This is a genomic window from Roseateles oligotrophus (assembly GCF_014204525.1).
Classification (GTDB): Bacteria; Pseudomonadota; Gammaproteobacteria; order Burkholderiales; family Burkholderiaceae_C; genus Paucibacter_A; species Paucibacter_A oligotrophus_A.
In genome coordinates this window covers 1-57671 of record NZ_JACHLP010000014.1, presented here as the reverse complement: position 1 = coordinate 57671, position 57671 = coordinate 1, and the positions used below count along the sequence as shown (strand labels likewise).

39 protein-coding genes and 2 pseudogenes are annotated in these 57671 nt (G+C 66.2%); 13 read left to right on the top strand and 28 right to left on the bottom strand.

The features are described from left to right. Positions 1–41: 41 nt before the first annotated feature. From HNP55_RS23145 to HNP55_RS23135, 3 genes are all read right to left on the bottom strand, one after another. Positions 42–251 (bottom strand): BrnA antitoxin family protein, encoded by a 210-nt coding sequence (locus tag HNP55_RS23145; RefSeq protein ID WP_184304656.1) that lies wholly within the window; start codon positions 249–251, stop codon positions 42–44. 9 nt (positions 252–260) lie between these two features. Then, positions 261–542 (bottom strand): BrnT family toxin, encoded by a 282-nt coding sequence (locus HNP55_RS23140; protein WP_184304653.1) that lies wholly within the window; start codon positions 540–542, stop codon positions 261–263. Between the two features lie 68 nt (positions 543–610). Beyond that, entirely contained in the window at positions 611–4555 is a 3945-nt protein-coding gene (locus HNP55_RS23135; RefSeq protein WP_246448619.1) for a DUF3683 domain-containing protein, read from the bottom strand. Between the two features lie 766 nt (positions 4556–5321). Between HNP55_RS23135 and ugpB the strand changes: the two genes are divergently transcribed. From ugpB to HNP55_RS23115, 4 genes are all read left to right on the top strand, one after another. Beyond that, positions 5322–6629: a sn-glycerol-3-phosphate ABC transporter substrate-binding protein UgpB gene (ugpB, locus tag HNP55_RS23130; protein ID WP_184304651.1), complete on the top strand. Its 1308-nt coding sequence runs from the start codon at positions 5322–5324 to the stop codon at positions 6627–6629. Between the two features lie 108 nt (positions 6630–6737). Then, entirely contained in the window at positions 6738–7625 is an 888-nt protein-coding gene (gene ugpA / locus HNP55_RS23125) for a sn-glycerol-3-phosphate ABC transporter permease UgpA (protein ID WP_184304649.1), read from the top strand. A gap of 239 nt (positions 7626–7864) precedes the next feature. Next, positions 7865–8716: a sn-glycerol-3-phosphate ABC transporter permease UgpE gene (ugpE, locus tag HNP55_RS23120; protein ID WP_184304647.1), complete on the top strand. Its 852-nt coding sequence runs from the start codon at positions 7865–7867 to the stop codon at positions 8714–8716. 75 nt (positions 8717–8791) lie between these two features. Beyond that, complete coding sequence (locus HNP55_RS23115) at positions 8792–9880, top strand: sn-glycerol-3-phosphate import ATP-binding protein UgpC (RefSeq protein WP_184304645.1); 1089 nt, start codon at positions 8792–8794, stop codon at positions 9878–9880. A 285-nt stretch (positions 9881–10165) separates the two neighbouring features. Here the strand turns inward: HNP55_RS23115 and HNP55_RS23110 are convergent. The 6 genes and pseudogenes from HNP55_RS23110 to HNP55_RS24920 form a co-directional block, all read right to left on the bottom strand. Continuing rightward, positions 10166–10324 (bottom strand): annotated as a pseudogene (locus tag HNP55_RS23110) (transposase domain-containing protein); the annotation flags it as partial. After that, positions 10300–10536 (bottom strand): annotated as a pseudogene (locus tag HNP55_RS23105) (transposase); the annotation flags it as partial. The pseudogenes HNP55_RS23105 and HNP55_RS23110, both read right to left, overlap by 25 nt. A 478-nt stretch (positions 10537–11014) precedes the next feature. Beyond that, positions 11015–11383, bottom strand: a complete 369-nt coding sequence (locus HNP55_RS23100) for a hypothetical protein (RefSeq protein ID WP_184304643.1) — start codon at positions 11381–11383, stop codon at positions 11015–11017. A 68-nt stretch (positions 11384–11451) separates the two neighbouring features. Continuing rightward, positions 11452–11937, bottom strand: a complete 486-nt coding sequence (locus tag HNP55_RS24925) for a DUF6714 family protein (RefSeq protein WP_409993772.1) — start codon at positions 11935–11937, stop codon at positions 11452–11454. Between the two features lie 239 nt (positions 11938–12176). Continuing rightward, on the bottom strand, positions 12177–12791 hold the full coding sequence (locus HNP55_RS23095) for a DUF1294 domain-containing protein (RefSeq protein ID WP_184304641.1): 615 nt from the start codon (positions 12789–12791) through the stop codon (positions 12177–12179). Between the two features lie 377 nt (positions 12792–13168). Continuing rightward, complete coding sequence (locus HNP55_RS24920; RefSeq protein WP_409993771.1) at positions 13169–13411, bottom strand: hypothetical protein; 243 nt, start codon at positions 13409–13411, stop codon at positions 13169–13171. Between the two features lie 194 nt (positions 13412–13605). Here HNP55_RS24920 and ugpQ point away from each other — a divergent pair, with 194 nt between their 5' ends. Both ugpQ and HNP55_RS23080 read left to right on the top strand, forming a co-directional pair. Next, the gene (gene ugpQ / locus HNP55_RS23085; RefSeq protein WP_184304640.1) at positions 13606–14370 is read left to right on the top strand and encodes a glycerophosphodiester phosphodiesterase; all 765 of its coding nucleotides are present in this window, start codon (positions 13606–13608) and stop codon (positions 14368–14370) included. 103 nt (positions 14371–14473) lie between these two features. Further along, complete coding sequence (locus HNP55_RS23080; RefSeq protein WP_184304639.1) at positions 14474–16249, top strand: amidohydrolase; 1776 nt, start codon at positions 14474–14476, stop codon at positions 16247–16249. Between the two features lie 95 nt (positions 16250–16344). On the opposite strand, the gene HNP55_RS23075 is transcribed toward HNP55_RS23080, so the two are convergent. The 3 genes from HNP55_RS23075 to HNP55_RS23065 all read right to left on the bottom strand — a co-directional run bounded on the left by HNP55_RS23075 (position 16345) and on the right by HNP55_RS23065 (position 20200). Further along, complete coding sequence (locus HNP55_RS23075; protein WP_184304638.1) at positions 16345–16926, bottom strand: GNAT family N-acetyltransferase; 582 nt, start codon at positions 16924–16926, stop codon at positions 16345–16347. Continuing rightward, the gene (locus HNP55_RS23070) at positions 16913–18328 is read right to left on the bottom strand and encodes an MFS transporter (protein ID WP_184304637.1); all 1416 of its coding nucleotides are present in this window, start codon (positions 18326–18328) and stop codon (positions 16913–16915) included. Before HNP55_RS23070 ends, HNP55_RS23075 begins: the two co-directional genes overlap by 14 nt. Before the next feature lie 252 nt (positions 18329–18580). Next, the gene (locus HNP55_RS23065; protein WP_184304636.1) at positions 18581–20200 is read right to left on the bottom strand and encodes a gamma-glutamyltransferase family protein; all 1620 of its coding nucleotides are present in this window, start codon (positions 20198–20200) and stop codon (positions 18581–18583) included. Positions 20201–20406: 206 nt separating this feature from the next. Between HNP55_RS23065 and HNP55_RS23060 the strand changes: the two genes are divergently transcribed. Continuing rightward, positions 20407–20856, top strand: a complete 450-nt coding sequence (locus HNP55_RS23060; protein WP_184304635.1) for a hypothetical protein — start codon at positions 20407–20409, stop codon at positions 20854–20856. 191 nt (positions 20857–21047) lie between these two features. Then, positions 21048–22028, top strand: a complete 981-nt coding sequence (locus HNP55_RS23055) for a GlcNAc-transferase family protein (protein ID WP_184304634.1) — start codon at positions 21048–21050, stop codon at positions 22026–22028. Here HNP55_RS23055 and HNP55_RS23050 read toward each other — a convergent pair. The 12 genes from HNP55_RS23050 to epsA all read right to left on the bottom strand — a co-directional run bounded on the left by HNP55_RS23050 (position 22022) and on the right by epsA (position 46848). Beyond that, a complete protein-coding gene (locus tag HNP55_RS23050) occupies positions 22022–22702 on the bottom strand; it encodes a hypothetical protein (RefSeq protein ID WP_184304632.1) in 681 nt (226 codons plus the stop codon). The two genes, HNP55_RS23055 and HNP55_RS23050, sit on opposite strands and share 7 nt — an antisense overlap. Positions 22703–22721: 19 nt before the next feature. Further along, on the bottom strand, positions 22722–24527 hold the full coding sequence (locus HNP55_RS23045) for a putative porin (protein WP_184304630.1): 1806 nt from the start codon (positions 24525–24527) through the stop codon (positions 22722–22724). Between the two features lie 47 nt (positions 24528–24574). After that, entirely contained in the window at positions 24575–25291 is a 717-nt protein-coding gene (locus HNP55_RS23040; RefSeq protein WP_184304628.1) for a TonB C-terminal domain-containing protein, read from the bottom strand. 4 nt (positions 25292–25295) lie between these two features. Beyond that, complete coding sequence (locus HNP55_RS23035; protein WP_184304626.1) at positions 25296–25697, bottom strand: ExbD/TolR family protein; 402 nt, start codon at positions 25695–25697, stop codon at positions 25296–25298. A gap of 12 nt (positions 25698–25709) precedes the next feature. Further along, on the bottom strand, positions 25710–26123 hold the full coding sequence (locus HNP55_RS23030) for an ExbD/TolR family protein (RefSeq protein WP_184304624.1): 414 nt from the start codon (positions 26121–26123) through the stop codon (positions 25710–25712). Between the two features lie 24 nt (positions 26124–26147). Then, positions 26148–27845 carry a DUF2341 domain-containing protein gene (locus HNP55_RS23025; protein ID WP_184304622.1) on the bottom strand — a complete coding sequence of 566 codons (1698 nt, stop codon included), beginning with the start codon at positions 27843–27845 and terminating at the stop codon, positions 26148–26150. Between the two features lie 52 nt (positions 27846–27897). Continuing rightward, positions 27898–39867 carry a filamentous haemagglutinin family protein gene (locus HNP55_RS23020; RefSeq protein WP_184304620.1) on the bottom strand — a complete coding sequence of 3990 codons (11970 nt, stop codon included), beginning with the start codon at positions 39865–39867 and terminating at the stop codon, positions 27898–27900. A gap of 8 nt (positions 39868–39875) precedes the next feature. Then, positions 39876–41498 (bottom strand): POTRA domain-containing protein, encoded by a 1623-nt coding sequence (locus tag HNP55_RS23015; RefSeq protein WP_184304618.1) that lies wholly within the window; start codon positions 41496–41498, stop codon positions 39876–39878. A gap of 332 nt (positions 41499–41830) precedes the next feature. Beyond that, positions 41831–42952, bottom strand: coding sequence for a PEP-CTERM sorting domain-containing protein (locus HNP55_RS23010; RefSeq protein ID WP_184304616.1), 1122 nt, complete (start codon positions 42950–42952; stop codon positions 41831–41833). Positions 42953–43040: 88 nt separating this feature from the next. Next, a complete protein-coding gene (locus HNP55_RS23005) occupies positions 43041–44552 on the bottom strand; it encodes a hypothetical protein (protein WP_184304614.1) in 1512 nt (503 codons plus the stop codon). Positions 44553–44671: 119 nt separating this feature from the next. Then, positions 44672–45532, bottom strand: coding sequence for a PEP-CTERM sorting domain-containing protein (locus tag HNP55_RS23000; RefSeq protein ID WP_184304612.1), 861 nt, complete (start codon positions 45530–45532; stop codon positions 44672–44674). Positions 45533–45882: 350 nt separating this feature from the next. Further along, positions 45883–46848, bottom strand: coding sequence for an XrtB/PEP-CTERM-associated transcriptional regulator EpsA (gene epsA / locus HNP55_RS22995; RefSeq protein WP_184304610.1), 966 nt, complete (start codon positions 46846–46848; stop codon positions 45883–45885). Between the two features lie 272 nt (positions 46849–47120). On the opposite strand from epsA, the gene HNP55_RS22990 reads away from it, so the two are divergent. From HNP55_RS22990 to HNP55_RS22975, 4 genes are all read left to right on the top strand, one after another. After that, entirely contained in the window at positions 47121–48704 is a 1584-nt protein-coding gene (locus tag HNP55_RS22990; protein WP_184304608.1) for a S8 family serine peptidase, read from the top strand. Between the two features lie 371 nt (positions 48705–49075). Then, positions 49076–51406: a TonB-dependent receptor plug domain-containing protein gene (locus HNP55_RS22985; protein WP_184304606.1), complete on the top strand. Its 2331-nt coding sequence runs from the start codon at positions 49076–49078 to the stop codon at positions 51404–51406. Between the two features lie 109 nt (positions 51407–51515). After that, the gene (gene adhP, locus HNP55_RS22980; RefSeq protein ID WP_184304604.1) at positions 51516–52538 is read left to right on the top strand and encodes an alcohol dehydrogenase AdhP; all 1023 of its coding nucleotides are present in this window, start codon (positions 51516–51518) and stop codon (positions 52536–52538) included. Between the two features lie 74 nt (positions 52539–52612). Then, a complete protein-coding gene (locus HNP55_RS22975; protein WP_184304602.1) occupies positions 52613–53014 on the top strand; it encodes a hypothetical protein in 402 nt (133 codons plus the stop codon). Positions 53015–53401: 387 nt separating this feature from the next. Here the strand turns inward: HNP55_RS22975 and HNP55_RS22970 are convergent, their stop codons facing one another. From HNP55_RS22970 to gstA, 4 genes are all read right to left on the bottom strand, one after another. Continuing rightward, positions 53402–54487 (bottom strand): MBL fold metallo-hydrolase, encoded by a 1086-nt coding sequence (locus HNP55_RS22970; protein ID WP_221439753.1) that lies wholly within the window; start codon positions 54485–54487, stop codon positions 53402–53404. Between the two features lie 98 nt (positions 54488–54585). After that, positions 54586–54969 carry a nuclear transport factor 2 family protein gene (locus tag HNP55_RS22965; RefSeq protein ID WP_184304600.1) on the bottom strand — a complete coding sequence of 128 codons (384 nt, stop codon included), beginning with the start codon at positions 54967–54969 and terminating at the stop codon, positions 54586–54588. After that, positions 54966–55187 carry a tautomerase family protein gene (locus HNP55_RS22960; protein ID WP_184304598.1) on the bottom strand — a complete coding sequence of 74 codons (222 nt, stop codon included), beginning with the start codon at positions 55185–55187 and terminating at the stop codon, positions 54966–54968. The genes HNP55_RS22965 and HNP55_RS22960 overlap by 4 nt, the downstream gene beginning before the upstream one ends. 10 nt (positions 55188–55197) lie before the next feature. After that, positions 55198–55818, bottom strand: a complete 621-nt coding sequence (gene gstA, locus HNP55_RS22955; protein WP_184304596.1) for a glutathione transferase GstA — start codon at positions 55816–55818, stop codon at positions 55198–55200. A 104-nt stretch (positions 55819–55922) separates the two neighbouring features. On the opposite strand from gstA, the gene HNP55_RS22950 reads away from it, so the two are divergent. Next, the gene (locus tag HNP55_RS22950; protein WP_184304594.1) at positions 55923–56873 is read left to right on the top strand and encodes a LysR family transcriptional regulator; all 951 of its coding nucleotides are present in this window, start codon (positions 55923–55925) and stop codon (positions 56871–56873) included. Positions 56874–57671 lie beyond the last annotated feature (798 nt).

Here is a 57671-nt window from a genome sequence, read left to right as displayed (position 1 = left end):
AACAGGAACACCGAGGATTTGGCTTGCCAAAACGGCTGCCCCTACTTCCAGTTCAGATTCAGCTTGCGCTGACTTGCAGCGCAGTCACGCAAGTACAGATTGATGAGGCTTTGATACGGGATGCCCACGTCTTCGGAAATCATCTTGAAGTACGTGATCGACTCCTCGTCGAGCCGAATGGTGATTTGCTTCTTGAGTTGAGCCGCGTAGGGATTTTTCCGGGCAGTACTGAAATCGTATTCTTTACGCATAAGGTACCTTTAGGGATAGGAGCGGGATTCACGGGCCGTCGCCTTGCGCGCAGAGATGAGGCGGATCACATGGCCTTCACTCCTATAGCAATGGCATACGAGAAGCAGGCGCAAGGAACTGCTCAGACCAAGAATGACAAAGCGCTCTTCGTCTTCTGAATGGTCAGGGTCATCAATCAGTTTGGCGCGCTCATCCACGAAGACGGAACGGGCCTCTTCAAATGTCACACCGTGCTTTTTCGCGTTCGCCGCAGCCTTCTGCTCATCCCACTCGAAACGAAGCATGCTCATGCCGGAAGTGTAACTACACTGTAGTTATGGAGCAATAAAGGGTGAGCCAGCGTCTATGGACGGCAGACTCAGACCAGCACCCGCTCAATCCCCCCGTTATTGGCCTTGGCCACATACTCCGGCATCCAGTTCTCGCCGAGGATCTGGCGGGCCATCTCGACGACGATGTAGTCGGCCTCCAGCAAGCCGTTCTGCAAATCGCCACCGTAGCGGCTGAGGCCTTGCAGGCAGCTGGGGCAGCTGGTGAGGATCTTGAGATTGTCGGCGGCCGCCACCTTGCCGCTGTCGCGCAGCAGGGTCTCGGTCTTGCGCAGCTCTTCTTCCTTGCGGAAGCGGATCTGGGTGGAGACGTCGGGCCGGGTCACGCCCAGGGTGCCGCTCTCGCCGCAACAGCGCTTGCTCTCCACCACGTTCTCACCCACCAGGGCCTTGACGGTCTTCATGGGCTCCTGCAGCTTCATCGGCGTGTGGCAGGGGTCGTGGTAGAGATAGCTCTGGCCCGAGCCCAGGGTGATGCCCTTCTCCAGCAGATATTCATGGATGTCGATGATGCGGCAGCCGGGGAAGATGTCCTCGAATTTATAACCCTGCAGCTGGTCGTAGCAGGTGCCGCAGCTGACCACCACCGTTTTGATATCGAGGTAGTTGAGCGTGTTGGCGACACGGTGGAAGAGCACCCGGTTGTCGGTGATCATCTGCTCGGCCTTCTCGAACTGGCCACTGCCGCGCTGCGGGTAGCCGCAGCAGAGATAACCCGGCGGCAGCACGGTCTGCACGCCGGCATACCAGAGCATGGCCTGCGTGGCCAGGCCCACCTGGCTGAACAGTCGCTCGGAGCCGCAGCCGGGGAAGTAGAACACCGCCTCGGTGTCGGCATTGCTCGCAGCCGGGTTGCGGATGATGGGCACGTAGTCCTTGTCCTCGATGTCCAAGAGAGCGCGGGCGGTTTTCTTGGGCAGGCCACCGGGCAGTTTTTTGTTGATGAAGTGGATCACCTGCTCCTTGACGGGCGCGGCGCCCACGCTGGCGCGGGGAGCGGCCGTCTGCGCCTTGGCAAAGCGCTTGAGCACATCGTGGGCCAGGCGCTGGGCCTTGAAGCCCACGCCCACCATGGCGCTGCGGGCCAGCTTGATGGTCTCGGGGTTGGTGGCATTGAGCATGAACATGGCGGCGGCATTGCCGGGTCGCCAGCTCTTCTGGCCCATCTTGCGCAGGAGGTTGCGCATATTCATGGTCACATCGCCGAAGTCGATCTTGACCGGACAGGGGTTGGCGCATTTGTGGCAGACCGTGCAGTGGTCGGCCACATCCTCGAACTCCTGCCAATGCTTGATGGAGATGCCGCGGCGGGTCTGCTCCTCGTACAAAAAGGCCTCGACCAGCAGGGAGGTGGCCAGGATCTTGTTGCGCGGTGAGTAAAGCAGATTGGCGCGCGGCACATGCGTCGCGCAGACCGGCTTGCACTTGCCGCAGCGCAGGCAGTCCTTGATCGAGTCGCTGATGGCGCCGATATCGCTCTGCTGCATGATCAGCGACTCATGGCCCATCAGGCCGAAGCTGGGCGTGTAGGCATTGCTCAGGTCGGCGAAGGTGGTCATCGCCTCGGGCCCGCCCAGGCGCAGCAATTTACCCTTGTTGAAGCGGCCTTCCGGGTCGACGCGGGCCTTGTAATCGGCGAAGGGCGCCAGCTCCTCGTCGCTCAAGAACTCCAGCTTGGTGATGCCGATGCCGTGCTCGCCGGAGATCACACCGTCCAGGCTGCGCGCCAGCTTCATGATGCGGGCCACGGCCTCGTGCGCCGTCTGCAGCATCTCGTAGTTATCGGAGTTGACGGGGATGTTGGTGTGAACATTGCCGTCGCCGGCATGCATATGCAAGGCCACCCAGACACGGCCGCGCAGCACCTCGCCATGAATGCGTTTGCACTCCAGCAGGATGGGCTCGAAGGCCGCGCCGTTGAAGATGGCTTGCAGGGGCTTGAAAACCTGGGTCTTCCAGGAGGCGCGCAGGGAATGGTCTTGCAACTGGTCGAAGAAGCTGCGCTCGCCCTCGGTCTCACGCGGCAGATCTAACTCGTTCTTCCAGCGCAGCCACTGCGCCCCCACCTCGTCCAGCAAGGCCAGGGCCTGCTGGACGCGGTCGCCCAGCAGCTCGGCGCTGGGGATCTCGCCCGCATCGTCGCTCTTGCCCAGCGGCAGCTTGCCTTGCTGGAAAAAGCCTTGCAGCGCCGCCACCAGGGCCAGCTTGTTGCGCAGACTCAGCTCGACGTTGATGCGCTCGATGCCCAAGGTGTACTCGCCCATGCGGGGCAAGGGGATGACCACATCCTCGTTCACCTTGAAGGCATTGGTGTGCTTGGAGATGGCGGCCGTGCGCTTGCGGTCCAGCCAGAACTTTTTGCGCGCGTCGGCCGAGATGGCCACAAAACCCTCGCCGCTGCGCGCATTGGCCAGGCGCACCACCTCGCTGGTGGCACGGGCCACGGCGTCGGCGTCCTCGCCGACGATATCGCCCACCAGCACCATCTTGGGCAGGCCGCCGCGCTTGCTCTTGGTGGAGTAACCCACGGCCTTCAGATAGCGGTCGTCCAGATGCTCAAGCCCCGCCAGCACGGCGCCGCCCGGGCGCTTGGCCTCCTCGAACATAAAGTCCTTGATGTCCACGATGCTGGGCACGCATTCACGCGGATTGCCGAAGAACTCCAGGCAGACGGTGCGCACATGGGCCGGCATCTTGTGGACGATCCAGCGGCAGCTGGTGATCAGGCCGTCGCAACCTTCCTTCTGGATGCCGGGCAGGCCGGCCAGGAACTTATCCGTTACGTCCTTGCCCAGGCCCTCCTTGCGGAAGCTGCGGCCGGGGATGTCCAGCCGCTCCGTGCGCTCCAGCTTCTTGCCGGTGGCGTCGAAATAGCGCAGCTCGAAGCTGGCCACCTCCACATCATGGATCTTGCCCAGGTTGTGGTTCAGCCGTATCACCTCCAGCCATTTGGCCTCGGGCGTCACCATGCGCCAGGAGGCGAGGTTATCCAGCGCCGTACCCCAGAGCACGGCCTTTTTGCCGCCGGCATTCATGGCCACATTGCCGCCCACGCAGGAGGCCTCGGCGCTGGTGGGGTCCACGGCGAAGACAAAGCCGTGCTGCTCGGCTAGGTCGGCCACGCGCTGGGTCACCACGCCGGCCTCGCTGAAGATGGTGGCCACCGGCTTGGCGACGCCGGGCAGACTGAACATCTCCACGCCCTTGAGCGCTTCCAGCTTCTCGGTATTGATAACGGCGCTATTCCACACCAGGGGCACAGCGCCGCCGGTATAGCCGGTGCCGCCGCCGCGCGGGATCACGGTCAGACCCAGCTCCACACAGCTCTTGACCAGCTGGGCCATCTCGCCTTCCGTGTCGGGCGTCAGCACCACAAAGGGATACTCGACCCGCCAGTCGGTGGCGTCGGTCACATGGCTGACGCGGGACAGGCCGTCGAACTTGATATTGTCTTTTTCGGTAGACTTGGCAAACAGCCGGGTGGCGCGGCGGCGCAGCTCGGCCACCTGCTCAAACTGGCGCGCAAACTGCTGCACCGCCACCCGGGCGGCGGCCAGCAGCTCGCCGACATGCGCGTCCCGCTGAGCGTCGGTGCCGGGATCGCGGCGGCGCTCCACCTCGTGCAGGCGGTGCTCCAGGGCCTCGATCAGCAGGGCCCGGCGCTTGGGGTTATCGAGCAAATCGTCTTGCAGATAGGGGTTGCGCTGCACCACCCAGACATCGCCCAGCACCTCGTACAGCATGCGGGCCGAGCGGCCGGTGCGGCGCTCCTCGCGCAGCTGGTTCAGCAGCTCCCAGGCGCGCTGGCCCAGCAGGCGGATGACGATTTCGCGGTCGGAAAACGAGGTGTAGTTATAGGGAATCTCGCGCAGGCGGGGGGCGCGATGGGAGGATTCGGCGCCTGACTCCTGGCCGTGGACAGCGGCAGTGTTCAGGTCTGGGTCGGCGGGCATCAGGGGATGCGGTGCATTCATCCTAGCTTCCTCAGTTGGACGCGCCCGAGTGGGCCGTGGTGCGGTGCGATGGCGCGGCGCGCCGACGCTGCGGGCTCGCGCCCGCAAGGAGAAGCAACAAAGCCAGCGTGCCGCAACGCGGCTCAATCGGGCTCGTAGCGCTCTCACCCTCAGAGGGGCGCCACTTGAAATGACAGGATTGGGCGTTCATGCGATCTCGTAGGGCATACGAAGCGGTCAATTGAGGAAACGAGGATCTCGGCATACGAGCGCGGCAAAGCGCTCTGATTGGGCGGCGGCCTGGCCCTGCTTGGGGCCAGGCAGGGCCGAGGGGAGCGCAGCGAAGCTGAGAATTTGCGAGCTCGAGGAGAACCGGCCTGCAAAACGAAACCCGGCTTGTGGCCCGGCCCGGAAGAGGTGCAAGCCATGCGCGGAAGACCCAGCACGGTGTCGCTGGCCGCCGACAAAGCCTCAAAAGCAATGCCCGAATCCTACCGCAGTGCAGCATGGCGGCCGCCCAGGCCGGCGGATGCCCTTGACTCTGCCCGGCCATTGCGGCGCGCCAAAAAAACAGCCCAAAACGCCCTGGCATCGGGTGGCCACCGATTGACGGCATGGGCAAAGTTGGCGGCCAATGGCTAGAGAACGCCCGCTCTTGCGGCCCGAATCGCGCAAATGAAACGCTCAAATGTCACAATCTCGCATTAGCGTTAAAGCTCGTTCTTTTTCGTTTCCTCATTTTTTGCCTTTCGCTTCATTCCCCTTCTGATTTTTCGGAGCCCCTCTGATGAAACTCCAACACCTTGGCGCCGCCCTGCTGATCGCGGGCCTGGCGCACAACGCCAGCGCTCAAACCGAGATCCAATGGTGGCACTCCATGGGCGGCGCCCTGGGCGACTGGGTGAACGATCTGGCCAAGGACTTCAATGCCAGCCAGAAGGAATTCAAGATCGTGCCCGCCTACAAAGGCAGTTATGACGAGTCCATGACCTCGGCCATCGCCGCCTTCCGCGCCGGCAATGCGCCCCATATCCTGCAGGTCTTCGAGGTCGGCACCGCCACCATGATGGCCAGCAAGGGCGCCGTGATCCCGGTCACCGAGGTGATGAAGCAGGCCGGCGCCAAGTTCGACCCCAGCGTCTACGTGCCCGCCGTGGCCGGCTATTACACGGCCGCCAATGGCCAGATGCTGAGCTTCCCCTTCAACAGCTCGACCACCGTGCTGTTCTACAACAAGGACGCCTTCAAGGCCGCCGGCCTGGACCCCAATAAGGCGCCCAGCACCTGGCCCGAGGTGGCGCTGGCCGCCGCCAAGCTCAAGGCCAGCGGCGTCAAATGCCCTTTCACCACCAGCTGGGTCAGCTGGACGCAGCTGGAGAGCTTCTCCGCCTGGCATAACGTCGAATACGCGAGCAAGAACAACGGCTTTGGCGGCCTGGACACGCGGCTGAACTTCAACACGCCCCTGCATGTGCGTCATATCGAGAACCTGGCCAATATGTCCAAGCAAGGCCTGTTCGTCTACAAAGGCCGCGGCAACTCGGCCGACGCCACCTTTGTCTCGGGCGAATGCGCCATGCAGACGGCCTCGTCCAGCCTCTACGCCAACGTCAAGAAGAACGCCAAGTTCGGCTACGGCATGGCCCCCCTGCCCTTCTACCCCGACGTGCCGGGCGCCCCGCAGAACACCGTCATCGGCGGCGCCAGCCTGTGGGTAATGTCGGGCCGGCCGGCGCCCGAGTACAGGGGCGTTGCCGCCTTCTTCAACTACCTCTCCAAACCCGAGGTGGCGATGGAAAGCCATAAGCGCACCGGCTATCTGCCCGTCACCAAGGCGGCTTATGAGCTGACCGAGAAGAGCGGCTTCTACAAGGCCAACCCCGGCACCGATGTGGCCGTGACCCAGATGATCCGCAAGACCACCGACAAATCGCGCGGCGTGCGCCTGGGCAATTTCGTCCAGATCCGCACCATCGTGGACGAGGAAATGGAAAACGTCTGGGCCGGCAAGAAGGCACCCAAGGAAGGCATTGACGCCGCCATCAAACGCGGCAACGAGCAGTTGGAGAAGTTCCAGAAGGCCAATAAGGGCTGAAACGCCCAGCCACGCTGACTCACAACCCGTTCGCCCCGAGCGTATCGAAGCCCTTCGACACGCTCTGGGCGAACGGGATTTTTCATTGCCGACTCCCCCTCAAACACCATGGCTCTCGAAAAACGCGTCCTCTTCAAATCCTCCTGGCTGCCCTGGGCCTTGCTCATGCCGCAGCTGCTGGTCATCACCGTCTTCTTCTTCTGGCCCGCCGCGCAGGCCGTGCTGCAGTCCCTGCAGCAGCAGGATGCCTTCGGCATGTCCACCGAATGGGTGGGCCTGGCCAACTTCCGCGCCCTCTGGGCCGATGACAGTTATCTGGCCTCCTTCAAGACCACCGCCATCTTCTCCATCCTGGTGGCCGTGCTGGGCCTGGGCATTTCCTTAGCTCTGGCCGTGATGGCCGACCGCGTCGTGCGCGGCGCCCTGGCCTACAAGACCTTGCTGATCTGGCCTTATGCCGTCGCGCCGGCGATTGCCGGCGTGCTGTGGATGTTCATGTTCGCGCCCTCCATCGGCATCGTGTCCTACGGCCTGAACGCCCTGGGCTTCGAGTGGAACCATCTGCTCAACTCCGGCCACGCCATGGCCCTGGTGGTGATGGCCGCCGTGTGGAAGCAGATCTCCTACAACTTCCTGTTCTTCCTGGCCGGCCTGCAGTCCATCCCCAAATCCCTGATCGAGGCGGCGGCCATCGACGGCGCCGGCCCCTGGCGCCGCTTCTGGAGCATCGTCTTCCCCCTGCTCTCGCCCACCACCTTCTTCCTGCTGGTGATCAATATCGTCTACGCCTTTTTCGACACCTTCGGCATCATCGATGCGGCCACCCACGGCGGCCCGGGCAAGGACACGGCCATCCTGGTCTACAAGGTTTATTACGACGGCTTCAAGGCCATGGATCTGGGCGGCTCGGCCGCGCAGTCGGTGGTGCTGATGCTCATCGTTATCACGCTGACGGTGCTGCAATTCCGCTATGTCGAAAAGAAAGTGCAGTACTGAGTAATCCTAGATTCCTCGGTTGACCGCTTAGCCCGTACTCGCCAAACCCATGCACTCTGAGTCTTCTCTGTTCAAGCCGAATCACCTGGAAGGTGAGAACGCTACGCACCCGATTGAGCCGCGCTACGACGCCCTGGCTTTGTTGCTTCTCCTCGCGGGCATGAGCCCGCAGCGTCGGCGCGCCGCGCCAGCGCACCGCATCGCGGCCCACTCGGGCGCGTCCAACCGAGGAATCTAGGATGATCGAACGCCGCCCCGCCCTCACCCTGCTCTCACACCTGGTCCTGATCCTGGGTGTGATGGTCGTGGCCTTCCCGCTCTATATCGCCTTCATCGCCTCCACCCACACGGCGGACGCCATCGTGCAAGCGCCCATGCCCTTGCTGCCCGGCGGGCACCTGATCGACAACTACACGGCCGCCCTGTTCGGCCACGCCGGCGGCGCCGGCTCCAAGGCGCCGGTGGCCCAGATGATGTGGGTCAGCCTGGTCAGCGCCCTGGTGATCGCCGTGGCCAAGATCGCCATCTCCCTGCTCTCGGCCTTTGCCATCGTCTACTTCCGTTTTCCCTTCAAGAGCTTTTTCTTCTGGGCCATCTTCGTCACGCTGATGCTGCCGGTGGAAGTGCGCATCGGCCCCACCTACCAGGTGGTGGCCGATCTGGGCATGCTGAACAGCTATGCCGGCTTGACCGTGCCCCTGATCGCCTCGGCCACCGCCACCTTTTTGTTCCGCCAGTTCTTCATGACCGTGCCGGACGAGTTGGTGGAGGCCGCCCGCATCGACGGTGCCGGGCCCATGCGCTTCTTCAAGGACGTGCTGCTGCCGCTCTCAAGCACCTCCATCGCCGCCCTGTTCGTGATCCAGTTCATCTACGGCTGGAACCAGTATCTGTGGCCGCTGCTGGTGACCACGGAAGAAAACATGTACCCGGTGGTGATAGGCATCAAACGCATGATCAGCGGCGGCGACGCGGCCAATGAATGGAACATCATCATGGCCACCGCCATGCTGGCCATGATCCCGCCGGCCCTGGTCGTCATCCTGATGCAACGCTGGTTCGTCAAAGGCCTGGTGGACACCGAAAAGTAAGAGTCTTGCGACGCACTCCGGCCTCGTCGGCTGGAGCTTCCCCAAGCTCGATCCAACACATCCAAAGAAAAAAACATGGCAAGCATTTCTCTTCGCAAAGTCGTCAAGCGCTACGGCACCGGAGCCAAGGCCGTTCAGGTCATCCACGGCGTGGACGCCGAGATCGCCGACGGCGAGTTCATCGTCATCGTCGGCCCCTCGGGCTGCGGCAAGTCCACCTTGCTGCGCATGGTGGCCGGCCTAGAAGAAGTCTCGGACGGCGAAATCGCCATCGGCCCGCGCGTGGTCAACAAGGTCGAGCCGGCCGACCGTGACATCGCCATGGTGTTCCAGAACTATGCGCTCTACCCGCATATGACGGTGTTCGCCAATATGGCTTACGGCCTCAAGATCAAGAAGGTGCCCGAGGCCGAAATCAAGGCCCGGGTGGACAAGGCCGCCAAGATTCTGGAGCTGGGCCATTTGCTGGACCGCACACCGCGCCAGCTCTCCGGCGGCCAGCGCCAGCGCGTGGCCATGGGTCGCGCCATCGTGCGCAACCCGCAGGTCTTTTTGTTCGACGAGCCCCTGTCCAATCTGGACGCCAAGCTGCGCGCCCACACCCGGCTGGAGATCCAGAAACTGCACCGTGAACTGGGCGTTACGTCCTTGTTCGTGACCCACGACCAGGTGGAGGCCATGACCCTGGCCCAGCGCATGATCGTGATGAACGGCGGCCATATGGAGCAGATCGGCACGCCCGAGGACGTCTACGCCCGCCCCGCCACCACGTTTGTGGCCGGCTTCATGGGTTCGCCGCCGATGAATCTGCTCAAGGGCCAGGTGCTGGGCGAGGCTAGGCGGCAATTCAGCCTGGGCGGGGTCACGGTGGACCTGCCCGCCGCTGCGCCGCGGGCGGGCGAGCTCATCATGGGACTGCGCCCCGAGCATCTGGACCATTGGTCACATGAAGCCAGCACGCCCGATGCCTGGCCGCTCAAGGTCGAGATGATCGAGATGCTGGGCGCCGAGCGCCTGGTCTACGGCCGCCTGGGCACCGAGATGTTCACCCTGCGCATCGACGGCACGCACAAGCCACCAGCCTTGGGCGACACCGTGTATCTGCAGGTCAGCGACAAGCATCTGCATTGGTTCGACCCGCAGACCACCCGCCGGGTAGCCTAGGGCGCCAAAGCAATTGCAACTCGAATGCAAGGCAGATCAGCCAGCTGGATTCGTGCCATGCACGGCACACACGTTTGAGCTAAGCAGCCCGCAGCGGCAGGACGCCGCAGGGCCAGAATGGAATGCTCCTCCGAGAACGTTGCCAGCATTCAAAGCGCCGCAACCAGCCTGAGTCCAGTCATCGAGTCCAGCACCTATCGCAGACCCACGTTCGTAGAGGCAAAGCACAGATCAGACCGGCGTATCCGTCCGGGCAAGTCATCTTGACGCCAGAGGCGCCGAAGGTCAGATCGTCGGCGTCCAGCGATACGGCAGCAGTTCGACCAAGGCTGAGGGCGGTTGCGTAGGCAAGCGTTCCAGCACATCCTTGAGGTAGGCGTAGGGCTCATGTCCATTGAGCCGAGCCGTGTGCAGCAAGCTCATGATGGCCGCAGCCCGCTGTCCTGGGCCGCCGGCGCCGCGGGCAGGGGCAGCGCGATGAAGCTCGGCGCAGGCTGCTGTGGTGCCGGCGACAGCACTGCAGCGGGATTGCCCTCCAATTCCTGCACCCATTTGCGCAGCATATTGGCGTTGAGCCCATTGGCCAAAGCAACCGCCGCCATCGAGACCCCTGGCTGCTTGCAGGCCCGGATGACCGAGGCCTTGAACTCAACGCTGTGCTTGCGCCGCTCTCACCACTGAAGTGTCCATGTGTCCGCGAAGAAGTTAAGCGGACACGAGGCTCCTACGACAGCGCCTCCGAATCAAGATGACTTGGCCGGGCGGATACAAGCTGCCCGGCACGATCTGCTCTGACAGCACCACTGGCAGCATCAGCGCGTGGCAATCACTGGGTTTGTAGCGTGGCATTGTGGCCTCCTCAACGCGTGGGTGTATTTGACGCTTCAGGGGCCTAACAATAAATCGGGTGTGACCCGATTGGGAGGTTTTTTTACAGCCTCAACGTTCGAGCTAAGCCGACCTGCGGAGGCAGACGCCGGCTAGCCGCGGAAGGACGATACCAACACTGGCCTGGAGCTGCTAGACAGTGGCTGCCGTAGCGGGTCGGCGCTTGAGCGAGGGGTTAGGCCACATTCGCACGGCGCTGGACTGTGGGCGAATTGCCCAGTGACCCATGTGTGCGGCGCTGATCTGTTAGCGAGCCTTGCGCCAGGTGTTGAGGCTGACGTACTCGCCATCAGCGTCCGCAACGAGAAGCTGACCGCCGCGTCGCGGCACCAGGAAGAAGTTCCACGCCTCAAAGCGCTCGGGCCTGTCTGCGTAGACAGACACCGACCAGTAGCACGTTCCTCGCAATAGGACCTGCTTGTCGACGGGAGCGCCAAAGGCAACCGGAAAGGAGTGTGAAGCTGCCCAACGCTTGAACTCCGGAAGTGACTCCACTCTTCGCGTGGCTTCCATGTACGCGGGCGGCGAGTTCGATGCGATCGAGCTGCAATCGGGCTTCGACCAAGCGAGCGTCGTCAGCGAAGGTAGAAGCAGGAACACTGCGGCTTTGAGCATGTGGCCTAACGTTTGACATGAGGGGTGACTAAAAGGCGCGGCCTTTTAGTCACCCCTCGATGGAAGGGTTAGGCGTCATTAGGGCTTGGCCGATACATCGCATTTGGCTCCCACCATTCTTCTGTCGCTTGACACGCAAGCTCATGGTATGCGGACTCCGGTGAGTAGCAAAGAACGTCTAGAACTTGGGCCACGATTCGTTCCTGCTCAAGCGAAAGCGATGCCAGGCGCGGTGGCATTCTGTCGGGCGGTCGGAGGCTGTTTAGCAGGCCGTCAACGGCATCGCTCGCGTGTTCAATGTGGCGGAGGGCATAGTCAAGGAGGAATGGAAGTACATGGCGCCAAGACTCGGCGTCCAAATGGGGAAGGCCCCAGTAGTACTGCTCCAAGTAATTGTCGGCTGGTGCGTCGGCCTCTTTGTCGGTCGGGGGTAGCTTACTGCCGTCATCTACAGCGTTGCCAGCACGAAGCGACATGGACGGAGTCGCAGCTGCATCAACTTCAAACGCGGCGAAGATGGCGGCGGAGAGGGCGGCTATTCGAGTGGGTTCCATGACGCCTAACGCCCAAGTTCAGGGGCGCCCATAAGGCGTTGCCGAAGCGATGCGACGTATGAGCGTCCCCTGCAACGCACAGTTAGGCCGATGGTGGCGTGTGGCTGACTTGGCATGAAACCCCTGTTGTTTGTTGCTGGACTGATGCCAGCTTGAATGCAAGCATGCCACGAGACCTTGCGCGGACCAAGAAGCGCATGCCTGAGTGCCAGTAGCCACCGAGGAGGTGGCTCGCTTGGCTACAGCTTGCCCTGAAGCGCCGCGTGCCAAGCTACGAACGCTGCGATGTTCGCAGCGACCGTAAGCCAGAACACCGCGATGAAGTTTGGCTTGGACGACTTGTGCCGAAGCAACTGCTGAGCAAGTAGCGCCCCGGGCCAACCGCCAGCAAGGCCAAGAAGATGGAGCGTGCTCTCCGATGTGCGCCAGCGACGGCGCCTCGCGGCTGCTTTGTCGAACCCGTACGTCAAGAACGCAAGAACACTGACTCCGCTGTACAACGCGAACGACAGCGGGTTCACCGGCCAACGGGTGGCGACGTATAACCAGATGCCTGCGAACAAAGGCACTATCAGCAGCCTTGGCAAGGACCATGGAGCAGGGGCTTCAGGTCGCGGTGTGGCTACTGGTCTGGCGATTCGACTACGGACGGGGTACTGAACCGAGCGAGCGCGCTTCTGGCCGTTCGGCCCAACCTCAACCTCGAAGGTGAGCGCCTGCCCGACCACTGGCCTACCGCTGCCACCGGGAAACGCCTTGATGTGAACGAAGATATCCTGACCGCCCTGGGCGGGCTGGATGAACCCGTAACCACGGTCGTCGTTCCAGGTTTTGAGGTTGCCGTCTAGTCGCATGGATTTGCTGCGAGGCCTAAACGGATAGCGTTTATCTGCCGAGTCCGAAACCCCGAGAGGCATGCGGCTGCTGATCGAGGCTGATAAACCGTGTTGAACTGAACCATCCCGCCGTCCCTGGCTGCGAGCCTTTATTTGTGATTGGACTCTCTGGGGGATTGGATCGCCCCAGACTTTGTTGGCGATGATTATGGCGCTGCCCACCCAGTCGCTGGAGCCGGAGGTACTCGGTAGAACTCACTTTTTGGGCCGGCTCAGCGGTGCTGAGCGGGTTGACTTCCTGAGCCAGGCAGGCCCTGGTCGCCGCCGAGCAAGACCTGACCCCGCACGGCCTTGCGCGCGCTCTCTTGCAAACACGAAACTGCGTGCCCTTGGTTTCATGGCGGTGCCCTTGCTTGCGCCAAGACGCGGCCCTCACTTCCAGCTGCGGGCAGCTGAGGAGCTCGATGCGGGCCACGCGGGTCATGAAGCCTTCGGCCGATTCCCGCGCCTGCGCGCTGGGGGCGGGCTGTTGCAACGCCTCCCGGGCCCGGGGCAAGTTGAGTCTTTTTGCAACCATTGGCCCGCACGCCGTAGTGGCGGATGCGTTTGATGCCGCCCGGCAGCACATGCAGCAGCAAGCGTCGGATGAACTCTTCGGTCGGCAGGCGCGCGCAGCGCTTGCCGTCTCGCCCCCAGCTTGGCCTGGGGCCCGCGCCATGACAACCACTTCCTTGGCATTCACCGTTCAGGCCCCCATGTGAGGACGCGAAGCTTTGGCCGCCTGCTCCAGGCTTCGCTACGACAAGCCCCTCCCTAGGGGTAGACTGAAACGATGAATACCGCAAGCCCAAGCAGCAAGACCTGGCCCCTGCCCTTTTGGATCGCCCACCGTGGCGCGGGCAAGTTAGCCCCCGAGAACACCTTGGCGGCCTTTCGCCTGGGGGCCAGCCATGGCTACCGGGCCTTCGAGTGCGACGTCAAGCTCAGCCGCGACGGCCAGCCCTTTTTGCTGCATGACGCCACCCTCAATCGCACCAGCAATGGCCGCGGGCGGGCCGGTGATCTGAGCTGGGCCGAGCTGAGCCTGCTGGACGCCGGTAGCTGGCACAGCCGCACCTACGCGGGCGAGCCCCTGCTGAGCCTGGAGGCGCTGGCGCAATTCATCATCGGCAATCGCTTTGCGCTCAATATCGAGATCAAGCCCACACCCGGACAGGAACTGCTGACCGGCCAGGTCGTGGGCCGCGAGGTCTTGCGCCTCTGGCAGGGCTCGGGCCTAACGCCGGTGTTCAGCTCCTTCAAGCCCGAGGCCCTGGCCGGCGCGCGGGAGACCGCGCCCGAACTGCCGCGCGGCCTGCTGCTGGACGGCTTGCAAGGCGCGAATGAGGGCTGGCTGGAGCAGGCGCAAAGCCTGGGCTGCAGCGCCGTCATCACGAACTACGCGGCCATGGACAAGGCGGTGATAGCGCGCATCCACGCCGCCGGCATGAAGGCCCTGGTCTACACCGTCAACGACCCCGCCACCGCCGCCTGGCTGACGGGCAACGGGGTGGACGGCATCATCACCGACGCGGTGGACAAGTTCCCGCCGGTTTGAATTTTCCGGCCCATTGCCAGCGCGAGCCCTGCTAAGCTGCGCTGCAATTTGGCGGAGCAGTCCCGCTGTTTCAAAGTATTTGTCCAACCGGGGGAATTCACAAATGAGACATCGACGACTCTCTGGCCAATACCTGCCGGCACTCGGCTTGCTGGCCGCCAGCCTGGCCTCTGCACACGGCATCAACCCGCCCACGCTCGCGGCCACCGAGGAGCCGGTCACCGTTTTCATCGCCCGGAAAATCGTCACGATGGACCCGACCCTGCCCACGGCCACAGCCGTCGCGGTGCGGGGCCGCGAGATCCTGAGCGTGGGCAGCTTGGCCGATTTGCAGCCTTGGCTGAAGGCCCACCCACACAAGATTGACAGCCAGTTCAAGGACAAGGTGCTGATGCCCGGCCTGATCGACCCGCACATGCATCCGCTGCTAGGTGCGGTCGCCTTCCAGACCACCTGGATCACGCCCGAGCCCTGGAACATCATGGGCCAGAAAACGCCCGCCACCATCGGGCAGGCGAACTATCTGAAAGCCCTCAAGGCCGCATTTGCAGCGCGCAAGCAAGACGCGCCGATTTTCATGAGCTGGGGCTTCAGCGCCGACACCCATGGCGAGCTGTCGGGCGAGGTGCTGGACGGCATCTCCAAGGATGTGCCCATCCTGATCTTGCAACGCTCGGTGCACGAGATCTATATCAACTCAGCCATGCTGGCCCTGCTGAAGAGCAAGGGCCTGGACGCGGATGCCTTCAAAGACCATCCGCAGATCGACTGGAAGAAGATGCACTTCTGGGAAGACGGCATGTTCAGCGTCGCCCTGCCCTATCTCTCCGGCTTTCTGCTCGCCCCGGCCGCGGCCGACCCCGGCTATCGCAAGACCCGCGACTACCTGAGCTATAACGGCGTCACCACCGTGGCCGATATGAACACCGGCGGCACGAACTGGGAGCTCGAAATGGGCGCGCTCAAGCGCAATATGGACCAACCCGATTCACCGGTGCGCGTGCGCCTGACGCCCGACGTCTACAAACTCGGGCTGGCTCTGAAGAGCCCGGAAGCGGCCATGCAGCGCGTCGCCGGCCTGAAGCAGCAGAACAGCCGCAATCTGGTGTTCAACCATGGCGTCAAGCTGTTTGCCGATGGCGCCATGTTCTCGCAGGCCATGCAGATCAACAAGCCGGGCTATATCGACGGCCACCATGGCGAATGGATCACCCAGCCGGCGCCCTTCGAGGCAATCGCCCGCAGCTATTGGAATGCCGGCTACCAGATCCATGTGCACACCAATGGCGATGGCGGCGCCAAGCTGGTGCTGGACACCTTGCAGAAGCTGCAGAACGAGAAGTTCCGGGCCGACCATCGCTTCACCATCGAACATTACGGTTATGCCAACGATGGCGTCTCCCGCCGCATCGCCGCCCTGGGCGCCTCGGTGTCGGCCAATCCCTTCTACCTCCACGACCTGGGCGACCGCTACGCCGCCAGCGGCCTGGGCACTGATCGCGCCGCGCGCATCGCCCCGCTGGGCGGCCTGGTCAGGCGCAATGTGGCCGTCTCGCTGCACTCGGACTTCCCCATGGCACCGGCCGAGCCACTGTTCCTGGCCTGGACCGCCGCCACGCGGGAAACCATGTCGGGCAAGGTGTTCGCGCCTGCGGAGCGCCTGAGCCTGGACCAGGCGATTCGCGCCGTGACCATTGACGCGGCCTACACCATCGGCATGGAAAACGAGCTGGGCAGCATCGAGGCCGGCAAGCTGGCCGACTTTGCCGTGCTGGACAAAGACCCTTACGAGGTCGGCGTCAAAGGCCTGCGCGACATCAAGATCTGGGGCACGATCTTCGAAGGCAGGCCCTTCAAGGCCAAGGCCGCGGCCCAATAAGACTTGCGGGCGCAGCGCTTGCTTGATTCGCAGCGGGGTGGACAAATCGCCGCCGGTTTGGCAATCAGCGTCGGCTTACGCTGCGCTAACCCGACCTACCCACTGATCCTGGCATAGACCTGCGTGTCCCGCGGCTCGCCGTCCACGCCCAGGGCATCGCTGCGCAGCAAGCCTTCGAACTCGAAGCCACAGGCTTCAGCCACCGCCCGGCTGGCCAGATTGCGCTCGTCCATGCGGATCTCGACCCGCCGCGCACGCAGTTGCCCAAAGGCCAGCTCCGTCAGCAGGCGCACCGCCTCGCTGACGTAACCCCGGCCGGCCGAGCTGGGCCGGATCCAGTAGCCGATCTCGAACTTGCGTAACTCCCAGTCGATGCGGTGCAAGCCGGTGCCGCCCAGCATCTCGGCGCAACTGCCGTCCGCCGCCTTGGAATAGATCTGGAAGCACAGATCACGGCGCGCGATGAAGTCGGCCTGCATGCGCCGCATCACAGCCTCCGAGTCTTCCATGCTAGGCGCCTCTTGGGCCCAGGGCATCCAGGGCTTGAGGTGCTCCAGCGAAGCCGCCACGGTGGCCGCCAGAATGGGGCCCAGGCCCGCCACCGGCGCGGCCAGGATGATGCGCTCGCCCTTGATGCGCTCGGGCACCTGGATCAGGATGGGGTCAGGTCTTGCCATCGCGCGCGCCCTCCGCAGGCAAGGGATTGCCGCCGATCTCCGCCTCGCCCAGGGCGCCGGGCATGGCCTCGGCACCCAGCACGGGCTCTTCGTCCTGCTCGGGCGTGGGCAGGGTCAGCACGCCGCGTATGGGGCCAAAGCGCCAGGCCAGCAAGCTCACCAGCAAGGCGCCCACACCGGCGAACAGCAGGGAGGAACGCAGGCTCACATGCTCGCCCAGCCAGCCGCCTATCAGCGCGCCCGGGCCGGCCGGCACCAGGATCAGCCAGCGCATGGTGCTGGTCATGCGGCCCAGCATGGCCGTGGGCGTCACCGCCTGGCGCAGGGACAGGAAGTTGATGAAGATCAGCACCGCACCGACACCGAACATAAAAAGCATGAAGGCAAAGGCCGGCGCACCCACCCAGGCCGTGGGCAGCAGGGCCAGGCTCAGCCAGCCCAGGCCGCTGGTGGCCAGGCCCAGCACCAGGCTGGGGCCGGGGCCGATGCGGGCGCTGATGCGATGGCCCATCACGCTGGCCAGCACCGTGCCCGCGCCCAGGGCCACATAGCTCATGCCCACGGCCTGGGCCGACAGCCCCAGGCTGCGGGTGGCATACAGGATCTGCACCACCTGGGCGGCGTTATTGAACACCTGCCAGCCCCCCACCGCACCGGCCAGGGCCACCAGCAGGCTGTGCTGGCGCACAAAGCGCAGGCCACCCTTCAACTCGTCCCAAAAGCGGGTACCGGCCTCACGCGGCTTGAGCACTTCCTTGACCTGGATGCCGCGCAGGATCAGGGCCGAGACCAGCACCAGCGCAGCATCCACCGCCAGCGCCATGGGCGCGCCCATCAGCTTGATCAGCACGCCGGCCACGCCGGGGCCGACGACCTCGGCCCCCGAGGAAGCGAGCGCGTTCTTGGCATGGGCCTCGACCAGGCGGTCGCGCTCCACCACCTGGGTCAGCACGATTTGCGAGGCACTGCCGGCCGTGGTGTAGACCGTGCCCAGCACAAAGCCCACCACATACAGCCAGGTCATGGTGAGCCAGCCCATCCAGGCGGCGATGGGCACGGTGGCCACGGTCAGGGCCAGCAAGGTCTCGCCGATGATGTAGACCGGCAGCTTGCGCACCCGGTCCAGCCAGACCCCGGCGGGCAGGGAGAACAGCACAAAGGGCGCGATCTCCATGGCCGTCAGCAAACCCATCTGGGTGGGCGAGGCATTGAGCAGCAGAGCCGCCGTCAGCGGCAGGGCCAGCATGGTGATCTGGCCGCCCAGGGAGCTGATCAGAATGGACGCGAACAGGCGGCGATAGACCAGATCGCGCAGCAAATCATTGGGCGGCAGGCGCAGCAAGGACGAACACCTTTGCCACAAACCTAGCCAGGGCAGACGCCGAGCTTGTCGGGTTTGCATGGGACGAATCTCCTGAATTCTTTGACGATGGGGCGGGGCGCATGCGCAGCAAGCGCCCGTACAGCGTGGGCCGGGTCCGCGCGCTCAGTGCGGCGCGGCGGCTCCGCGGGCGTGGCGGCCAGACCGCTCGACCCGAGCGCCCACAGCAGCGCTTTGGGCGCTGCGTCGGTTGCGATCGAGGAGTTTGGTCATGCTGTCTGGCTCTGCGTCAAATCTGTGCCCCATCCTAACAGCGCCGGTTTTTGGCGCTGGCTAAAAACCAACAGCCGCGCCATCGCGCCGCGGGTCGCTGGCGGCCACATAGCCCGCGCCGTCCTCCAGGCGCCAGATGAATTGGCCGGCGCCGAAATCTTGATAGCTGTCGTGAATATCTCCGATCTGATGGCCCAGGGCGCGCAAGCCCTCGACGGTGGCCGCCGGCATATGCGGCTCCACATTGAGCGACAGCCCTTCGTTGAAACGCCAGCGCGGCGCATCGCAGGCGGCCTGCGGGCTTTGCCCGTAGTCCAGCATGCGCACCAGGGTTTGCAGATGGCCTTGCGGCTGCATATTGCCGCCCATCACGCCGTAGCTCATCACCGGCTTGCCGTCCTTGCTCAGGAAGGCAGGAATGATGGTGTGGAAGGGTCGCTTGCCCGGCGCCACCACATTCGGGTGGCCGGCCTGCAGCGTGAAGCCATGGCCGCGGTTCTGCAGCGAGACGCCATAGCCCGGCACCACCAGGCCCGAGCCAAAACCCATGTAATTGCTCTGGATGAAGCTGACCATCATGCCGCCCTCGTCCGCCGCCGTCAGATAGATGGTGCCGCCCTTGACCGGATTGCCGCAGCCAAAGTCCTGCGCCCGCAGCGGGTCCACCAGGCGGGCGCGTTCGCGCAGATAGCCGGGGTCCAGCAGATCGGCCGGCCCCAGCTCCATGCTGCGGGGGTCGCTCACATAACGGTACACATCAGCGAAGGCCAGCTTCATCGCCTCGATCTGCAGATGCTGGGCGAACACGCTGTCCACCGCATGGGGCTTGAGATCCAGATGCTTGAGCAGCCCCAAGGCCATCAGGGCCGCGATGCCCTGGCCATTGGGCGGGATCTCATGCAAGGTGTGGCCGGCATAGTCCTGCGCCAGCGGCTGCACCCACTCGGGGCGGTAGGCGGCCAAGTCGGCCGCCGTGATGGCACCGCCGGTCTCGCGCGCAAAAGCCTCCAGCGCCGCGGCGATCTCACCGCGGTAAAAGGCTTCGCCACGGGTCTGGGCGATCAGGCGCAGGCTGCGGGCCGCCGCGGGGAACTTGAACAGCTCGCCCACTGCAGGCGCGCGGCCTGCCGGTAGAAAGGCCTGGGCAAAACCGGGCTGCCCGGTCAACTCGGGCAGCGCCGCGGCCAACGCCCATTTGCGCTGCACGATCACCGGCACGGCATGGCCGCGCTCGGCAATCTCGATCGCCGGCGCCAGCAGATCCGCGAAGGGCAGCTTGCCAAAGCGCTCGCTCAAAGCCACCCAGCCCGCCACCGCGCCCGGCACGGTCACGCCACCCCAGCCGCGCTTGGGTGGCTGGCGGCATGCCGGGCCATAGGTCTTGAAGAAGTAGTCGGGCGTCCAGGCCGCCGGGGCCGGGCCCGAGGCATTCAGGCCGTGCAATTGCTGGCCGTCCCAGAGCAGGCAAAAAGCGTCCGAGCCCAGGCCATTGCTGCAGGGCTCGACCAGAGTCATGCAGGCGGCCGTGGCAATCGCCGCATCCACCGCATTGCCGCCCTGGACCAGCATGCGCAGACCCGCTTGCGCCGCCAGCGGATGCGAGGTCGACACGATATTGCGGGCAAACACGGGGCTGCGCGCATGCGCATAGCCGCTGTTCCAGTCAAAGACGGGGCTCATGGCAGATCTCCTGCCCCCCATTGTGAGGCCATGCCTTTTGGCTGACCTAAGTCATGCCGGCACTCAAGGCCGCTGGCAAGACCTGACCCCGGATGGGCAGCGGTGTAACGCTTTGCAACGCCCGGGAATCGGGTCAACGCGGGGTCTTCTGCCCTCGTTGAACCAGCACCTTATCGGACTTGTTCCGCAACCCCCAGGAGAACCTGATGAAAGCACTGAAGACCGCTCTGATCCCCGCTCTGTTTGCCCTGGGCACCGGCCTGGCCATGGCACAGACGCCCGCCGCCGCCACCACCGCCGCCCCGGCCGCAACCGTCAAGGCCGCGGCAACCGAAACGGCCAAGAGCACCGCCACGGCTGCCACCACAGCGGCAACCACGGCGGCAACCACGGCAGCCACCAACAGTGCCACCCAGGCCGTCAATGCTGCCACCGGCGCCGCCAAGCCCGCCACCCCGGCAGCCACCGGCACCGCGGCGACGGCCCCGGCAGCCACCGCGGCACCCGCCGCCCCCATGGCCGAGAAGGCCGCCTCCGCCAAGCATGAAGGCAAGAAGCACCCCGCCAAGCATGCCAAGCACGGCAGCGCAAAAGCGGCCGACAAAGCCGAAGCTCCGGTGAGCAAGATGGCCGACAAGGCGCCCGCCAAGCAATAAGTTCCAAGAAAAAATACAGCGGGCCGGCTACCCAGCCGGCCCGCCTGACTTAAAGCCGCGGCGCCGGATTCGCTGGTCCGGCGCCGCGGCCGCCCATCCCAAGCTTGGCTTTGGGCTGGGTCTTTTTGCTTTTGGGCCGCCCCATGTCCTGAGGTCAAGACGCTGTCATCGCCGCTGCTCAGAATGCGGCGATGCACAAGCACAGCGCCCAAAGCTCGCCCGCCGAGAACCGCATCTTCCTCAGCATCGCCTCGTTTTGCGACCCCATGCTGGGCTTCACCCTCGACAGCGCGCTCAAGCAGGCAGCCCATCCCGAGCGCGTCTTCGTAGGCCTGGTTGAACAGCAGTTCCCCGAGCACTGCATCCCCGCGCAGCCGGCCTGGGGCGAACGTCTGCGGCTGGCACAACTCCACCCCTTGCAGGCGCGCGGCCCCTGCTGGGCCCGAGCCTTGGCGATGACGCTGTATCAAGGCGAACGCTGGTTTCTGCAGATCGATTCCCACACCTTGTTTGAACCCGGCTGGGACGAACAGCTGGTGCGCTGGGGCCATGCCTGCCAAAGCCTGAACCCGCGCTGCCTGATCACCGCCTACCCCAATCCCTTCATCTTGCAAGAGGGCAAGGCCGTGCCTCAGCTGGTGAGCCCGCAGGTGCTGGCCCATGTGGTCCTGGGCGGCACGGGCTTTGCCCCCGATCACCCGGTGCTGTTCTTCGAAGCGGTGCCGGTATTCAGCGCGCAGCCGGTGTACGGCCTGCACATCGCCGCCGGCTGCCTGTTCGCACCGGGCGAGATCGTCGGCGCCCTGCCCTACGACCCTTTTCTGTACTTCCATGGCGAGGAGCAATCCCTGGCCTTGCGGGCCTGGACGCGCGGCTGGGACATTCTGCACATCCCCGCCGTGCCGCTCTACCACCTCTACGTCGGGCCCGAGGGTTCGGGCCGGCCCATGCACTGGTCGCCCGAGCTGGATGCGCAGCGCCTGACCCGCTCGCAAGCGCTCAGCGAGGCCGCCAACACGCGCCTGCGCGCGCTGCTGTGGGAGGGCGCCGACCTGGGCGTCTACGGCCTGGGCCAGGCGCGCAGCCTGCAGGACTACGCCCAGTTCAGCGGCATCGACTACCCCGGCCGCCAGCTCTGGCCCGAGGCCTTCAAGGCCCGCTTCGGCTACTGAGCGCCGCCACCCGCAGCCGCGTTCAGCGGCAGGCGCTGGGCGTCGATGCGCAGGCGCAGCTGCTCGGCGCTCTCCTCCATGCGCACCCGGCCCAGCCCCAGCAGGGGCTCCTGCTGCAGGGCCACCTCGGCGCCGCTCTTGTTGAGCCAGCGGTCCAGGGCCTGCAGGGCCAACTTGTGCAACTCGCTATTGCGCTGCTCGGCACCGTTCAGGGCCTCGGTCCGGCCCTGCAGCAGGGCGGCGAGGCTGGTGTTGCTGAGCTTCAACTCGGTCAGCGCGGCACGGCTAGCCAGGGCCTGCGTCTGCCAATGCTGTTCACGCTCGACCGCCTGAGCCTCGATCTGCGCACGCTCGGCGCTCGCGGCGGCCAGGGCTTCGCGCAGACGCGTCAACTCGGATTGCGCCTGCTCTTGCTGGCGCTTGAGCTGGGCCTGGCTGCCCTGGCGCAGGCGCTGGCCCTGTTCGTCCAACCTGGCCTTGTCCTGCAGCAGCTGGGTTTTCTCGGCCTCCAGGCCCTGCACCTTGGCCTGCTCGGCCTGCAAGGCCTGCTGCACGCGGCGCAGCTGTTCGCGCTCACGGCTGGCAGGCTTGTTGCCCTCGCCCTGGGCCTGGGCGCTTGAGAGCAGGCCGGCGCACAGCAGGCCGGCGATGGTGAAACAGGCACGGATTTGCATGGCTCGACTTCCTTGCTGCTCAGAAACGGGTGTTGAGATCGATCTGCAGCACATCGATCTTCAAGGTCGCGCTGGACAGATTGCCGGTCAGCAGGCTGGGGTTGCTGGGGTCCAGCGGCAGGCGCACGCCGTCGTCCAGATTACGGGTGCTGGTCAGGCGCAGGCCCAGGGTGCTGCGGCGGTCAAAGGCGTATTGCCCGCCGATCTGCCAGCCCTGGTAGTTGGTGCCGCCCAAGTGCCAGCTGGTGTCGGTGAAGGCGTCCAGCCAGGCATCGCGCTCGAAACGGCGCAGGGCGGCGAAAGCCGTCCAGTCGCCGGCATTGGCCAGCTTTGGCATGCCGATATTGAGGCGCAGCTGCGCGCCGCTGGTCTTCTCGGCCAGGCCGTCCACGGCGCTGCTGCGGGCACGGGCACGGATGTCGGCCAGATCGAAACCGCTATTGCGCACCCAGTCGAAGTTGATGCCCACCTCGACCGGATCAAACTGCTTGAAGAGGAGGCCGGCGCTGAAACTCAGGGGCATGAATTTGGAGGCCAGGCCCCAGACCGGTCCGCCATTGGTGCAGGGTGCGGCGGCGTCCTTGTTGTTCTCGCTGCTGAGTGGGCAGAGATTGATCAAGGTATTGCCTTTTTGCCGCCCGGCCAGGGCGTATTGCGAGCTCAGATAGCTTTGCGTGGCGGCGCGCGGATTGCTGGCGCTCAGCGGCAGCTCGGTGGCGCGCACGCCCTCCATATTCTGGAAGCGGAAGGAACCCAGGGCCGCGCGCAACTGGGTGTTGTTCCCCAGGCTCATGTCCAGGCCGGCTTGGAAGCCGTAAAGCCATTTATCGCGCTTGTCGGTGTTGAATTCTTCCAGCGGGAAGGCGCCGGCCGTGGCGAAGGCAAAGTTGCCGCTGCCCACATTCAGATCGCCCTGCAGGGCCAGGCCATCAAAGCCCAGGTCCTCGGGCCAGAGCAGATCGCCGCCCTGGAAGGGGTTGGCCATGCGCCCGGCCAGCAGGCGCAGGTTGTAGCGCGGCTCCCAGCGGATATAGGCACGGTCCAGCACCAGGCTGGACTTGTTGAAGTAATTGCCCAAGGTCTGCGAGGCCGAGCTGGGGCCGCTGCTCGTGCCCGTGCTCAGGCGCAGGCCGGCCGAGACATCGTCGGACACCTTGGCATTGATACCGAGACGGGCACGCAGGGTCAGTCGATCACGGTCGTTCGTCGTATTGACCAGGTCGGGCGCCCAGGCCGGCGAGTCGCGCTGCACCCGGTAGCACTCGGCCGGCAGATTGCCGCCCACATTCAGGCAGGGCACGCCCAGGGGCTGGCCCTTGTCGTCCAGGGCATAGCTGGGCTGGGCATAGCGCTCGCTTTGCCAGCGCACCCGCACATCGCCCTCCAGGGCGATGCCGCGCACCCATTCCGGCAGGGCGCGCGGGTCGGCCCAGCGCTCCTCGCGGGCGACGGTCAAGACCTCGTTGCGGATCTCCTCGCGCAGCTGCTGGCGCAGGGTCTCGCTGACATAGGGCACGCGGATCACCTGGCCCGGCGCCTTGGCGGTCGCCGCCGCCGCGGCGCCGGCCAGGGGCGCACCCCAGCCGCCGGGCGCGGGCGCGGCGACGGCCGGCGCCGCCTGCTGCGCCGCTTGCTTGAGCAAGGCATCTGCCCGCTCGCGCGTCAGCAAGCCCTGGCCGACCAGGGCGTCGATCAAGGCCAGGGTGGTGGCGCGCAGCTGCTCCAGGGCCTGCTTGTCATCGGCCCGGGCGGGCGCCGAACTCAGGGCCGCGGCCAGGGCCAGGCAGAGCAGCAGGGGACGTCGTCTTGTGTTGGGGAATCGCATGGAAACACTCGATTTTGAAAAGATTGTTTTTTGAGCCCGGCTCGGCCTCAGCCCAGCGGCCGCAGCTGCAGCCTGAACTTCATCGGCTGGGCCATGCCCGGCGGCGGCGGTGGCAGCTTGAGGGCCAGGGCGGTTTCGTCCAGCGCGCTGTTCAGCTGCGCGTCCAGGCGCATGTCGCCGCTGGAGGCCAGCTCGAAGCGGCTGATGCCGCCGTCGCGCGCCACCCAGAGCTTGAACTCCGCCGTGGCCTGGGTGGACTCGCTTTTCAGATGGCGTTCGATCGCGTCGCGCAGCATCTGCTTGGCCGAGTTGGCGAAGAAGCGTTCCTGCGCCCGGTCGGCGCCGCTGCCGCCACTCTGGGCCGCGCCGGTCACGACGCTGCCGCCGCTGTACTCCTTGCTGACATTGCCGCCGGCAAAGGCGCTGGGGCCATCGCCGGCCGCACCCTCCATCTTGATGGGCTCGTTGGCGGGCTTGGGCGCCTCGGCCTGCTTGAGCGGCTCCTCGCGCATCTGCTGCTTGGGCTCGTCCTTGGGCGGCTCGGGTTTTTTCTCCTCCTTGGGTGGCGGCGGCGGCGGAGGCGGCTGATCGGGCAGGATGCTGATCTTGGCGACCTGGCGCTTGGGCCCCTCGCCCCCCTTGATGTTCTTGAGCGCCCAGGCCCCAGCCAGCAGCAGGGCGATCAAGGCCAGGGCCAGCGCAGCACGCAGCGCCCAGACCCGCAGCGGCGAGTCGTCCAGATGATCTTCAGCCAATCCAGTCATCGCCTCAGGTCCCTATCCTGGCCGTCACCAGGCCCATATTCACTTGCAGCTTGTTGCACAGATCGACCACGGCCACCACATGCTGGTACTGGCTGCGCGCGTCGCCCTTGATGGCCACCGACATCTGCGCATCCGCCGCCCGCGCGCGCTGCAGCTGCTGCTCCAGCTCGGCAAAGCTGAGGCCCACACCGTTGAGCAGCACGCCACCGTCGGCCAGCACCTGCACGATCTTCAACTCGTGCTTCTCCGTGCTGGGCTTGTTGCTGGGTTTGGGCATGCTGATGTTCAGGCCCTGCACCGAGGCCGTGGTCATCAGGATGAACACCACCAGGAGCACATAGGCCAGGTCCAGCATGGGCGTGACGTTGATGGTGTCGTAGGGTTTGGCTTCGTTGGAAATTTGCATGATGTGTTCCGCCTAATCGGCCACGGCGCGCTTGCTCACCAGGCCGATCTCGCTGATGTTCAGCCGCTTGGCCACCTCCAGCACCTGCATGACCTTCTCGTACTGGGCCGCGGCATCGGCCTTCAGCACCACGGGCAGGGCGGGGTTGGCGGCCTTGTGCTGAGCCAGGCTGCTGGACAGCTGCTCCATGCTGACCGGATAAGCATCCAGGTAGACGGCACCGTCGGCGGTGATGGTGATGGCGCGCGTCTGCGGCTTGGCCAGATTGTTGGCCGCTTGTGTGACAGGAGACCGCACCTTGACGCCCTGCACCGAGGCCGTGGTGAGGATGATGAAAACCACCAGCAACACATAGGCCAGGTCCAGCATGGGCGTGACGTTGATGTCGTCAAACGGCGCCAACTCGGTTTTGATTTCAGCAGACATGGCGGCAGCCTCCGGCTTGACGCATCACGGCGCGCCGTGGGTTTCGGCCACGCGGGTGATGAACTCGTCGATGAAGATCTGCATATCCGAGGCCACGTTCTTGATCTTGGCCGCCAGATAGTTGTAGGCAAACAGCGAGGGGATGGCCACGGCCAGGCCCGCCACCGTGGCCAGCAGGGCCGAGGCGATGCCGGGTGCGATGGCATTGACGTTGACGTCGCCGGCCTCGGCAATCGCGGCAAAGGTGATCATCACGCCGACCACCGTGCCCAGCAGGCCGAGGAAGGGGCCGCCCGAGATGGCGATGGTGAGCAGCACCATATTCGAGTTGAGCTGGGCGTTCTCGCGCACGAAGTCGGCATCGACCGAGGCCTTCACCGCATTCATCGAGGGGCCGCTGAGCAGCGGGCCACCCTCATGGCCGATGCGCCGCTTGCCCAGCTCCAGCACGCCGGCCTTGTAGAGGCGGAACAGCGGCGAGGCGCCATGGCTCTTGTCCTCGCCCAGCTTGAGCAGATCGCCCTGCGCGGCACGGAAGCGCTTGAGGAAGCTGCGGTTGCCGCGGTCGGCGCGCGAGACCAGCAAGGCCTTGGCGACGGTGACCCAGGCGGCGATCACAAACATAATGCCCAGAATGATGATGACCACCCAGGCGTCCGTCGTCAGGTTCTTCACCAGGATGGCCATATGGCCATGGCTCTCGCCGCTGCCCTCGGCGCTGCCCTGCTCCTCGCGCTGGCTACTCAGCAGCCTGCCCTCGGGGCCCTGGGCCGCGGCCGCCACCGCCAACCAATCGGCGCTGCGCAGGCTGCTGGAAATTTGCAGCTCATCCGCCAAGCCCAGGGCGCCCTCGCCCAGCTTGAGCGTATTGCCCAGCACCGGCGTGGCCAGATCGGCCTGCGCCACCTGCTGGCCGCCGACAAATAGCGTGGCCTTGCCCGAGCCCAGGCGCAGGGCCAGATGGGTCCATTGCGCAGGCGCCACGCTGCCCCCGCTCAGCTCGGGCCTGCCCTCGGTTTTGAGCGTCAGCTTGCCCTCCTTGACGGCCAGGCTCAGCCCGCCCCATTGCAGCAGGCCGGCGCGGCCCACCTCGTTCAGCTTGACCCACAGGCCGAGGCTGAGCTGGTTGCCGGCATCGACGATGGCCTTGTCGCTCAAGGCATAGACGATGGGCCGACCGTCCAGCTTGGCGCTGCCGGCCAGCAGGCCATTGGCCTCGGTCTGCAGCGGCTGCTGCGCCTTCAACGCGCCCAGGTGGTCGGCGCCCTGCCCGGCCTTGTCGCTAAAGTGGAAGGCGGCCAGCGTGGCCGCGTCGAAGCCCTGGGCCGCGTCGGCCGCCTCGGCCGGCGCCTTGGCATTGCCGGCGTAGACGTAGAAGGCGTTCTTGTCGCTGCCCGGCAGCACTTGCGGCACTTGCACCCACAGCAGGGCCAGCTCATTGACGCCGTCAAAACGCTCGACGCTGAACTTCAGCGGCGTCTTGTCGTCGGCCGCCAGCACGCGTAGATCGGAGCCGTCCGGCTTGGCCGCGGCAAAGTCGAAATTGCCGGAGTGCAGGCGCACGGCCACCGCCACATTGCTGACCGCCTCCTGCGTGGCCTGGCCCTGGGCCGTGGTGTTGAGCGTGACGCGGGCGCGCTCGCTCCAGTCGGCATTCCACCAGGCATGGGCCGCCGGTGAGAGAAGTACAAAAGACAGCAGGGCCAGTAGTTTTTTTCTCATGATTTTGAAAAGAAGTGAATCTTGTGGCTTGAGGAGCTAGAGGTGGAGAGGCTCAATCGCCCTGGCCGAAGCCCAGGAAGTCCAGGAACAGATGGCGCCGCGGCTTGCGCTTGCGGCGCTCCTCGTCCTCGTCCGTGCTCTTTTGCTCGCGCAGGCCGGCGGCGGTGGCGGTGGGCGTCAGGGGCAAGGCGCTGACGGCGGCGCTGGCATCGGCTTGCACAGCCAGGCCGCCGCTCTTGCCGCCCACCTGCAGGTTGTCGGCGCCCACCAGACGGGTGGCACCGAAGAAGGCATTGCCGGCGGTCTTGATGCCGGCGTCGCCCGCATTGATCTCGCCCAGCGGCGCGTACAGATCCAGATTGCTGCCGGCATCCAGCACCGCGATACCGCTGCCGCTGAAGCTGCCCGAGGTGTCGACCTTGAACTGGCCATGCTCGTCGATGAAATAGACCGGCGGCGGCGCGCCCACCACGGTCTTGGCACCGCGGCCGGCATCCAGATTGCCGAGGCTGGCCCACAGCATCACATCGCCGCGCGCCAGCGTGAAGATGCGCGACTGATTGACCTCCACGCTCATGCGCACGGCGGCGCTGATATCGCCACCGGCCACCGTCACCAGCCCCAAATCGGAGGCCTTGCGGGCATCCGTGCCGCCGGAGAGATCGCCCACATTGAGCGTGCCGCCGGGGGCGACAAAGCGGATGCTGCCGCCCTGGGCCGTCTTGACCTGGCTGTTGGAGAGCAGGATGTTGCCGTCGGGGCGAGGCTTGTTCGGCCCGGCCGGGAACAAGGCGTCCAGGGCCTGGTAGCCGCGCAGATAGGCCTCCCTCTGGCCGGCCAGAGCGGCGCGGCCCGCCGTGCGCAGCTCGCTCACCAGCACCTGGCTCAGGAAGAGCGTTTGCTGGGCCGGGCTGAAGCCTTCAAAGGCTTTTGCGGCCTCGGCCGCGCCCAGGGCTTGCGTGGCAGCCAGCCCCTGCTGCTGCCTGACGAACTGCGTCAAGGCCGAGGTGTAGGGCGAGACGGCCAGCAGCAGTGCCTCGCGCTGCGCGGGACTCAGGCTGTCGGCCCGGGCGGCCAGGGCCGCGCCCAGGGCCTGCGCCTGCAGCGCCTCCCGCAGGGCCGCCCGGACGGACTCCTTGCTCGGCAAGGCCTGGCCGGCCACGAACTGGCTGCCCGCCAGCGCCGTGTCGCCCGCATTGAGCTGGCTGTTCACCAGACGGCCGGACGCCAGCGCATCGCCCATGGCCTGGCTGCTGGCCTCGGCCAGGGCCAGGTTTTTTTGCAGATAGCTCTCACTGGCCGAGTTCAGCAGCGCGTCCCCCACCAAGGCCCTGACCCGCTCGCGCTGGTCGGCCAGCGGCAGGGCCGCAAAAGCCTTGGCCGCCGTCTCGGCCGCGCCGGCGTCCAGCAAGCGGCCGTCCTGGGCCAGGGCGGCCAATTGCACCGCCAGCTGGGCCGGGAAGTTCTCCAGGCCCGCGCCCCGCAGCTGGAACTGGCGCGCCACGGCCGCCTGCGTGTCCTGCAACTGCACGCCGGCCAGCAGGCCTAGGCTGGCACCGCCGCTGGGCAGCAAGAGCTTGTTGTCGGTATTGCCCACGCTCAGCAGGCCGGTGCCGCGCTTCATGTCCACATCACGGCCGGCGCTCAGGAGCAGATCGCCAGGCCCGCCGATGCGCAGACCTTGCGCGCCCAGCGTGAGGTCCCGCCCTGCCTCCAGCAGCGACAGCTCAGCGGCCGCGCTGTGCTGCAGCTGGATCGCATCGACCGAGCTCAGATCGCGCCCGGCCCGCATGCGCAGCGGCCGCGCGCTGAAGGACGAGCCCTTCAGCTGCAGATCCCCAGCCGCCGCCACCAGATGAAGGGCGGAGCGCTCGCTGGCGTCCAGGCCGTCCGCCGTGCGATTCCACAGGCCGCCGAATACATCAAAGGTGTTGGCGACCTCGGCGGAACTGAGCGGGCGAGGCCAATGGCCCTCGGCCTTGGCGGCCGCCGTCACCCCAAAGGAAGTGAGGCTCAGGTTCTGCGCGGCCAGCACGGCCAGGTCGGCATCGCCCACCGGCTGCTGGCGCAGATTGCCGGCCCGTACATTGCCGGCCAGGGCGGCCAGCAATAATTGGTCGGGCAGGACCTCGGCCGAGGCTCCCGGCGCCGCCGCCGAGATCGCGGCGGGAGGCCGCTCGCCCATCAGGCTCAGATCGCCGCTGCTGGCCACGATGCTCGCACTGGCATTGGGCGCCAGGCCAAAAATGGTGTCGACCCGGGCGGACGACTCCGTGCCCTGCTTGGCCCCGGCCATGCTGGCCGGGTTCGTCAGGCTGCCCAGGGCCAGGCCGCGCCCGGCATCCACCGTCCAGGCCGTGTTCATGTAGAAAAGCTGGGGGCCAGGGTAGCTCAGGGCCTGAGCCTCGCCGCTGCGGGCGGCCCGGATCTGCTCCGCCGCGCTCAGGCTGGCCTGCGCACCGCCGGCATTGAACAAGCCGCCGACCACATCGCGGCCCGCCTGCACCTGCAGGCTGCCGCCGCTCCACCAGCGCTGTTGCGGCGCTTGGTAAGCCTCATCACCGGGCTTGCCGCTGGCCTGGACGGCATAGCCGCTGGCGGGTGTCGATGCGTCCACATCGACCACGTCACGGCCCGCAAGCACGGCCACATTGCCACCGCCAAACGAGGCAATGCCCTGGGCAAACAAGTCATAGCGCGACCACAGAGCCAGGCCCTGATCGGCCTGGTTGACATTGGCCTGGCGGTACCACCAGTCCGTCACATACTGCACGCTGCTGGCATTGGCACTGCCGTTGTAAATGGCCGCAGGCAGGGCCCGCACATCATTGCCCGCCTGCAGCGAGATGTCGCCGGCGTTCTCGAAGAAGGGGCCGAGCGCGGCCGTGCCATTGCGGATCAGCTGGTCGGCGCTACGAATGCCCAGCCTGTCCAGGCCCGGGGTATGGGCCGCGGCCACGGCCGTGCCGGTGGTGTAGATGCGCACCTGGCTGTTGCGCGGCTGCTCCGGCGTGCCGCCCACGGCCACACCCAGATTGATGTCGCCCGCCGCGGCCAGGGCGATATCGCCGGTCGTCGTGCGGATGAACACAATCGGCGGCGTCCCGCCGGCCATGCTGGCGGCACGCCCCACCGTCACGCCGGCCATGCTGCCGGCCTGCACGGCCAGCGGATCGGCCGCCGCCAGATCGGCCCCGCCGATGAAGCGGAAGGAGGCGGCCGTGCCGGCCATGGCCAGGCCGTTGGCCGCGATGGCGCGCTTGTCGCTGGCGCTGGGCGCGGCGGCAAAGCCGTCCGAAATGCTATTGCCCAGAATCAGCTGATCGGCGGCCCGCAGCGTGAGGGTGATCGCTTCGCCAACGCGGGGGCCAGTAGCTGGCAGCAGATTCCACTCGCTGCCCAGGCTCAGACTCTTGCTGGAGCGGATCTCCACCCCGGGCGCCACCGCCAGCTTCTGCAACAAGGCTGCATCGCCATTGGCCAGGCTCAGGGCCAGGGCATGGGTATGGGTCGCGTCGGCACCGACGAAGGCGCTATTGTCCGCCGCCACCGTCGAGGGCTTGAGCACCGGGGCACGGGGGATCACCGTGGGTGCGGGCGTCGGGGCGGGCGTAGGTGCAGGCGTCGGAGCGGGGCTGGGAGCCGCCGTCGGCAGCACGGTAGGCGATAGCGTCGGATTGGCCGTTGGCGCCACGGTCGGCGCAGCCGCGGGGCCGGTGGGCGGTGCGGGAGGTTTTTTGTCTATCGTGCTGCTGCCATTGCCCGGCGACACCACGGCCAGGGGCAAGGCCGCGATCAAGCGGGCGGGGGCCATGCCGGGGCCGCTGCTTTCTAGTGGCGCCGGCGCGCTCAGCAAGGGCTTTTGCGGCGGCGTGGATGGCAAGACGCCGGGCGTCGTCGGACCATTGCCCGGCGAAGCAAGGGGCGCGGCGGTCGGCGCGGCGGTGGGTGGGCCGGACGGCGGTGCCGGTGGCAGATGGCCCGGCGTGCTCGGGCCATTACCCGGCGAGACCGTGGGCGCCGAAGTCGGTGCGGCCGTGGGAGCGGCGGTCGGTGCTGCGGTCGGTGCTGCAGTCGGCGCGGCCGTGGGAGCAGCGGTAGGCGCTGCGGTCGGCGCGGCCGTGGGAGCAGCGGTAGGCGCTGCGGTCGGCGCAGCCGTGGGAGCAGCGGTCGGTGCTGCAGTCGGCGCAGCCGTGGGAGCAGCGGTAGGTGCTGCGGTCGGCGCGGCCGTGGGAGCAGCGGTAGGTGCTGCGGTCGGCGCAGCCGTGGGAGCGGCGGTAGGCGCTGCGGTCGGCGCGGCCGTGGGAGCGGCGGTAGGCGCTGCGGTCGGCGAGGCCGTGGGAGCAGCGGTAGGCGCTGCGGTCGGCGAGGCCGTGGGAGCAGCGGTAGGCGCTGCGGTCGGCGCTACCGTCGGGCTGGCCGTGGGGCTCAGGGTCGGAAGGGTGCCAGGCCCGCTGGGGGGCGCCGGCGGCGTCACGCCGGGCGTCGTCGAGCCATTGCCGGGCGAGACGGTGGGCGAGGTGGTCGGGGGCAGCGTCGGAGCCACGGTGGGTTGCACGGTGGGCGTGGTCGTCGGCGCAAGGGTAGGAGTAAGCGTCGGTGCGACCGTGGGCACCACGGTCGGCGCCAGCGTGGGGCTGGTGGTGGGCGCAACGGTGGGCACGACCGTGGGCGCGACGGTCGGCCCCGTGCCCGGCCCCGTCGGCGGGGCGGGCGGCGTCACGCCGGGCGTCGTCGAGCCGTTGCCCGGCGAGACGGTGGGCGAGCTCGTCGGGGGCAAGGTGGGCTTTGCGGTCGGGCTGAGCGTCGGCAATACCGTGGGGCTCAGCGTTGGCGGCTGAGTCGGCGCCACGGTGGGCATGAGTGTGGGCGCCAGCGTCCCCGTCTCGCTGATCAGCTCCACCCCTTCGTACAGCCGCACAGCCTCCACGCGCACGCTGGCGACGGCGCTCAGGTCGGAGCGCAAGGTCTCGACCGCCACACCGCTGCCTCCCGGCATGGCAGCGCTGACGCCCTGGCGCTGGGCACGCAGCAGCAGGCTGCCGGCCGCAGCCCCCACGCCGCCGGGCGCGCTCACGCTGGCGCCCGCTTGCAGGCGCAGCACACCGCTGCTGCTCATCAGGCGGATTTGCCCGCCCTGCTCGCCGGCCGCGCTATTGCCGGCGCTGAGCACGGCACCCGGCAGCAGGCTCAGATCGCCGCCGCTGGCCAGGCTGATCAAGGCGCCACGCGGCGCTTGCGCCAGCAACTGGCCTTGAATGTCCAGGCGCCCAGCATCGGCCACCAGGGCCAGCTGGGCGGAGCGCAGTGTCACGCCCTCGGCCAAGCGCTGGTCGCCCGCGCGATTGCGCAGCGAAATCAGTTGCGCGAACTGGCCCTCCTCCAGCCCCTGCGCCAGCACGGCCAGATCCAGCGGCTGGCGGCTGTCCAGCAGCAGGCTGGCTCCACGCACCTGGCCCTTCGCAAGGCCTTGCAGATCGAGCTGGCCCTGGGCCGCGGACAGCGAGAGCGTGCCGCCTGCGGCCTTGTCGGCGCCCGAGGCATTCAGCTGCGCCCCGGGCTGCAGCTGCACATCGCCCTCGCTGCTGAGCGCGCTGAGCTTGCCGCCAGGGCTGGCAACAAGCTGCCCGTCGATGCTGCGGGCCAAGCCCTGCACCGAGCTCAGCGAACCCGCCTCGAAGCGCAGGCCCTGCCTGGCCTGCAGATTCAGCTGACCGGAGGGCAGCACGATCTGGCCCGCTTGCTGGATCTGCCCGCCCGAGAGCGTCAAGCCCACCGCTGCGCCGGCCGGTGCTGGCGGGCTGCTGGACGGGGTTCCCGCGCCACTCCGCTCCACCCGCAGCAAGCCACCGGCGACAAGCTTTTGCTGGGCCGCATCGCTGCCGATCAGGCGCTGGGCGCTGAGCAGCAGATCACCCGGCGTGCTCAGGCCGCCCTCGCCGCTCAGCACGATGTCGCGCTGCGCCAGCAATCGCACTTGCGCAGCCCCCTGCACCTGCAGCTGGCCGGGGCCCAGGCCCAAATCACCCCCCAGGGCTTGCAGCTCCAGCTGCGTGCCGGGCCCGCCGGCCGCCGGGCCGCTGCCGAGCGTGCCGCCGCTGCTGTTCTGCAGCTGCAATTGCTGGGCACTGATGTGGACACCGCCGGCGCCGGTGCTGCCGAGGCTCAGGCCGCCCGCATCCAGGACCAGGGATTGCAGGCCGGCGCCGCCCAGCACCAGGCCATCCTCCAGCCGCATCTCGCCATAGCTGCGCAGCTGCAGCCGGCCGCCCTGGCCCAGGCGCTCGACCTGGGCGCCGCTGATGCGCAAGGCATCGGGCGCGGCCGTGTCCGCGGCCGCGGAATTGCCGATCACCAAGCGCCCGGCCCCCAGGGACAGGCTGCCGGCTTGCAGGCTGGCGCTATCGTCCACCCGGGTGTGGGCCGTGGCCTCCAGGTTCAGGCTGCCGGTCTTGCCCGTCAGCAGCTGCGCGCCGGCGCCGACCTTCAGGCTGGCTTGGGGCGCCGCGGGCACGCCCCTGCGCTCCAGGCCCGCGGCATGGGCCGAGAGGCGCAGCGAGGCGCCATCGCCGCTGAGCAGCAGCTTGCTGTCTGCCGGGCTCGCGGCAGGCGCGGCCTCGCTGCTCAGGCGCGCGGCATCGGCAATCTCCAGCGACTGCTGGGCCAGCAGAATCAAATCCGGCGCGGCCAGCGTTGGGCCGGCATCCACCACCAGGGTCTGCGCCAGGGTCTGCGCGACGCGCCGGCCCTGGGCGTCCAGGCCTCGCGTACCGCCCAGCAAGATGCTGCCCGCCCCGGTGGCCGACAGATCGGCCGCCGACAGCAGCAAGGCGCCGGGATGCAGCGCCGCCTGGTCGGAGACCGCGATATTTGCGCTGGCGATATTGAGCTCGCCACCGGCCGCCTTGTCGGCGTGGGCAAACGACATCTGCCCCTGCAGCAGCATGCGGCCGGCGGCCAGATTGAGCGCAGCCGCGTCCACGGCCAGGGCCGGTGTGGCCAGGCCGTCGCGCGCGGACTTGGCGGCGAAATAGCTGTCGGCCAAGCTCGTCCGTATCTCGGAGGATTTGCGCGCGATGCTGCTCGGCGTGAAAGTTAGCGCACTGGGGCGGGCATCCAGCAACTCGGTGCCCGCGCTGGCGAATCTTGCGCCGGCGACGACGGCGCCATTGGGCTGGGCCAAGGCCGTGTCGGCCCTCAGCAGACCAGCATTGGGCGCGGGGCTGACGAGGAAGCCACCCGGCAGTGTGGCATAACGCGCAGGTAGAACGGCATATTGCCCGGCCTTCAACAGCTGATCGCCGAACTGCAGATCGCGCGTCAGCAGCAGCAGGCGGCCGGGCTGAACCGCCGCTGTTGCGCCCGTCGCGTCTTTCTGAGCGGCGATGTGTGCGTCCAGCGGCGCCAGCAGGGGCGCGCCCGGCACGATGGCGAAAGCGCCCTGGGCCGCGCCCGCAAACACGTCTTGCGAGCCCCCCGGCCCGGCCACGAATTCCTGCGCCTGCAAGCCGCCCCCACCCGACAGATCCAGCTGAGCACGCAGATCACCGCTCCTGGCCAGCGTCAGTTCGGCGGCGCTGAGATTGATCTCCTTGCTCGGCAGCGCCTTGACGGCATTGGCTTGCGTGCCGTAATACCAGTCGCTGCCGCCCACCGTGCTGCCGTAGGGCACGAGCAGGCCCGCGCCCGACACCGAAGTGAGGCTACCCGGTGCCAGCGTGATCTTGCCCGCGGCTTGCAGATTCAGCTGGCCCAAGGGGGCGCGCAAGACGCCTTGCTGAACGATGTCCTGCGCCTTGAAGCTCAATGCTGCGCCGGCCGACAAAGGGGCGCCGGGCGGGGCGGCATCCGTGGCCTGGCCCGGCGCACGCGCGATGCTCAGCCGATGCGCGCCCACGTCCACCGTGAAGCGGCTGGCCGTGCTGCCGTAGACCTGCGCCGCCTGCAGCGTCAGATCGGCCTCGCTGCGCAAGGCACCGAAATTGCTGCCGTCGGCCGAGAGCACGCCGTTCAGGCGCAAATCGCCCTGGCTCACCAGGTTCACGCTTTGCGCGCCGGCGATCTGGATTGAGCCGGTCAAGTCCAGGCTTTGCCCGCTAGCTTTGACGGTTAGTTTTGATTGCCCCTCCTGAGCCTCGCTGCCGGCCTTGGACACAGCGCTCAGATTGCCCAGCAGCACGGTGGCAGCACTCAGCTGCTGCTTGGCAAGCGGCTGATCCTTCGCTGCGGCCAGTTGCAACAAAGGCGTGTCCAGCACCAAGCGGCGCGAGGCCGCCAGATTGATATCGCCAGCCAACACGACGCTGTCCAGCGAGCCCAGGCTGATATCGGCCAGGCTGCCCGGTGCGCCAAGCAGGCTTTGCGCCAACTGCACCGTCTTCACACCGGCGCTGCCGGAGGCCGGCAGCGCCTGGGCATCCGCCAGCAGCAGACGATGCGCAGGGTTGCTGCTATTGCCGGGGTCCTTGAACATCTGCACGCTCAGGCGGCCATCGGCCTGGCCGGCGCCTCCCGCGGCGGCCTCAAAACGGCTGGCCAAAAGGCTGCCCTGCTGGCCCGCCACATCGATGCTGAGGTTCAGCTGGCCGGCCGCGCTGGCCACGGTCTGCCGGCCTTCCGGGAACAAGGCGCCGGTGGCCGGGCCGTCCAGCCTGGCCTGGCTGCCATGGGCCAGGATGAGGGCCTGTGCATCCAGCTGCAGGCTGGCAGCCGTCAGATTCACCGTGCCGCCGTCCAGCACCCGGCCGCGTACGCTGCCCTCGGCATTGGGCGTCAGCAAGGCCTGGCCGGACACATCGATCCGGGCGCGCGGCCCCAGCAGCAGGCCGTCCTGCGTGCCGGTCCCGCCGACGCTGCCGCTAGCAAGCAGGTTCACCGTGCCACCCGCGGCCTTCAGCTCGCCCTGCATCTGCAGGCTGCGCGCGGCGCGCAGATTCAGGCTGGCGCTCGGGTCCAGCTGGATTTGCGCGCCCTCGGCCACCGTCAGCAGGCCGCTGTCGACCGCGGCCGCGTTGCCGCTGGACTGTAGCGTCAGCTGCACGGGCCGGCGCAAGGCCTGATCACTCAAGGTCTGCAAGCCGCCCAGCCCCTCCAGCCGGCTGCCGGTAGCCGCCGCACGCAGGGCCTGGCTGTTCAGCTGGCGCTGCTGCAGCTGCGGCTGCAAGCGCATATCGCCGGCCACGCCGAGGGACAGCATGCCGTCCACATCAAGGCGCTCGAACCCCCCTTGCGAGAAGAACTCGCTGCCCAGCTGCAGGGCGCCTACGGCAGGCGCCAGGACTGGGCCGCCCAGCGCCACGCTGGCCGCGCGCAAGCTCAGGGAGCCGCCCTTGTCCAGGCCATGGGCCAGCAGGCTGCCGCCCAGCTCGAAGGCCTGGGCCTGGCCCTGCAAGAGGCTGCTTTGCAGCGTGATGCTGCCGGCGTTGCCCGCCTGCACCGCGCCATTGGACTTGACCGTGGCGCCGCCCGACACATCCAGCACCGAGCCCTGACCCAGCAGCAGGCCGGCGCCGGAGCGCAGGCTCACGCTGCCGCCGGCCGCGCTGGCCGTGGCGGCATTGCGGGCCGTCAGCAGGCCGTCGCGCTCCTGGTTGAGCAAGCGCCCCGCCAGATCCAGGCGCTGGCCGGGGGCCAGGCGAATATCGCCCGCCACCGTGCCGTGTTCGCTGTTTTCCACCGTCTGCGCGCTCAGGCTGCCGCCGGCGCTGACGATGTCGGCACCCAGCAGAATGCCGTCCTGGCTGCGCGAGAACAGCTGCACGCTGCTGCGCTCGGCCAGCTCCAGACGAGCGCCGGCTTCGCTGCGTATGCCTTGATCCGAGGCCAGGGCGATGCGGCCAAATCCAGCGGCTTGCAAGAGGCTGCTGCTGATTTCGCTGCGGCCCTCGCGCAAGGGCGCGGCCGGCGTCAGCAGGGGCTGGGCCCAGAAGGCGGCGTCCACCGGCGTGGTCTGGGCGCGCAGCACGATGCGGCTGTCCACCCCGGTGGCATCGGCATTGGTCTGGCCCAGCTGGAAGCTGCCCGCGGCGGCCAAGGCGTCCTGGCCCGCCAGCTGCCGGCTGCCCGCCACCGTGCCCGCGCGCATCTCGCCGTCCAGTACGGCCTGCTGGGCCAGCACCCGCACGCTGCCGGCGGCCTTGCCCTCGACGTAGCCGGGCGCCAGGGTGCCCGGGCTGCTGGCCCGGAAGGCTGTGACCTTGCCCCAGCGGCCGTAGAGCCCGTACGTGGCATCACTCAAGCCCTGGTAGCGCTGCTCGACCGGCGCGTTATTGAGGCTGAACTGGCCGCCATCGGCCGCGGTCAACAGGCTGGGGCGCACGATGGCGTCGGTGAACGCCACCTGGCCGCCAGCGACCGCGAGCTGCGAGCCCGCTTGCGTGGCCACCAAGCCCGTGCTCTCCAGCAGCAGGGTACCGCCCTGAGCCATGCGCTCGGTGGCGGTCTTGCCAATGCCGCTGCGGTAGCTGCTCAGATCGCCCAGGATGGGCGAGGCCTGGCGCACATCGGCCGTGACCTTGGCGCGGTACAGCGGCCCGTCCTTCTGCAAGGGCGCGTCCTTCAAATCATTGCCGCCCAAGAGTTCGGTGGTGACGAAATTTCGCGCGGCCGAGACCTGGGTCTCGGTGCTACCCGACAGATCAATAAGCACACCGGCGCCCACGGCCAGTACAGCGCCCGGATCAAAAGGGCGATCAGCTGCAGTCAATTTTTGAGGGGCGAAAGCAAAGCCTTGTGCGTCAAGAAAACCGTAGTCCGGCTTTTGCTCGGCCCGCAGGCGTACCTGCGCGGCCGGAGCCTTGATCTGGGCGCCCGGCCCGTTCTCATCGCGGCCTTGCAACTGAATGCTGTGCGCACTCATCTCAATCCGCGAGGCGGTGAACTGATCACCGGTGGAGGTGGCCGCCCGCGTATCCGCGTCCGGCGCGATCGTGAGGCTGCTCTGCGAGCCCAAAGTCAGCACACCGCCCGTGCTGGCGCGCTTGATGATGTTGACGCCACTTTGCGTGGCCGCGGTCTGACCACGAGCCAACAAAAACACCGAACCGTTCTCGCTCACGCTGGTGCTGGCACTGATGCGGCCCAGCTGGTTGACGGCCATGCCCACCAGGGTGGTGTTGCCGCGCTGGCTGATGATCTCGCCCAGCTGATCCACCTGGCCGGCGCCGCTGCCCACCTCGACCAGCAGGCCGCGCAGCGCCGGCATGTCTTTATTGATCTCCGAGGCATAGATCTTCTCGGCCGTGGGCGTTTGCAAAAACACCTGCTCACCCGCGGCCAGGACGGTCTGGCCGCCCGGGGTCTCGATGCGGCCGGCATTGCTCACCTCCTCGGCAAACAGGAACACCCGGCCGCCGCCGGCCGTCGTGATCGTGGCGCCTTTTTGCACGGCCACAAAGCCCTTGCCCAACTCGGGCACGCCCAGCACCTCCGCATCGCGGCGGAAGGAAGGGTTCAGGGAGTAGATGGATTTGGTCAGGCCGGCCAGAAAATCGTCGTTATCCACATTCAGGGTGGAAGCGATCAGCGCGCCCACATTGACCTGCGCGTTAGGGCCAAACAAGATGCCGTTGCCATTGAGCAGGAACACATCGCCGCCGGCGATGCGCTCGGGCTGGCTGCCGCCCGCCACAAAGGCCGGGTTGGGCACGCTGGACTTGAGCGTGCCGAAGATGGCGCTGGGCGCCGCACCCTTGTCCACCCGGTTCAAGGCCGCGCTACCGGCGCTGGGCATGCGGTATTCGACGCTGCTATTGGCGCCGATATTGAAGCTCTGCCACTGGTAGATGGCGCGCGCCGTGCTCTGGTCTATGACCATGTTCTGGCCCGTCGTGCTCTGGCTGGCCCCACCGCTGATGAGCCGCATGCCTGCCGGCAAGGCATTCACATTCGGCGCGGGCACGGAACGCAGGCCCGCCTGCGCCAGCGACTGCAGGGGCCAGATCGCCACCAAGGCCATCATCAGCGGCGCGAGCGCCCTGGGACTAGGGGAGGAATGGCGAGGGCTTGAGACGGTGGCGGGCATGATGGTTCTCAGAGCTGGGCGCTCAATCGGAAGTGCAAACGAGGCTCGTACTTGGGGCTTGTGCGGGTGGACTTGAGCGGCCAGGCCAGGTCGAACTCGGCGCTCAAACCGCGGCCGGCGCGCAGACGCAGGCCCAGGCCCGCGCCGCCCAGCCAGACATGCTCGGTCTGCTCGGGCATGGGCTGCAGGGTCTGGCTGCGGCCGGCATCGGCGTAAGCCAGCAAGGCCAGCTCGCGCCAGAAGGGCGGGCTCTTGCCCGCCTCCGCAGGGCTTGCTTCGGCCGCGCCGAGTAGATTGCCGCTGCGCCATTCCAGCGAGGCCAGCACGGCGTTGTCGCCCGAGGCCTCGGCCTCCAGATAACCACGCACCGTGTCGGCCCCGCCCAAGGCGTACTGCTCGCCCGAGACCAGGGGTTGAGTGGCTAACTGCCAGGCCAGGCGGCTATTGAGGCTGCCCGGCCAGGACTTGGGCAGGCCGAAATCGGCCAGGGGCCGGCCGTCGCGCAGCTCGGCCCGCCAGTAGGCGAAGCTGCCGTCGGCGCCGTCGCGCTTGCACTGGAACTGGTCCACGGCGCCCAGATTGCCGGGGCAGCTGACATCGCGCTGCAGCCAGTTGCGCCAGCCGAAGGTGAGGCCGCTCGTCAGGCTGCTCTGGGCCCGGCCGGCAAACCAGTTGCCGGCATAGCTCAGCTGCCAAGGCAGATAGCGCAAGGGGGTGGACAACTCCGAGCCGCTGCCATTGCCGCTGCTCAGCTGCCGTTCCTTGACGTCCTTGAAATCAAAGCCGGCGTTGAAGCTGTGCAAGGACTCCAGCTTAGCGCCCGGGCTGGCCAGCGTGCGCATCCAGCGCAGGCCCAGGGTCTTGCCCTGGCCTATCACCGTGCCCGCGCCCAGCGGCTCCACATGGCTGTTGGACAGCACGGCGCTGGCGAGCAGGCTGTCCTTGCCGGACAAAGGCAGCAGGTAATTGGCCACCAGCACGGTGGACTGGCGCGTCTGGCGCGGCGCCGTGATCAGGCTCAGCGAGAGGCTGTGGTCGCGCTGCCAGAGGTTGTCGTAGCGCAGCAGGGCCGAGGCCCGCAGGGCTTCGGTGTCGGCGGCATGGCGGTTGTTGAGCTCAAACTGGGCGGCCAGCGGCAGCTGGTCGTTCACCCGCAGCTCCACCTCCACCGTGCCGGGCGTCGAGCCCGGACGCAGCAATTGCTGGACGCGCCGCTCCTCGCGCGAGAGCTCGGCGATCTGCCTTGCGGCTTCGTTGAAGTCCGGCACCCGGCCCGGCGCCAGCTCGGCCACCCGCTCGCGGATCACGCCCTGGTCGTAATAGCGCGAGCCGGTGACGCGCAGGCGCTCGACCCGGCCCTCGGTCACCCGCAGGCGCAGCAGGCCGGCGTCGACGCGCTGTTCCGGGATGTCAACAAACACGCTCAGAAAGCCGGCCTGCTGGTAGCGCTTCTCCAGCGCCTCGCGGGCCGCCTCCACATCGGCCATCTGCCGGTCTTCGCCCAAAAAGGGCAGCAAGACCTGCTCGACCTGGGCGACGCTCAAGACGGTATTGCCCTCGACCTCGAATTCGAGAATGGCAAAGCGCGGTGCCTCGACCTGCTGGGGCGAAGATTGGGATTGCGCCCGCACAGCAAGCGGCAGGAACAGTGGGGCCAGCGCCAGCACGGCGCTCGCAACAAGCGCTGGCTTGCGGACGCACGATGCCCGCCGCTTTTGCGCGGCAAGGCCGCGGCCGGCCGCAGGCAGGCTGGGCCCTGTTGAGGCAATAAATTTCATGCGAGGAGTATCAAAAAGCGCGGTGAAGCGGCGATGAAAAGCCGCGGGGCGGCATGAGCCGTTCGGCTCAGGGGGCTGCCTGGCAGCGGCGAGCGCGCAAAGAAAAAGACAAAAGGACAAAAAGACAAAAGGACCGGACGATGCCGGTCCTCTCAAGCGTTAGGAGCCGCTGCTTCGAGCGCTACTCAGGCCTGCGCAGCGCGTCGCCGCGCCCGCCCGGCCAAGGCCAACAGACCCAGGCCCATCAAGCCCCAGCTGGCCGGTTCTGGCACAGCCGCCAAGGGTGTCGCCATCCCGACCAGCACCAGGCTGCCCGGCCGGTAGCCGGCGAACTCGATCTGCGTCGAGCTGAAGGCCTTGGCCGCAAAGCCGGCCGTGTAATCGGTCAGATTCATGCGCATCTGCCCGGCCGCCGTCGTCGCCCTCGGGCCGCTGGCTTCCAGGGTGTAGCTGAGCAGATACTGGCCCTTGTAGGGCGAGTTGGCGTCGTCGGCCACCTTGGTGAAGCCCCAGTAGCCGTCGTGGCCCATATTGTCGAATTCGTCGACGAGGATGGTGCCCAATTGATCAATGCCGGAGCGCGTCAGATAGTAGAACCAGGACGAGTCTCCGAGCTTGTTGCTCATGCTGAATGGCGCGTTGCCATTCATCGTGTCGTTCCAAGGCGCACTATTGCTACCGAAATAGGCGGCGGGCTTGTCGGCTTTGACGTTGACGCTGCTGCCGTTCAAAGGGAGGTTGGTTGAACCGCCATGCGTGCCTGTGACGTTGACTGCGTCAATAAAGACTTTCACCGTGGCGCTCGAATTCCCCCAACTAAGTTTTTGATTGGTCAGGCTGGCGATATTGGCTTCGTCGCCTTGCTGAACCGTTGTGAAGATCCGATTCAAACCTGCCTGAGTGCTTCCACTGGCCTGGGAAGCGAACACGGTCCAACGGAGATCTCCCGCGTTGATTTGAGGCAGGAACGCCGCCCATTGCGCATCGGCAATCGGAATAAAGAGCTGGGTGAAAGTTTCCTGCTGGGCGGAGATAAAAAAGGCATTCATGTCCAGACCCAGATCCAAGGTGTAAGACACCTGGTTCACCGGATCCGAAGCCACGAACACCAATTCTCCGTTCCCCTTGTAGAACGTCGCATTGGGGCCAGTCGGGTTGCTTATCCCAGAAGAAATGGTCGCCTGAGCCTGGCCTATGCCCATCAGCGCGACCAGCAATAGCAGCTGACCCAAGCCCCGGGCAGATTTCGGATGCAAGCGGTGGCCCTGAGAGAACGCCGAAACGGGTGCATGGAATGAGTCGCGCATATCGATCCCCAATGAAGAAGAAGGAGGCACCAAGCCTCCTCGGAGCAAGGCCATGCCTCATCTCGGGGCATGGCCTTGCATGCAGGCCTTACTTGGCAGCGGTCAGAGGTTGGCAGCTATTGCCACCACGGTTCACACGTGAACCGAAAGCGATCTCAGCGGCCGTGCCGGTGCCGAAAGCGCCTGCATAGCTGGTGGGCAGGGCCAGAACACCGGCTTGGTTGGCGGCAGACAGAGTCGCCAAGGCAGAAGGCTTGGCGACCTCGGCGGTGAAGCCGGTGATGAAAGCGCGCTGGTTCGCCGTCAGAGCAGCAAAAGCACTCTTGTTGTACTGGATGGTGGACTCAAACAGATAGTCGTAACGGCCTTGTTTGGCGTTCGTGCCATTGGCGACGGCACCTTCCAAGCGCACATGCTTCCAGCTATTGGAGCCTGGGGCGTTTTCCTTGGAGATATGGCCGATGGCATAGCCGCCCGACTTCTGGGCTTGGTTCATGCAGCTGACCACATCGCCGGTGCCCGGGCCTTCAAACACGAACAAGCTGCCGCTGGGCATGGGGCCTGTAGCGGCACCACCCATATTGGCCACCAAGTAGTTTGCAATACTCAAACCGCCTGCGGTGGTGCTGGCCGACGAGGACATATCGTCGGGCGCTGCGGAGGTGGACACATCCCAAATTGCAGACGGCTGGGGGGCGGAACCACAGGGCAGGTCACCAAACATCAGATTGGCGGCGGCTTGCGTGCCCGAACCATTGACGCGGCGGCAGATATTGACCTGCGAGTCGACCAAGGCGGCATTGCCGGAGACCAAGGTCCAATTGTTGGCCTGACCAGCAAAGAAGGTACGTGCCTGCGCCTTGCCGATGGAGGGGATGCACTGTTCATCGCTCGAAGAGGTAGTGCATGCGCCGCCGGCGTTGTCCTTGACAGCGCTCAGGCCTTGCTTGGCGAACATATCGTTGTACAGATTGGTGTTGACGGCGACGCCAAACACGGTCTGGATGACGGGCGTCACCTTCAAAGCAGCAATTTGCGCCGGGCTCAGGCCATCGAGAGGGTAATTGTCATCGGCGGCGTCCAAAGGATCAGTCGGTACATTGCTTCCCTTGAACATCGCGGGTTCGACGTCAGACATACCCAAGCTTGGCACAGCCATGCGGGTACCGGGGCAGCTGCCGAAGACCTGGCCAGAGCCGGTCGTGCAGGCTGTGACTTCGGCGAAGGGGCGAGCGGTGCCGAAGTAGACCGGGAACACGCCCTGGGCAGAACCGCCCGCGTCGCTCTTGAAGAAAGCGACATCGGTGCCTGCAGCCAGGCCCAGCTTGGCGGCGGGCAGCTTGCAAGTGACGGCCCAGAAATTGCCCACGGTCTTGAAGCCACCGGCGGCGTCATAGGTGGCGTTGTAAATGGTGGCCGAATTGTTGGCGAGGCCGCCGCAGACATCATTCAGCACCACGCTGCCCAGGGCGGCGCGCACGGCGGAAGCACCGCTCATATAGATGCGCACGGTGCCCGGGGCATCGACATTAATGGGGGCGGCAAAAGCGGAAGAGGCAACCAGGGCGGCGGCGGCGATGGCGATAGAACGCAGTTTCATGATTTACCTTGGTCTGAGGGCGCAGGCCGACCCTGTCGGCAACAGCCGACAGGAGACGCAATGCGCCGGAGGATGGGAATGAGGGGAGCACGCTGCGGCACCCGGCCGCAGCTAAAAACTCAGGCCTGGTTGCGGCGACGCACGACAAAGCCCATGGCCAGCAGGCCGGCCATCAGCAGGGCGTAGGTCGTGGGCTCGGGCACGGGAGCCGCGACGGCGGCCAGGGTGTAGTCCAGCACGGGGCCATTGGCACCGATGGCGAATGTCCACTTGCCGGTGTTCTGGCTGTTGGCAAAGGGGTTCACATTCACCAAGGCCAGTTGATCGGTACCGGTGCGGGTGATCAGGTCAAAAGCGGCCGAGGCACCGATGGCATTGGAATTGGAAAAGGTTGCGTTGCCATTGAAGTACTCGCCAACCCACTTGCCGAAATAGGCATTGCCAGTGCCTTCGGACAGCTTGTTGACGCTGGAGCCGTTGATCGCATAGTTAGTAGCGGCGCCGGGGACACCGTGGGTGCCCGTAGGATTTAGCGCACCCAGAAAAGTACCAACCGTTGCGGACGAAATGCCAAAAGAGAACTTCTGATTTGTCCAATCAGCAACCAAGGCTTCATCGCCGTTTTTGATGGTGGTTAGCAGTTTGACCTTGCCTGCCTGGGTGCCACCGGACAAGGCATGGCCCGTCACGTTCCAGACCAATTGGCTGGCATCGGCCTGAGCCAAGAACGAGGTCCAGTTGGCATCGCCGGCCAGGCTGAAGCTCTTGCTATAGCCCGCTTCGACATTATCGGCAGCAACACGAAAGGCGCTGATGAACTGACCCAGATCCTTGGTGTAGGAGATGCTGCGCGACTGGTCGAACACCGTGAAATACAGCTCGCCATCTTGCGACGTGGCAACACCACCTTGAATAGCGGCGAATGCGGGCACGGCGGCCAACAGGGCAGCGGCGGCGGCGATGTGCTTGATCATCTTCATATGCTTGACTCCAAAAAAGGACTGACTGCTGTTTGAGAAAAACAGTCAAAGTGAAAGGACTCGAAAGGACAGGTGCCGAACACCCGCCTCGCCTGGCCCTTGAGGGCCGGGGCGGGGCTTGCATCGGCGCCACCTAAGGAGCAACCACTGGCCAAGCGTCCAAACAAAAATCAGGAGCGTTGCGGCGGCCGCTTTCGGGCGGTGTCGGGCCGGCTGGCCCGAGCAAGAGAAAAGAACGCGGTGCCTGCCTGGCTGGCACCTACAAGTGAATCTTGGCAGCTTTGCGTGAAAACTCTCACATGCCATGCCGGCAGGCATGAGCCGAACGGGCCATGCGGCCACGATCAATTTCAGACCTGTTCCTGCCCGCTGCCGGCCGGGCCCAGCAAGCTCATGGACATGGCGCGGGCCACGGCCTGGGCTCGATTGGCCGCACCCAGCTTGCGCAGAATCTTCTGCACATGGTTCTTGACCGTCAGGGCACTGATGCTCAGCTGCTCACCAATCTGCTGATTGCTCATGCCTTCGCGCAACCAGCAAAGAATCTCGCGCTCGCGCTCGGTGATGCCGCTGCTGGGCGGACGGCGCAGCAGGACCGAGCGCGGCGCTTCATTCAACTCGCGCTCGGTGGCCTGGACCCGCAGCCAGGTACCGTGCAGATAAGGCATCAGCAGTTCCATCATCATGCGCTGCTGACCGCTGCTGCCCCGGCCGCTGCTGGCGAAGACGAAAAAGCTCTCGATCTCGCTGGGCCGCTGCGGGCGTGAGACCCCGTGCACCAGCAGCTCGCCAAAACCCGCCTCGGTCAAGGCCGGGCAAACGGGCGCCAGGGCCAGGCCGGCCAGGCTGTCGACCCGCAGCAGCAGCGGCTTGCAGCGCTGATCGATCCAGCGCCCCTGCAGCTGCAGCATCAAGGCGCTGCGCGCGTCGCCCAGACACTCCAGCAGGCTGGCGGGCAGGCTCACGCTATTGAAGACCTCGAATTCCAGCTCGCGGCGCTGCCGCTGGTAGGCACCGCAAACAGCCAGCTGATGCGGCAACAAGGCCTGCAGATTGCTCTGCGTCCAGACAAAGAACTGATAACGGCGCCGTACCTCCAGCGAGGCCTCAACCGCCCTGACCAGGGCTTCCATCTGCTCGCTGCCGATAGCACCCGGCTCGCTTGCGCCCCCCGCATCGCCCGGCTTGCCCATGGCAGCGCCTTCCAGCACCTGGTGCAGCAATCGCTCGTGCAGGGGCGGCGCGGCCGGCACATCACGGACAAAGGCATCTGCCGCGCACTCGCTACCCTGCTGCCCTGACCTCAGTTCTTGCATCAATGGCCTACCTGTTTTTTTTACTGCCGCGCATGCGGCTTGCGGGTGTGCTGGCCTGCCTGGGTTTGCAGGCCTCTGGCGAGCGATGCGCTCGCCAAACGCGTAAAGCACGCTGACACGGCGCGCAGCTTAGGCGGGGCTTGTGACGGGTGTTTGACCCGCGGCCAGCGCGATGATCCGTTCGGCCCATGACCCCACAGATGCAGGAGCTGCGGGCCGAATTGGCGGGGCGTTGTCACGCCGGCTTCATCGATGCTGAATAGCCTGCCCGCATGAAACCGCTCAACACCGCCTCATCGCCCTCCTTCACACGGCCCGCCCTCATCGCCACGCTCAGCACCCTGGGCCTGCTGAGCCCGGCCGGGGCCGCTACCCCGAACGACAGCCTCTACGCCAGCAAGCAATGGTGGTTGGGGGCTTGGGACGCCGGCAGCAGCGCCGGCGTGGCCAACTTCCCCAAGGCCTGGGATCTGGGCAAGGGCGCCCCGGTCTCTGGCGCGCCACCGGTGATCGCCGTGCTGGACTCGGGCGTACGCGACCACCCCGATCTGCGCGCCAATCTGCTGCTGCCCGGCTATAACTTCATCAGCAAGCGCGAGTACGCCAATAACGGCGGTGTCGGCCGCAGCAACGACCCCACCGACACCGGCGACGCCCTGAGCCAGGCCGAGAAAGACGCCAATCTGGCGCTGTGGGACGGCTGCCCCGTGCAGACCACCAACAGCTGGCACGGCACGCTGGTGGCGGGCCAGCTGGGCGCGCTGAGCAATAACGGCAAGGGCGTGGCCGGCATCAACTGGCACGCGCAGATCCTGCCGCTGCGGGTGTCCGGCAAATGCGGCGCTGCCGTGCAGGATATGGTGGACGGCATGCGCTGGGCCGCCGGCCTGCCCGTGGCGGGCGTGCCGCTCAACACCCACCCGGCCCGCATCGTGGTGATCGGCTATGCCGGCGCGGCCTCCTGCGATCTGGCCGACCCCAACCCGGACATCGCCGCCGCCGCCAAGCTCTATCTGGACGCCATCGCCGAGCTGCGCAACAAGGGCGTCTTGATCGTCGCGGCCGCCGGCAACACGCGCGGCGCGGTCGGCCGCCCGGCCAATTGCGCCGGCGTGCTGGGCGTGACGGCGGTCAACCGCCAGGGCTTCAAAGCCACTTATGCCAGCTTCGGCAAACAGATCGCCCTGGCCACCACCGGCGGCGACGCCAACTACAAACGCAGCTGCGACGACATCGCCGGCATTCCCGACGACGGCGTCTTCAGCACCAGCGGCCCGGGCGCCACGCCCTCGCCCACCGGCGAAGACTATGCCGCCGGCACCGGCACCAGCTTTGCCGCCCCCCAGGTGGCCGGCCTGGCCTCGCTGATGTGGGCCGCCAATCCCGCCCTGAGCCTGGCCCAGGTGGAGGCCGGCCTGAAGATCAGCGCCCGCCCCCATGTGGCCGCCGCGGCCCTGGGCCAATGCAGTGCCGCGAACAGCAATCGCTGCTCCTGCAGCAGCGAAACCTGCGGCAGCGGCCTGCTGGACGCCGAAGAAGCCATGCGTTATGCCATCAACCCGGCAGGCTATGTGGCGCCCACGCGCAGCCCGCAGGCATTGAGCAGCAGCGCCCTGGAGCAATGCGGCATCAAGCAAGGCACCCTGCCCCCCGAGCCCACACCAACGCCGACGCCGACTCCGACGCCAACACCCACACCAAGCCCGACGCCCGCACCTGCCCCGGCCCCCAGCTCGGGCGGCGGGGGCGGTGCGGCCGCCCCCTTCTGGGTCCTGGGGGTGGCGCTGGCCGCGGCCCTGCTGCGCCGTGGCGAGGACCGGCGCCGGCGCTCCTGGCCATTTGACGACGATCAATAAGAGGGAAAGTTCCCCGCTTTTTGTCAAAGCACCGTCATAAACCGCATGCACAATGCATGCATTCGAGGCGACAAACCGGCTGCAGATTGGGCAGAGAACTGGAACCCGTCACCAGCGCCAAGAAACCGTCTCCTGCAAAGGTGTCCGGAAGTCAAAAGGGCCACAGCCGTTGGGTAGTGGCCCTTTGCTTTTGTGCCGACGCTTTGTCAGGACGTGTTGGCGGCAGGTAAAGAAAAATGAAACCGGGACCTGAACGAGGGCGGCGGCCCGGTGTGGCCCGCTTTCCATGCGATGCTTCGGCCTCCCCAAAACGTCAACGAGCGCAGCTGTACGCCGGTCGCTCATTCGCCAGTGCGTTGAACGCCGTCGCCATGTCCCCGCAGAGAAACACCCTCCCCCCCGCCTCGCCCCGCTCGATCTCCCGGCACTGCTGGCTGGCGCTCAGCCTGAGCCTGCTGCCCGCCGCCCACAGCTTTGGCCAGGGCCAGACCGAAGCAAAGCCCGAACAAGCAGCTGCCAAGCCCGCCGCCAAGCCCGAACAGCTGGACCGGGTGGAGGTGGAGGGCCGGGCCTCGGACGAAGCCCAACGCCGAGCTTCCACGGCATCGAAAATCATCATCGGCCGGGAAGAGATCGAGCGTTTCGGCGACAGCACGGTGGGCGAGGTGCTCAAGCGCCTGCCCGGCGTCACCACCGGCGGCCGCCCGGGCCGCGGCGGCGACATCCGCATGCGCGGCATGGGCAATGGCTATACCCAGATCCTGGTCAATGGCGAGCGCATGCCGCCCGGCTTCTCGCTGGACCAATTGCCACCCGACCAGGTCGAGCGCATCGAGGTGCTGCGCGCGCCCACGGCCGAATACGGCGCCCGCGCCGTGGCCGGCACCATCAATGTGGTGCTGCGCGAGGCCTTGCAAAGGCGCTTGAATGACTGGCGCTTCGGCCTCGGCGAAGAGCGCGGCCTCTGGAGCTCCAGCCTGGGCTGGACCCGCAACGACAAGCTCGACGATCAGGGCGGCGCCTACAACCTGACGCTCAACGCGCAGCAGATGAAGCACCGCGACGAGCAGAACAGCAGCGCCCTCACCCACAACCGCCTGAGCGGCGCCGACAGCCTGCTGACGACCCAGGGCCAGAGCGAGGACGAACGCCGCAGCCTGAACCTGAACCTGCGCCTGCAGTGGAAGCTGGCCGGCGGCGACAGCCTGAGCATCCAGCCCTTTCTGAACGCCAACAAAAGCCAGAGCAGCAATGTCTTCAGCCAGACCCGCACACCCGCTTTCGGCCAGCCCGACGCCTCGGGCGCACCCAAGCCCCTGAACCCCTTTGAGCAGGCCCGCATCGCCGGCGACAGCCGCTTCGAGATGCTGCGCGTCAACACGCAGTGGACCCACCGCATCGACGACAGCCGGCTGGAAACCCGCGCCGGCCTGGGCCTGGGCCGCTCGGACAGCCACAGCCTGCGGCAGGAGTTTGCCGCCGCCTCAAGCACGCCGCTGCGCACGCAGGACGACAAGAGCAATGGCCAGGACCGCTCCTGGAGCCTGAACAGCAAGTACTCGCAGCAGTTCGAGAACGAGCACAGCCTGCTGGTCGGCCTGGAGGGCGAGGGCACGCAGCGCGACCAGACCCGGACCTGCCTGCAGAACGGCCAGGCCTGCCCGGGCCTGCTGGAATTTGGCGACGATCTCTCGGCCGCCACCCAGCGCTTCGCCCTCTACGCCCAGGACGAATGGAGCGTGGGCAAGCAATGGTCCTTCTACGCCGGCCTGCGCGGCGAGACCATCGCCACCCGCAGCTCGGCCGCCAACTACCGAGTCAGCAACCGCTCCAGCGTCTGGACCCCGCTGCTGCATGCCGTTTGGAAGTTCGACGAGAAAAGCCGCGACCAGATCCGCGCCAGCCTGACCCGCAGCTACCGCAGCCCGCAGCTGCAGGACCTGATCGCCCGGCCCGCCATCAACTCGCAATACCCCTGCCCGGACGGCCAGCCCTGCGGCGAGAACGCGGTCAACTACGCCGACCGCATGGGCAACCCCAATCTCAAACCCGAGCTGGCCACCGGCATCGATGTGGCCTACGAGCGCTATCTGAGCAAGGGAGGCATTCTCAGCGCCAGCCTGTTCTACCGCCGCATCAGCGATTTGATTCGCACCGACCCGCGCCTGGAGACGGTCAGCTGGGCCAGCGTGCCGCGCTGGGTCAGCAGCCCGCGCAATATCGGCAAGGCCGGCACCATGGGCCTGGAGCTGGAAGCCAAGTTCCGCTTGGACGAGTTCCTGCCCGAGGCCTGGCCGGTCTCGCTGCGCAGCAATCTGAGCCTGTTCCGCTCCTCGGTGGAGGGCATCCCCGGCCCCAATAACCGCCTGGATCAGCAGCCCCGCGCCACCGCCAATCTGGGGGCCGACTACCGGCTGCGCAGCCTGCCCCTGAGTCTGGGCGCGGGCCTGAACTGGACGCCCGCCGTCACCATCCAGCAGTCCGTGCTGAGCGAGGCCCACAACTCCCGCAAAGTGGTGCTGGACGCCTTTGCGCTCTGGAGCATCAACCCGATCGCCCAGCTGCGCCTGTCGGCCAGCAATCTGGATCCGCTGAACTACAGCAACGGCAATATCACCACCACGCCCGAACAGATCATCACGACGGACAGCGGCGGCCGCAGCTATACCAGCTGGCAACTGCGCTTGGAACTCAAGATCTAAGCCTGTACCGGGGCTCGCGGCCTGTTTGATCCAGAACAAGGCGCAGCCGGCGGCAAGCCACATACTGGCCCCGGGCGGTAATTGCCCGGCCGGTCAAGAAAGGTTTGCCATGGTTCAGAAGATGAAAGCCGCCGTCGTCCACGAGTTCGGCGCGCCGCTGCAGATCGAGGAAGTCGATGTGCCCGAAGTGCCTGACGGCCAGGTGCTGGTCAAGGTAGTCGCCTCGGGCGTCTGCCACACCGATCTGCATGCGGCCAACGGCGACTGGCCGGTCAAGCCCGCCCTGCCCTTCATCCCCGGCCACGAGGGCGTGGGCTTTGTGGCGGCGCTGGGCCGCGGCGTCAAGCATCTGAAGGAAGGCGACCGCGTCGGCGTGCCCTGGCTGCACAGCGCCTGCGGCCATTGCGAGCATTGCATCACCGGCTGGGAAACCCTGTGCGGCGAGCAGCAGATGACGGGCTACACCGTCAACGGCGGCTATGCCGAATATGTGCTGGCCGACCCCGGCTATGTGGGCCGCCTGCCCGATGCCCTGGCCTTCGACCCCGCCGCGCCCCTGCTGTGCGCCGGCGTCACGGTCTACAAAGGCCTCAAGGTGCTGGACTGCAAGCCCGGCGACTGGGTCGCCATCTCGGGCATAGGCGGCCTGGGTCATATGGCCGTGCAGTACGCTCAGGCCATGGGTTATCACGTCATCGCCGTGGACATCGCCGATGACAAGCTGGCGCTGGCGCGCGAGCTGGGCGCCGAGCTCTGCATCAACGCGCTGACGCAAGACCCGGTGCTTGAGGTACAGAAACATCTGCGCGGCGCCCATGGCGTGCTGGTCACGGCGGTGTCCAACAGCGCCTTCAAGCAGGGCGTGGGCATGTTGCACAAGCGCGGCACCATGTCCCTGGTCGGCCTGCCGCCGGGCGACTTTGCCCTGCCCATCTTCGACGTCGTGCTCAATGCCAAGACCATACGCGGCTCCATCGTCGGCACCCGCAAGGACCTGGAAGAAGCCCTGGCCTTCGCCGCCGATGGCAAGATCCGCACCCACTACCGCAGCGACAGGCTGGAATCCATCAACACCATCTTCGAGCAGATGAAGCAGGGCCGGATCGATGGCCGGGTGGTGATGGCCATCTAGGGCCTGACGATCCCAACGCGCCGCTACACTGCGACGGTCTTCCCAGGGCTGCCGCCGAACCGCTGCATTCAAAAATGCGATTTGCTTTGCTTCTACCAGCCATGCTCGCTGTGAGTGTCGGCACCACACTTGCAGGCACGATGCCCTGTGACAGGGCAAGCCTTTATGCCAGCCTCAAAGACGCTGAGGAGTCGGTTGCGCCGCCCAAGCTGAAGCGGGTGCAAGGTGCTTGGATTGCCCGGCTCGGGCTGCTTGACTCGCCGCTTGCCATGGACGGCTTCAAGTACGACGCCCTTGTCGATTCTTCTACCGGGCGAGCATGGCTGGTCCAATTTGCTGGCATTGCCGGGAGCGTGCGGTGGTTCGGGCCGGTACGAATTTCAACGGAGTCGCTGCTGGAGTGCCCCGAGGTCAAGTCAGCCAAGCTGTTGTCTGAACGCGCGGCTGCAAGAGCAGCATCGGCGGCTGCGCAATAAGGCGCTGCCCATCGGAGGCGTACATCCCGGCAACTTGGCTGCCCTGCAATTCGACCCGCATTCGCTCAAAAAATTGCGCCAGCAATTGCCCTCGGTGATCGTGCCTCCCCCGTCCTTCAGACACAGGTCCACGGCTCGGTAAGCAGCGTCCGCCGACGTCCGAACGACACGCCGTAGGCCACCGGCCGGGCCAGCAGCACCGGATCATCCGAGGGCCAGTTGCACATAGAAGGCAAAGCTTACCGGCCCCTTGCTCAGACGCTCGCGCAACTCATCTTCGAGAAAGTCGTCGGGCAATCGCCCCACCTGCTCCTCGCGCCAGGGGCTGGAGCGCCGCTGCCGCGAGCAGAACGTGGAGGCAATAGGGTTCGAGGTTTTTCATCATCGTCAGTCCAGCCGCAGGCTTTGCTCCATCGTGAAACATTGATCCCAGATATAGACGTCGAAGGCCGCCAGGCGCGGGGCCCACTTCGGCGTCAGCGTGTTCACGCACTGCGCAGCGACGCGATCGATGTAGTGATCGAACACGGCCCAGGGGTTGCTCTTGTCGCGCGGGTCCATGCCTTCGGCCAGCGGCGTCGTCTGCAGCGCTTTGCCCGCCGCGGCCTTCAGGTCCAGCAGGAACTCGTGCTGTGCCAGGACATCGGCCTTGCTGCCTACCCGCGCCACATGGCCCGAGACCAGCCAGTCAAAGTCCAGCGACTTGATCCGCTCGACCTGTGCGAAATAGCCCGGCACATCTTGCGCCAGCGCAAGGCGGCGCCAGGGCATCCAGCCGGGGAAGATCAGGTCGACCACCATCAAGGTGCGCTGCTCGGGAGCGTGGATGAAGATATTGCCCGGTTCGTGGCCATTGCCATGATAGGAAAGCTGTAGTCGCTGTCCGCCGACCTCCAAGATGTGTTTGTCACGGAAGGTCAGCGTGGGCAGCGGGCGCTTGGGGTCTTTGGCACGGGCGAGGATGGCCTTCGTCTCCTCGTGCGCGACGATCACCGGCTTCTTCGCCAGATTGGCGACGAAGTCGCCCGCCGCGCCGATATGGTCGATGTGCGCGTGGCTGTAGACGATGTGCGTGACCGGCTTGTCGGTCACCTCGCGGATCGCCTGCGGCAGGAAGGCGGCCAGCGGCGGCGGCACGTCGGCCAGGATCACACCTCGGTCGTGCACCAAGAACATCGCCTGATAGACGTTCTCGGTGACCATGTACAGGCCACGGCCGAGTTGCTGCAGGCGGTAGCCCTTGGCGGCATCGATCGCCGGGCCCTTGGCGGCCTCTGGAATGTCCATGTACTTGCCGGTGCGCGCGCCAATGGTAGCGATCTCGGGCATGCCGTGGTAGCCCTCGCCAGCGGCGCAGCCGGGCGCCTTGCACGTGTCGTGTGCGAAAGCACTGGTGCTGCAGGTCACGAGCAGGGCCGCGGCGACGCTGCTAGCCACGGCGGCGGCTGAAGCCCAGCGCGGCACCGTGGGCATCGTGAGGAGGTGTGTGTCAGTTGTAGATGTCATGGTGAAACCTTTGGAGTCAGTTGCCAGCGCTCTTCGAATCGATGAGGCTTGGCAAACAGTTCATGTCACTCATGGATTTCGTAGTGAAAAACCTTGGAGATGACCTGCCAGCGCCCATCGACCTGGATGAGCGTCAGCAGATCGATGAAGTGCTTGGGCGGGATCGAGCACTGCAGGCGCGCGTGGGCAGTGACCGGGCCGATGAGCTCGATCGACAGCACGCGATCGGTGCGCGGCTGGCCGCTGGCCGCGGGTGCCGGGCGCGCATCGACGACCGGGAAGTACTCGTCCATGCGCCAAACAATGGGTTTGTCGCCCACCGCCGTGGCGTACAGCGCCTGCGGATGGAAGACCCGGGCCAGGCGCTGGGTGTCGCTGTGGTACAGCCCGTCGAAATACAGCTGGAGCACCGCGTGGATGGCGACGAAGTCGGCGGCAGCCCCGGTCATGGCGCCACCGCCGCTTTCTGCGCCCGCTCGCGCAACACCGTGACCGTCTCGCCGGCGATCCCCCAGTTGTCGGTCTCGACCTCCTCGATCACGACAAAAGTGGTCGCGGGATTCTTGTCGAGCACCTGCTCCAGCAGGTCCGTAACGCCGCGCATGAGCTGCGCCTTCTGCTCGCGCGTCGCACCTTCGCGCGTGATCTGAATCTGCACATAAGGCATGCTTGACTCCTCAGTTGCTCAGACCTTCTGCCTGCATCGACGCCTGCACCGCAGGCCGCTTCGAAACACGCGCCATGAAGGCGCCGATGTGCTCGAGGTCCGTGAGATCGATCTGCACGTAGGGCGCCCAACGCAGCACGGTGAACAGGTAGGCATCCGCCGCCGTAAAGGTCTCGCCCGTCAGGAAACTCTTGCCGGCGAGTTGCCCGTCGAGCCAGACCAGCTTCTTGCGCAACACCACGGCAAGCGCCCTCTTGGCCACGGCATCCACATCGCCATGGAATAGCGGCGTGAACGATTTGTGGATCTCGGAAGCGATGTAGTTCTGCCACTCCATCACGCGGTAGCGCGCCGGGCTGCCCGCTGCGGGCATCAGCGCGCGTGCGTCGGCATGGTCGGCGATGTACTGCGCGATCACCGGACCTTCGGACAGGCGCGTGCCATCGGCCAACTCGATCACCGGCACCTGGCCCTTGGAGTTGATGGCGTAGAAGTCGCGGCCATCGGCGGTGAGGTGCTTGGCGGTATCGACCTTCTCGAGCGTGAAAGAGCTGCCGCTTTCGCGCAGCAGGATGTGCGGGGCGAGCGAGCAAGCGCCGGGAGCGTAGTAGAGCTTGAAAGAGGTTTGCATCGAAGGACTCCTTGTGTCCGGGTTGTGATGCAATCACTGTATTGGCGATGCAATCGACAATAAATTGGATTGCACTCAATTGACCAATTACAGGGAGATCAACAATGAGTCGCCAGTTCGACGATCTGCGCCTGGGCAGCATCGAGTTGTTTTGCCTCACGGCGCAGCACCAGGGATTCACCGCCGCGGCCAAGGCGGCGGGGCTGACAGCCGCAGCGGTCAGCCGCTCGGTCGCTCGGCTCGAAGAGCGCTTGGGCGTGCGCCTCTTGATGCGAACGACGCGCCAGGTTCGACTGACCGAGGTGGGGCAGCGCTACTTCGATCAATGCCGCCAGGCGCTGGGCCAGTTGAGTGAAGCCGAGCGCGAGGCCTCCGGCCAGCAATTGAAGCCCTCGGGCCTGGTACGCATGAGCCTGCCCACCTCCTACGGTCACTACCGCGTGCTGCCGCTCTTGCCCGCCTTCAGCCGCAAATACCCCGAGATCGAAGTCGAGGTCCAACTCTCCAACCGCAATGTGGACTTTACCGACGAAGGCTTCGACCTCGCCGTGCGTGGCCGTGTGCAGCCCGACTCTGGGCTGGTGGCGCGCAAGCTCGAAGACGCCCCACTGCTGATCGCTGCGGCGCCGGCTTACCTCAAGAGCCACCGCGCGCCACGCACGCCGGACGATCTGGTGCGGCATGAATGCATTCAGTTCGTCTTGCCGAGCAACGGGCAGATCGTGCCCTGGCTGCTGCGCAACGGCGAGCGCCTCGTCGAGTGGCCGACGCAGGGCAAGCTGCGCTGCGCCGAAGACATCCTCGGCCCGATCAGCCTGGCACGCGCCGGCGCGGGTCTGGTGCAAACTTACCGCTTCCTGGTCGAGGACGATCTGCGCGAGGGCCGGCTGGTCGAGGTACTGGCCGATTACGCCGGCGCGTCGCGGCCGTTCTCCCTTCTCTACCCCGGCAAGCGCCATATGCCCTTGCGGGTGCGGGCATTGATCGATTTCCTGCTGGCCTCCCTGGGGCCGCGGCCCCAAGGCCCCCAATTGCCCAGCCGCCACGCGCCCTGACCTGTCCATCAAGACAGGTCTTGGCGCAAGGTGGATCCCGGCTTCGGGCGCCCCATTCGTCGACCGCAAGGCCTGCTCTGCCAAGCAAAGACTCCACGGCGAGGACAAACCAGCGAGCGCTGAGGCAGCCACTGGCGGCCTGTATCACGAACAAGGACACTCGCGCCCCAAAAGACAGAGCCACACATGCGACTTGCGTGTAGAGGGTGAATTGAACGAAGCGGAGATCAGCGCAACACCAATCGCCCCTAAAGCAGTTCATCGGCCGCCGATCAACCTCGAGAGTTGCGCCGCCCACAATGAACTCATTCGCAGAAAGATCATGATGACGATTGCCCCAGGCTTGCGGCATGCCATTCAGCGGACTTCGGCTCTAACGCCGCAGGTAGGCATACAGCAGCCACGCCTGGACCAGGGCCGCATGTCGGTGCTGCTGTAGTTTTCCTCGAGCGCAGGGCCAAAAGTGCATCGCTTCGGCCCTATAAAGTCAATGCAGCGCGAGACGGGGCTGCATTGCAGGGGGAAGGGCGCGCCGACCATCCTGGTGTCAGTTAACGCGCGTTGGAGGTCTGCCGCGAGAAGCGCGAATACATGCCAGGTTGCTTCACCATGGGGCCTCATGTACGAGGCAAGTAAACCTGCACCCAGTGTGCCGCCCGCTGACGCAAGCTGCGATGCTGGCCGAGATCTTCGGCAAGCGGGCCTGTCCGAATTTCCGTGTGTGAGGCTCATTGAACCTTCACTGATTTCGTGAAGCTGGCTGGGGATCTTACGGGCTCGATTTCGTGAATCGGTCTT

Bases quoted from the DNA above. Each gene is read 5' to 3' on its own strand.
- HNP55_RS23145 (WP_184304656.1), bottom strand. From the start codon at position 251: ATGCGTAAAGAATACGATTTCAGTACTGCCCGGAAAAATCCCTACGCG.
- HNP55_RS23140 (WP_184304653.1), bottom strand. From the start codon at position 542: ATGAGCATGCTTCGTTTCGAGTGGGATGAGCAGAAGGCTGCGGCGAAC.
- HNP55_RS23135 (WP_246448619.1), bottom strand. From the start codon at position 4,555: ATGAATGCACCGCATCCCCTGATGCCCGCCGACCCAGACCTGAACACT.
- ugpB (WP_184304651.1), top strand. From the start codon at position 5,322: ATGAAACTCCAACACCTTGGCGCCGCCCTGCTGATCGCGGGCCTGGCG.
- ugpA (WP_184304649.1), top strand. From the start codon at position 6,738: ATGGCTCTCGAAAAACGCGTCCTCTTCAAATCCTCCTGGCTGCCCTGG.
- ugpE (WP_184304647.1), top strand. From the start codon at position 7,865: ATGATCGAACGCCGCCCCGCCCTCACCCTGCTCTCACACCTGGTCCTG.
- HNP55_RS23115 (WP_184304645.1), top strand. From the start codon at position 8,792: ATGGCAAGCATTTCTCTTCGCAAAGTCGTCAAGCGCTACGGCACCGGA.
- HNP55_RS23100 (WP_184304643.1), bottom strand. From the start codon at position 11,383: ATGCTCAAAGCCGCAGTGTTCCTGCTTCTACCTTCGCTGACGACGCTC.
- HNP55_RS24925 (WP_409993772.1), bottom strand. From the start codon at position 11,937: ATGGAACCCACTCGAATAGCCGCCCTCTCCGCCGCCATCTTCGCCGCG.
- HNP55_RS23095 (WP_184304641.1), bottom strand. From the start codon at position 12,791: ATGCGACTAGACGGCAACCTCAAAACCTGGAACGACGACCGTGGTTAC.
- ugpQ (WP_184304640.1), top strand. From the start codon at position 13,606: ATGAATACCGCAAGCCCAAGCAGCAAGACCTGGCCCCTGCCCTTTTGG.
- HNP55_RS23080 (WP_184304639.1), top strand. From the start codon at position 14,474: ATGAGACATCGACGACTCTCTGGCCAATACCTGCCGGCACTCGGCTTG.
- HNP55_RS23075 (WP_184304638.1), bottom strand. From the start codon at position 16,926: ATGGCAAGACCTGACCCCATCCTGATCCAGGTGCCCGAGCGCATCAAG.
- HNP55_RS23070 (WP_184304637.1), bottom strand. From the start codon at position 18,328: ATGCAAACCCGACAAGCTCGGCGTCTGCCCTGGCTAGGTTTGTGGCAA.
- HNP55_RS23065 (WP_184304636.1), bottom strand. From the start codon at position 20,200: ATGAGCCCCGTCTTTGACTGGAACAGCGGCTATGCGCATGCGCGCAGC.
- HNP55_RS23060 (WP_184304635.1), top strand. From the start codon at position 20,407: ATGAAAGCACTGAAGACCGCTCTGATCCCCGCTCTGTTTGCCCTGGGC.
- HNP55_RS23055 (WP_184304634.1), top strand. From the start codon at position 21,048: ATGCACAAGCACAGCGCCCAAAGCTCGCCCGCCGAGAACCGCATCTTC.
- HNP55_RS23050 (WP_184304632.1), bottom strand. From the start codon at position 22,702: ATGCAAATCCGTGCCTGTTTCACCATCGCCGGCCTGCTGTGCGCCGGC.
- HNP55_RS23045 (WP_184304630.1), bottom strand. From the start codon at position 24,527: ATGCGATTCCCCAACACAAGACGACGTCCCCTGCTGCTCTGCCTGGCC.
- HNP55_RS23040 (WP_184304628.1), bottom strand. From the start codon at position 25,291: ATGACTGGATTGGCTGAAGATCATCTGGACGACTCGCCGCTGCGGGTC.
- HNP55_RS23035 (WP_184304626.1), bottom strand. From the start codon at position 25,697: ATGCAAATTTCCAACGAAGCCAAACCCTACGACACCATCAACGTCACG.
- HNP55_RS23030 (WP_184304624.1), bottom strand. From the start codon at position 26,123: ATGTCTGCTGAAATCAAAACCGAGTTGGCGCCGTTTGACGACATCAAC.
- HNP55_RS23025 (WP_184304622.1), bottom strand. From the start codon at position 27,845: ATGAGAAAAAAACTACTGGCCCTGCTGTCTTTTGTACTTCTCTCACCG.
- HNP55_RS23020 (WP_184304620.1), bottom strand. From the start codon at position 39,867: ATGCCCGCCACCGTCTCAAGCCCTCGCCATTCCTCCCCTAGTCCCAGG.
- HNP55_RS23010 (WP_184304616.1), bottom strand. From the start codon at position 42,952: ATGCGCGACTCATTCCATGCACCCGTTTCGGCGTTCTCTCAGGGCCAC.
- HNP55_RS23005 (WP_184304614.1), bottom strand. From the start codon at position 44,552: ATGAAACTGCGTTCTATCGCCATCGCCGCCGCCGCCCTGGTTGCCTCT.
- HNP55_RS23000 (WP_184304612.1), bottom strand. From the start codon at position 45,532: ATGAAGATGATCAAGCACATCGCCGCCGCCGCTGCCCTGTTGGCCGCC.
- epsA (WP_184304610.1), bottom strand. From the start codon at position 46,848: ATGCAAGAACTGAGGTCAGGGCAGCAGGGTAGCGAGTGCGCGGCAGAT.
- HNP55_RS22990 (WP_184304608.1), top strand. From the start codon at position 47,121: ATGAAACCGCTCAACACCGCCTCATCGCCCTCCTTCACACGGCCCGCC.
- HNP55_RS22985 (WP_184304606.1), top strand. From the start codon at position 49,076: ATGTCCCCGCAGAGAAACACCCTCCCCCCCGCCTCGCCCCGCTCGATC.
- adhP (WP_184304604.1), top strand. From the start codon at position 51,516: ATGGTTCAGAAGATGAAAGCCGCCGTCGTCCACGAGTTCGGCGCGCCG.
- HNP55_RS22975 (WP_184304602.1), top strand. From the start codon at position 52,613: ATGCGATTTGCTTTGCTTCTACCAGCCATGCTCGCTGTGAGTGTCGGC.
- HNP55_RS22970 (WP_221439753.1), bottom strand. From the start codon at position 54,487: ATGCCCACGGTGCCGCGCTGGGCTTCAGCCGCCGCCGTGGCTAGCAGC.
- HNP55_RS22965 (WP_184304600.1), bottom strand. From the start codon at position 54,969: ATGACCGGGGCTGCCGCCGACTTCGTCGCCATCCACGCGGTGCTCCAG.
- HNP55_RS22960 (WP_184304598.1), bottom strand. From the start codon at position 55,187: ATGCCTTATGTGCAGATTCAGATCACGCGCGAAGGTGCGACGCGCGAG.
- gstA (WP_184304596.1), bottom strand. From the start codon at position 55,818: ATGCAAACCTCTTTCAAGCTCTACTACGCTCCCGGCGCTTGCTCGCTC.
- HNP55_RS22950 (WP_184304594.1), top strand. From the start codon at position 55,923: ATGAGTCGCCAGTTCGACGATCTGCGCCTGGGCAGCATCGAGTTGTTT.